This is a genomic window from Pseudomonas sp. PA-1-3F, assembly GCF_021609665.1.
GTDB lineage: Bacteria > Pseudomonadota > Gammaproteobacteria > Pseudomonadales > Pseudomonadaceae > Aquipseudomonas > Aquipseudomonas paracarnis.
Genome location: NZ_WJZD01000016.1, coordinates 1 through 53,396, shown reverse-complemented (window position 1 = coordinate 53,396; position 53,396 = coordinate 1). Strand labels below are relative to the sequence as shown.

69 protein-coding genes (1 of these 69 running past the window's edge) are annotated in these 53,396 nt (G+C 57.3%); 51 read left to right on the top strand and 18 right to left on the bottom strand.

Going from position 1 to position 53,396, the window contains the following annotated elements:
• A protein-coding gene (mutS, locus tag GIV26_RS13580) for a DNA mismatch repair protein MutS (protein ID WP_236281138.1) crosses the window boundary here: on the bottom strand, positions 1–870 show its 5' portion. Its footprint begins 1,710 nt before the window's first position; only the first 870 of its 2,580 coding nucleotides appear in the window; its start codon is at positions 868–870; its stop codon lies beyond the left edge, outside the window.
• A 303-nt stretch (positions 871–1,173) separates the two neighbouring features.
• Between mutS and GIV26_RS13575 the strand changes: the two genes are divergently transcribed.
• Positions 1,174–1,953, top strand: a complete 780-nt coding sequence (locus GIV26_RS13575) for a tetratricopeptide repeat protein (RefSeq protein ID WP_093114343.1) — start codon at positions 1,174–1,176, stop codon at positions 1,951–1,953.
• 458 nt (positions 1,954–2,411) lie between these two features.
• On the opposite strand, the gene GIV26_RS13570 is transcribed toward GIV26_RS13575, so the two are convergent.
• The 12 genes from GIV26_RS13570 to GIV26_RS13515 form a co-directional block, all read right to left on the bottom strand.
• A complete protein-coding gene (locus tag GIV26_RS13570) occupies positions 2,412–3,647 on the bottom strand; it encodes a site-specific integrase (RefSeq protein WP_236281083.1) in 1,236 nt (411 codons plus the stop codon).
• Positions 3,614–3,811, bottom strand: a complete 198-nt coding sequence (locus GIV26_RS13565) for a hypothetical protein (protein ID WP_042944248.1) — start codon at positions 3,809–3,811, stop codon at positions 3,614–3,616. The genes GIV26_RS13570 and GIV26_RS13565 overlap by 34 nt, the downstream gene beginning before the upstream one ends.
• Entirely contained in the window at positions 3,808–5,553 is a 1,746-nt protein-coding gene (locus tag GIV26_RS13560; protein WP_236281081.1) for a DNA cytosine methyltransferase, read from the bottom strand. The genes GIV26_RS13565 and GIV26_RS13560 overlap by 4 nt, the downstream gene beginning before the upstream one ends.
• Positions 5,550–6,077: a hypothetical protein gene (locus GIV26_RS13555; RefSeq protein WP_236281078.1), complete on the bottom strand. Its 528-nt coding sequence runs from the start codon at positions 6,075–6,077 to the stop codon at positions 5,550–5,552. Before GIV26_RS13555 ends, GIV26_RS13560 begins: the two co-directional genes overlap by 4 nt.
• Positions 6,074–6,616 (bottom strand): phosphohydrolase, encoded by a 543-nt coding sequence (locus GIV26_RS13550; RefSeq protein ID WP_236281074.1) that lies wholly within the window; start codon positions 6,614–6,616, stop codon positions 6,074–6,076. The genes GIV26_RS13555 and GIV26_RS13550 overlap by 4 nt, the downstream gene beginning before the upstream one ends.
• Positions 6,613–6,834: a hypothetical protein gene (locus GIV26_RS13545; protein ID WP_093114333.1), complete on the bottom strand. Its 222-nt coding sequence runs from the start codon at positions 6,832–6,834 to the stop codon at positions 6,613–6,615. The genes GIV26_RS13550 and GIV26_RS13545 overlap by 4 nt, the downstream gene beginning before the upstream one ends.
• Positions 6,831–7,229: a hypothetical protein gene (locus GIV26_RS13540; protein ID WP_236281071.1), complete on the bottom strand. Its 399-nt coding sequence runs from the start codon at positions 7,227–7,229 to the stop codon at positions 6,831–6,833. The genes GIV26_RS13545 and GIV26_RS13540 overlap by 4 nt, the downstream gene beginning before the upstream one ends.
• 51 nt (positions 7,230–7,280) lie before the next feature.
• A complete protein-coding gene (locus GIV26_RS13535; RefSeq protein WP_093114328.1) occupies positions 7,281–7,478 on the bottom strand; it encodes a hypothetical protein in 198 nt (65 codons plus the stop codon).
• Between the two features lies 1 nt (position 7,479).
• Positions 7,480–7,800 (bottom strand): pyocin activator PrtN family protein, encoded by a 321-nt coding sequence (locus tag GIV26_RS13530; protein ID WP_236281068.1) that lies wholly within the window; start codon positions 7,798–7,800, stop codon positions 7,480–7,482.
• 155 nt (positions 7,801–7,955) lie between these two features.
• Entirely contained in the window at positions 7,956–8,240 is a 285-nt protein-coding gene (locus GIV26_RS13525; protein WP_065929208.1) for a phage antirepressor KilAC domain-containing protein, read from the bottom strand.
• A gap of 9 nt (positions 8,241–8,249) precedes the next feature.
• Positions 8,250–8,831 (bottom strand): hypothetical protein, encoded by a 582-nt coding sequence (locus GIV26_RS13520; protein ID WP_236281066.1) that lies wholly within the window; start codon positions 8,829–8,831, stop codon positions 8,250–8,252.
• Entirely contained in the window at positions 8,828–9,004 is a 177-nt protein-coding gene (locus tag GIV26_RS13515) for a hypothetical protein (RefSeq protein ID WP_172832671.1), read from the bottom strand. Before GIV26_RS13515 ends, GIV26_RS13520 begins: the two co-directional genes overlap by 4 nt.
• A 178-nt stretch (positions 9,005–9,182) precedes the next feature.
• On the opposite strand from GIV26_RS13515, the gene GIV26_RS13510 reads away from it, so the two are divergent.
• Positions 9,183–9,545: a hypothetical protein gene (locus GIV26_RS13510; protein ID WP_093114318.1), complete on the top strand. Its 363-nt coding sequence runs from the start codon at positions 9,183–9,185 to the stop codon at positions 9,543–9,545.
• A 9-nt stretch (positions 9,546–9,554) separates the two neighbouring features.
• Here the strand turns inward: GIV26_RS13510 and GIV26_RS13505 are convergent, their stop codons facing one another.
• Positions 9,555–10,220 carry an XRE family transcriptional regulator gene (locus tag GIV26_RS13505; RefSeq protein ID WP_236281064.1) on the bottom strand — a complete coding sequence of 222 codons (666 nt, stop codon included), beginning with the start codon at positions 10,218–10,220 and terminating at the stop codon, positions 9,555–9,557.
• Between the two features lie 105 nt (positions 10,221–10,325).
• Between GIV26_RS13505 and GIV26_RS13500 the strand changes: the two genes are divergently transcribed.
• The 34 genes from GIV26_RS13500 to GIV26_RS13335 all read left to right on the top strand — a co-directional run bounded on the left by GIV26_RS13500 (position 10,326) and on the right by GIV26_RS13335 (position 38,547).
• The gene (locus GIV26_RS13500) at positions 10,326–10,550 is read left to right on the top strand and encodes a helix-turn-helix transcriptional regulator (RefSeq protein WP_093114312.1); all 225 of its coding nucleotides are present in this window, start codon (positions 10,326–10,328) and stop codon (positions 10,548–10,550) included.
• Between the two features lie 324 nt (positions 10,551–10,874).
• Positions 10,875–11,393, top strand: coding sequence for a phage regulatory CII family protein (locus GIV26_RS13495; protein WP_168223689.1), 519 nt, complete (start codon positions 10,875–10,877; stop codon positions 11,391–11,393).
• Positions 11,386–11,613, top strand: coding sequence for a TraR/DksA family transcriptional regulator (locus GIV26_RS13490; protein ID WP_093114306.1), 228 nt, complete (start codon positions 11,386–11,388; stop codon positions 11,611–11,613). The genes GIV26_RS13495 and GIV26_RS13490 overlap by 8 nt, the downstream gene beginning before the upstream one ends.
• Entirely contained in the window at positions 11,603–13,822 is a 2,220-nt protein-coding gene (locus GIV26_RS13485; RefSeq protein WP_236281061.1) for a VapE domain-containing protein, read from the top strand. The genes GIV26_RS13490 and GIV26_RS13485 overlap by 11 nt, the downstream gene beginning before the upstream one ends.
• Positions 13,815–14,180, top strand: a complete 366-nt coding sequence (locus GIV26_RS13480) for a PA0613 family protein (RefSeq protein ID WP_043046668.1) — start codon at positions 13,815–13,817, stop codon at positions 14,178–14,180. Before GIV26_RS13485 ends, GIV26_RS13480 begins: the two co-directional genes overlap by 8 nt.
• Positions 14,181–14,707: 527 nt before the next feature.
• Entirely contained in the window at positions 14,708–15,052 is a 345-nt protein-coding gene (locus GIV26_RS13475) for a phage holin family protein (protein ID WP_236281058.1), read from the top strand.
• A 205-nt stretch (positions 15,053–15,257) separates the two neighbouring features.
• Positions 15,258–15,863, top strand: a complete 606-nt coding sequence (locus GIV26_RS13470; RefSeq protein ID WP_065935942.1) for a terminase small subunit — start codon at positions 15,258–15,260, stop codon at positions 15,861–15,863.
• 3 nt (positions 15,864–15,866) lie between these two features.
• A complete protein-coding gene (locus GIV26_RS13465) occupies positions 15,867–17,867 on the top strand; it encodes a phage terminase large subunit family protein (RefSeq protein WP_236281055.1) in 2,001 nt (666 codons plus the stop codon).
• A 1-nt stretch (position 17,868) separates the two neighbouring features.
• Positions 17,869–18,075, top strand: a complete 207-nt coding sequence (locus GIV26_RS13460) for a phage head-tail joining protein (protein WP_056783432.1) — start codon at positions 17,869–17,871, stop codon at positions 18,073–18,075.
• On the top strand, positions 18,075–19,556 hold the full coding sequence (locus GIV26_RS13455) for a phage portal protein (protein WP_236281052.1): 1,482 nt from the start codon (positions 18,075–18,077) through the stop codon (positions 19,554–19,556). Before GIV26_RS13460 ends, GIV26_RS13455 begins: the two co-directional genes overlap by 1 nt.
• Positions 19,553–20,695 carry a head maturation protease, ClpP-related gene (locus GIV26_RS13450; RefSeq protein WP_236281050.1) on the top strand — a complete coding sequence of 381 codons (1,143 nt, stop codon included), beginning with the start codon at positions 19,553–19,555 and terminating at the stop codon, positions 20,693–20,695. Before GIV26_RS13455 ends, GIV26_RS13450 begins: the two co-directional genes overlap by 4 nt.
• On the top strand, positions 20,692–21,030 hold the full coding sequence (locus tag GIV26_RS13445) for a head decoration protein (RefSeq protein WP_236281047.1): 339 nt from the start codon (positions 20,692–20,694) through the stop codon (positions 21,028–21,030). The genes GIV26_RS13450 and GIV26_RS13445 overlap by 4 nt, the downstream gene beginning before the upstream one ends.
• 62 nt (positions 21,031–21,092) lie before the next feature.
• The gene (locus GIV26_RS13440) at positions 21,093–22,088 is read left to right on the top strand and encodes a major capsid protein (protein WP_236281045.1); all 996 of its coding nucleotides are present in this window, start codon (positions 21,093–21,095) and stop codon (positions 22,086–22,088) included.
• Positions 22,089–22,090: 2 nt separating this feature from the next.
• A complete protein-coding gene (locus tag GIV26_RS13435; protein ID WP_236281043.1) occupies positions 22,091–22,411 on the top strand; it encodes a head-tail joining protein in 321 nt (106 codons plus the stop codon).
• Positions 22,408–23,064, top strand: a complete 657-nt coding sequence (locus GIV26_RS13430) for a phage tail protein (RefSeq protein ID WP_236281040.1) — start codon at positions 22,408–22,410, stop codon at positions 23,062–23,064. The genes GIV26_RS13435 and GIV26_RS13430 overlap by 4 nt, the downstream gene beginning before the upstream one ends.
• Positions 23,057–23,587, top strand: coding sequence for a hypothetical protein (locus GIV26_RS13425; protein ID WP_236281037.1), 531 nt, complete (start codon positions 23,057–23,059; stop codon positions 23,585–23,587). The genes GIV26_RS13430 and GIV26_RS13425 overlap by 8 nt, the downstream gene beginning before the upstream one ends.
• Positions 23,584–24,147: a phage baseplate assembly protein V gene (locus tag GIV26_RS13420; protein ID WP_236281034.1), complete on the top strand. Its 564-nt coding sequence runs from the start codon at positions 23,584–23,586 to the stop codon at positions 24,145–24,147. The genes GIV26_RS13425 and GIV26_RS13420 overlap by 4 nt, the downstream gene beginning before the upstream one ends.
• Before the next feature lie 58 nt (positions 24,148–24,205).
• Positions 24,206–24,451: a hypothetical protein gene (locus GIV26_RS13415; protein ID WP_236281032.1), complete on the top strand. Its 246-nt coding sequence runs from the start codon at positions 24,206–24,208 to the stop codon at positions 24,449–24,451.
• A 5-nt stretch (positions 24,452–24,456) separates the two neighbouring features.
• Positions 24,457–24,783 (top strand): GPW/gp25 family protein, encoded by a 327-nt coding sequence (locus tag GIV26_RS13410; RefSeq protein ID WP_043046683.1) that lies wholly within the window; start codon positions 24,457–24,459, stop codon positions 24,781–24,783.
• Positions 24,780–25,667, top strand: coding sequence for a baseplate assembly protein (locus tag GIV26_RS13405; protein ID WP_236281029.1), 888 nt, complete (start codon positions 24,780–24,782; stop codon positions 25,665–25,667). Before GIV26_RS13410 ends, GIV26_RS13405 begins: the two co-directional genes overlap by 4 nt.
• Positions 25,664–26,353, top strand: a complete 690-nt coding sequence (locus GIV26_RS13400) for a phage tail protein I (RefSeq protein WP_236281025.1) — start codon at positions 25,664–25,666, stop codon at positions 26,351–26,353. The genes GIV26_RS13405 and GIV26_RS13400 overlap by 4 nt, the downstream gene beginning before the upstream one ends.
• On the top strand, positions 26,350–28,239 hold the full coding sequence (locus tag GIV26_RS13395) for a phage tail protein (protein WP_236281022.1): 1,890 nt from the start codon (positions 26,350–26,352) through the stop codon (positions 28,237–28,239). The genes GIV26_RS13400 and GIV26_RS13395 overlap by 4 nt, the downstream gene beginning before the upstream one ends.
• Before the next feature lie 8 nt (positions 28,240–28,247).
• Positions 28,248–28,625, top strand: coding sequence for a phage tail assembly chaperone (locus tag GIV26_RS13390; protein WP_236281020.1), 378 nt, complete (start codon positions 28,248–28,250; stop codon positions 28,623–28,625).
• A gap of 91 nt (positions 28,626–28,716) precedes the next feature.
• Positions 28,717–29,889, top strand: a complete 1,173-nt coding sequence (locus GIV26_RS13385; RefSeq protein WP_236281017.1) for a phage tail sheath subtilisin-like domain-containing protein — start codon at positions 28,717–28,719, stop codon at positions 29,887–29,889.
• A 12-nt stretch (positions 29,890–29,901) separates the two neighbouring features.
• Positions 29,902–30,405, top strand: a complete 504-nt coding sequence (locus GIV26_RS13380; RefSeq protein WP_236281014.1) for a phage major tail tube protein — start codon at positions 29,902–29,904, stop codon at positions 30,403–30,405.
• 12 nt (positions 30,406–30,417) lie between these two features.
• Positions 30,418–30,726, top strand: a complete 309-nt coding sequence (locus GIV26_RS13375; RefSeq protein ID WP_236281011.1) for a phage tail assembly protein — start codon at positions 30,418–30,420, stop codon at positions 30,724–30,726.
• Positions 30,727–30,876: 150 nt separating this feature from the next.
• A complete protein-coding gene (locus GIV26_RS13370; protein WP_236281008.1) occupies positions 30,877–33,942 on the top strand; it encodes a phage tail tape measure protein in 3,066 nt (1,021 codons plus the stop codon).
• Between the two features lie 9 nt (positions 33,943–33,951).
• The gene (locus GIV26_RS13365; protein WP_236281005.1) at positions 33,952–34,797 is read left to right on the top strand and encodes a phage tail protein; all 846 of its coding nucleotides are present in this window, start codon (positions 33,952–33,954) and stop codon (positions 34,795–34,797) included.
• Positions 34,772–34,978 carry a tail protein X gene (locus tag GIV26_RS13360; RefSeq protein ID WP_236281002.1) on the top strand — a complete coding sequence of 69 codons (207 nt, stop codon included), beginning with the start codon at positions 34,772–34,774 and terminating at the stop codon, positions 34,976–34,978. Before GIV26_RS13365 ends, GIV26_RS13360 begins: the two co-directional genes overlap by 26 nt.
• A 130-nt stretch (positions 34,979–35,108) precedes the next feature.
• Positions 35,109–35,369 carry a hypothetical protein gene (locus GIV26_RS13355; protein WP_043046692.1) on the top strand — a complete coding sequence of 87 codons (261 nt, stop codon included), beginning with the start codon at positions 35,109–35,111 and terminating at the stop codon, positions 35,367–35,369.
• Between the two features lie 58 nt (positions 35,370–35,427).
• Positions 35,428–36,468, top strand: coding sequence for a phage late control D family protein (locus tag GIV26_RS13350; RefSeq protein WP_236280999.1), 1,041 nt, complete (start codon positions 35,428–35,430; stop codon positions 36,466–36,468).
• Positions 36,469–36,516: 48 nt separating this feature from the next.
• Complete coding sequence (locus GIV26_RS13345; RefSeq protein WP_073523126.1) at positions 36,517–37,080, top strand: glycoside hydrolase family 19 protein; 564 nt, start codon at positions 36,517–36,519, stop codon at positions 37,078–37,080.
• A complete protein-coding gene (locus GIV26_RS13340; protein ID WP_236280996.1) occupies positions 37,062–37,604 on the top strand; it encodes a lysis system i-spanin subunit Rz in 543 nt (180 codons plus the stop codon). The genes GIV26_RS13345 and GIV26_RS13340 overlap by 19 nt, the downstream gene beginning before the upstream one ends.
• A 148-nt stretch (positions 37,605–37,752) precedes the next feature.
• On the top strand, positions 37,753–38,547 hold the full coding sequence (locus GIV26_RS13335; protein ID WP_236280995.1) for a DNA adenine methylase: 795 nt from the start codon (positions 37,753–37,755) through the stop codon (positions 38,545–38,547).
• Between the two features lie 5 nt (positions 38,548–38,552).
• On the opposite strand, the gene GIV26_RS13330 is transcribed toward GIV26_RS13335, so the two are convergent.
• Positions 38,553–39,254, bottom strand: a complete 702-nt coding sequence (locus GIV26_RS13330) for an SOS response-associated peptidase family protein (protein ID WP_236280993.1) — start codon at positions 39,252–39,254, stop codon at positions 38,553–38,555.
• Between the two features lie 101 nt (positions 39,255–39,355).
• Here GIV26_RS13330 and GIV26_RS13325 point away from each other — a divergent pair, with 101 nt between their 5' ends.
• From GIV26_RS13325 to GIV26_RS13305, 5 genes are all read left to right on the top strand, one after another.
• On the top strand, positions 39,356–39,781 hold the full coding sequence (locus GIV26_RS13325; protein ID WP_169918365.1) for a LexA family protein: 426 nt from the start codon (positions 39,356–39,358) through the stop codon (positions 39,779–39,781).
• Complete coding sequence (gene umuC / locus GIV26_RS13320; protein WP_236280990.1) at positions 39,774–41,051, top strand: translesion error-prone DNA polymerase V subunit UmuC; 1,278 nt, start codon at positions 39,774–39,776, stop codon at positions 41,049–41,051. The genes GIV26_RS13325 and umuC overlap by 8 nt, the downstream gene beginning before the upstream one ends.
• A gap of 300 nt (positions 41,052–41,351) precedes the next feature.
• The gene (locus GIV26_RS13315; RefSeq protein WP_236280987.1) at positions 41,352–42,446 is read left to right on the top strand and encodes a DUF262 domain-containing protein; all 1,095 of its coding nucleotides are present in this window, start codon (positions 41,352–41,354) and stop codon (positions 42,444–42,446) included.
• Entirely contained in the window at positions 42,443–43,627 is a 1,185-nt protein-coding gene (locus tag GIV26_RS13310; protein ID WP_236280984.1) for an AAA family ATPase, read from the top strand. The genes GIV26_RS13315 and GIV26_RS13310 overlap by 4 nt, the downstream gene beginning before the upstream one ends.
• A gap of 2 nt (positions 43,628–43,629) precedes the next feature.
• Positions 43,630–44,601, top strand: coding sequence for an HNH endonuclease (locus tag GIV26_RS13305; RefSeq protein ID WP_236280982.1), 972 nt, complete (start codon positions 43,630–43,632; stop codon positions 44,599–44,601).
• 271 nt (positions 44,602–44,872) lie between these two features.
• On the opposite strand, the gene GIV26_RS13300 is transcribed toward GIV26_RS13305, so the two are convergent.
• From GIV26_RS13300 to GIV26_RS13290, 3 genes are all read right to left on the bottom strand, one after another.
• Complete coding sequence (locus tag GIV26_RS13300) at positions 44,873–45,088, bottom strand: hypothetical protein (protein ID WP_236280978.1); 216 nt, start codon at positions 45,086–45,088, stop codon at positions 44,873–44,875.
• 760 nt (positions 45,089–45,848) lie between these two features.
• Positions 45,849–46,220, bottom strand: coding sequence for a hypothetical protein (locus GIV26_RS13295; protein ID WP_034126472.1), 372 nt, complete (start codon positions 46,218–46,220; stop codon positions 45,849–45,851).
• Entirely contained in the window at positions 46,213–46,701 is a 489-nt protein-coding gene (locus tag GIV26_RS13290) for a Panacea domain-containing protein (protein ID WP_056845367.1), read from the bottom strand. Before GIV26_RS13290 ends, GIV26_RS13295 begins: the two co-directional genes overlap by 8 nt.
• A gap of 225 nt (positions 46,702–46,926) precedes the next feature.
• Between GIV26_RS13290 and GIV26_RS13285 the strand changes: the two genes are divergently transcribed.
• The 10 genes from GIV26_RS13285 (at position 46,927) to GIV26_RS13240 (ending at position 53,392) form a co-directional block, all read left to right on the top strand.
• A complete protein-coding gene (locus GIV26_RS13285; protein WP_169918753.1) occupies positions 46,927–47,670 on the top strand; it encodes a LexA family transcriptional regulator in 744 nt (247 codons plus the stop codon).
• 590 nt (positions 47,671–48,260) lie between these two features.
• Positions 48,261–48,599, top strand: coding sequence for a phage holin family protein (locus GIV26_RS13280; protein WP_034126475.1), 339 nt, complete (start codon positions 48,261–48,263; stop codon positions 48,597–48,599).
• A 22-nt stretch (positions 48,600–48,621) separates the two neighbouring features.
• Complete coding sequence (locus GIV26_RS13275; protein ID WP_236280976.1) at positions 48,622–49,137, top strand: hypothetical protein; 516 nt, start codon at positions 48,622–48,624, stop codon at positions 49,135–49,137.
• A 3-nt stretch (positions 49,138–49,140) separates the two neighbouring features.
• Positions 49,141–49,752, top strand: a complete 612-nt coding sequence (locus tag GIV26_RS13270) for a phage baseplate assembly protein V (RefSeq protein ID WP_034126477.1) — start codon at positions 49,141–49,143, stop codon at positions 49,750–49,752.
• 9 nt (positions 49,753–49,761) lie between these two features.
• Positions 49,762–50,094, top strand: coding sequence for a phage baseplate protein (locus tag GIV26_RS13265; RefSeq protein ID WP_032893295.1), 333 nt, complete (start codon positions 49,762–49,764; stop codon positions 50,092–50,094).
• Entirely contained in the window at positions 50,091–51,086 is a 996-nt protein-coding gene (locus tag GIV26_RS13260; RefSeq protein ID WP_236280974.1) for a baseplate J/gp47 family protein, read from the top strand. The genes GIV26_RS13265 and GIV26_RS13260 overlap by 4 nt, the downstream gene beginning before the upstream one ends.
• On the top strand, positions 51,083–51,721 hold the full coding sequence (locus GIV26_RS13255) for a phage tail protein I (protein WP_236280971.1): 639 nt from the start codon (positions 51,083–51,085) through the stop codon (positions 51,719–51,721). Before GIV26_RS13260 ends, GIV26_RS13255 begins: the two co-directional genes overlap by 4 nt.
• The gene (locus GIV26_RS13250) at positions 51,718–52,248 is read left to right on the top strand and encodes a phage tail protein (RefSeq protein WP_236280968.1); all 531 of its coding nucleotides are present in this window, start codon (positions 51,718–51,720) and stop codon (positions 52,246–52,248) included. Before GIV26_RS13255 ends, GIV26_RS13250 begins: the two co-directional genes overlap by 4 nt.
• Positions 52,249–52,295: 47 nt before the next feature.
• Positions 52,296–53,078 (top strand): hypothetical protein, encoded by a 783-nt coding sequence (locus GIV26_RS13245; RefSeq protein ID WP_034126481.1) that lies wholly within the window; start codon positions 52,296–52,298, stop codon positions 53,076–53,078.
• A gap of 11 nt (positions 53,079–53,089) precedes the next feature.
• Positions 53,090–53,392, top strand: coding sequence for a hypothetical protein (locus GIV26_RS13240; RefSeq protein ID WP_205548495.1), 303 nt, complete (start codon positions 53,090–53,092; stop codon positions 53,390–53,392).
• Positions 53,393–53,396: the final 4 nt, after the last annotated feature.

The following is a 53,396-nucleotide window of genomic DNA, read 5'->3' as shown; positions in this document are numbered from 1 at the left end:
CGATTGCAGGGTGTTATCACGCCCACCGGCCAGGTTGGTGTCCAGTTCCAGGTTGCGACGGCTGGCGCCATCGAGCACCACGGTATCGTCCAGACGCTCATGGCGCAGGCTGCGCAAGTGAGGCAGAGCAGTGCGCTGGGTTTCCTTGGCGTAGCTGAGCAAGCAGCCTGCGGCACCGATGGCCAGGGTCAGGGTTTCGCAACCGAAGCCTTTAAGGTCCTGCACCGAGAACTGCTGGCACAGACTTTTCAGCGCAGAGTCGCGCTCGAAATCCCACGGTGCACGACGCTTGGTCCCACGACGTTTCTCTGCCGGCAAGTCCTTGGGCCAATCATCCGGAATCAACAACTCCACCGGATTGATACGCTCAAGTTCCGCCAACAGGTTCTCCCAGCCCTTGATCTCCAGCACGCTGAAGTTGCCGCTGGTGATATCCAGCACCGACAGGCCGAACAAACGCTCATCGCCCAACACCGCCGCAATCAGGTTGTCGCGACGCTCATCCAGCAACGCCTCATCACTCACCGTGCCCGGCGTAATAATGCGTACTACCTGACGCTCCACCGGCCCTTTACTGGTGGCCGGGTCGCCGATCTGCTCACAGATCACCACCGACTCACCCAGCTTCACCAGCTTGACCAGGTAGCCTTCCAACGAGTGGTAAGGAATCCCACACATCGGAATCGACTGCCCCGCCGACTGCCCGCGCGCGGTCAGGGTGATGTCCAGCAGCTTGGCGGCCTTCTTCGCGTCTTCATAGAAGATCTCGTAGAAGTCGCCCATGCGATAGAACATCAACTGATCAGGGTGCTGGTTTTTCAGGCGCCAGTACTGCTGCATCATCGGGGTGTGGGAGGAAAGATCGGAAATTGGCTTATTCATCAATGGCTTGTGTAGTTTTTAAAAAGGATTTGGGGCACCAATGGGGCAAATGCATCCGTTGATTTGATTCTGAGATCGTACTTCAGCGCACGCGTATGCTGAGTCGCTGCCAGGCAAAAATATTGACACGGATGACGCCTCATGTCCTAATTTCTAAAGTGGTTTTTTCAGGATAGGTCTCTGCCGCTCAGCAGCTTTCAGCTGCTGAGCGGCAGAGACCTATCCGCGTATTTCGTGCTACGTTGTACGTGTTTATGTCTATCGCCAGGATGGCTATGGCTAGGAGGGGCAATGCCCTTAGAGGTCACGAAAAGCGCAGATCTGACCAACAAGCTCAATGACCTTGCAGGTAAGAGTAAGTTGTCAGAGTTTGAAGTTCGCCATTTTCGCCGAGAAGTTGAGCAGCTTAAGAGTGTAAGTGCGGCTGAGTACTATATGCTCAATGGTATGCTGTGTTCTGTTTTGGGTGATTATGAGAATTCGAAAGATAATCATGAAAAATCTCTGAAGTTATCCCGTGATCATGTCGATTTGATTAACTACGGTTTGTCAATGAGACGTCTTGGGGATACGTCTATGTCTTTAGATTTGATGTTGCAGGCTTTCGACCTTGTGCCGAACTCTGAAGATGTATTTAATGAGGTTTGCCTTTCAATGATACTTCGTGGTGATTTCTCGTCTTACGATAGCGTTCTTGGAAAAATAAAACGAGCCAACCCTGCCGTGGATTTGTCACGTGTACCTCACTATGGCAATTTGTTGCATGTTAGAGAGTGCTTGGCAGTATGCGAAATAGACGAGGCTGAGTTTACAAGGGTTTTTGGTGTTTTGAACAAGGTCCTTGATAGCTATGCGCTTTCGGTAGAAGATCTCGATGTAAATACATCGACTTTTGATAGTGTTCGGCACGTATCGGTATTTGTGAAAGTTACGTGCGAGGATCCTCGCGATTTGCTCATGATTAACGAGGAGCTTGCTGACGGAGTTATTAGTCTCGATGGACTAGATTGTTGGGATAGATTGGTTTTGAATGCGGTGAATTATACTCCGCGTCAAAACGCAGTGGCTTAAGGAGTGGTCGCTTGAGTTTGAATTATACGGATTTCATGAGTCAGTCTCGCGATGTATTGAATAATCTTACTGATGGTGAGATTAGCTACCGGTGCGCGATCTCTCGATCTTACTATGGTGTGTATCATGCTGCGCTTGACTTTGCTGATACAGTTAGTGTTCCTCCTTTGAGTTGTGTGGGTGGAAGTAGTCATCGTAAGTTGTCCTCGTATTTTGAGGGGAGCTTTCATGAAGACAAAGACCTCCGGCTCAAGTATCGAAAGTTGGGGTATTGTTTAAAGCAGTTGCACGATATGCGTTGTCGGGCAGACTACGAATTGGATGGTCCTATTACACGAGCTGATGCCGAGATCCATATCGAACGATGTGAGTTGCGTATCAATGAAATTGAAAGCTTGAGTAAGGCGATTGCAGCTTAGGGCGTGTGATGGGGGATTAACACCCTAGGTTGTCACGTCTTACTTATTCAGTTCGTTCCATATCTTCGAGATTTCAGACGGCGATTCATCGTCCATCCATTTTGCGTATACCTCAACCAACATAGTGAAGTCTTTATGGCCCATCTGTTTGGCAATGAATGCAAGGTTGCCACGAGCAGACAGGCACCAGCAGGCGTAGGTGTGGCGAGTTTGATATGGCCGACGTGGACGTATGCCTGAGCGCTTTTGGATGGCTGCCCACTTGGTGTTCCACGCGGTGGGAACATACCAGGCGTTTATGATCTTCTTGCGCGCCTGGGTGGATGGAGAAAGCAGTGGGGTAACCCTCTCTTTCCGGCTTTCGTACCTGTTCTGGAACACCTCAATGATGCGTGCAGGATGATCGGCAACGAGCGAAAGCAACACCCGGCAAGCTTCGACCGCAGGCGGCATTAATAATACTGAGCGCGGCTTTCCCGTTTTGGGAACCTTGAAAGTGCCGTTGGCGGTTATAGCGCGGGTGATGTTGATCTGCCCTGCGTCCAGATCGATGTCTTCAACAGCCAGCGCACATAGCTCACCTGGTCGAAGCCCGGTATACACGGCCAAAGTAATCGCAGCAGAATCCTGGGGGTGAAGGCATCCTTTATCGACCAGCAGCTTAAACTCATCACGAGTAAGCGGATCCGGCTCTTGGCCTTGCATTGCGAACCGATTACACGCTTCTGATAATCCAGTGCGGCAATATCCGTTGGTCTCACACCAGCCCAGGAAGCCTGCGAACGTCGCCAGGTAGTGATTGGCGGTCGACGGTGCTCGATCTGCAATCAGCAACGTCCTCAGTAACTGTATGTCTTCGGGCAACAAAACTCCGGCGAGACGATCAATTCCAACCAAGGCAGTACAGATGTCCAAGGCATAGCCGTACTTCTCCTCGGTCATCGGCGTGATGTCGACAGCCTTCAACGGCTTGTACCGTTCCAGCAATGCCCCAAGCCTCTCGTCCTTGGCACTGCTGTAGTTCGTCGCGTGCTTTGAGTTAGGAAAGTGCCGCCCATACTCAAAGTGACCGGTTTTGATCTCATGAAGAATTGCCGCCCTTAATAGGGCGGCGTGTTTGATGTTGGCTTTGGTGATCGGAAGGCCGAGGGATTCGCGGCAGCGTATACGCCGCCACATGAACACGACGCGCAAATTGCCGCCGTGTATCTCAATCCCCTTGTGCTTTGCCAGTTCGGTTTCTAGGCCGCTTCCTGAGGTGCGCTCTCGGCCCACTTGTCATACTCCGTCATGTTGATTGCAATGCGGCCGTCCGGTGTCTTGCGCCAGATGCGGCCTTGGGCCCAGGTGCCGTTTTTCACTTTGTGGCGAATGGCGTCTTCGCTGTAGCCAGTAAGTTCTGAGGCGCGGCTTATCATTACCCAGCGAGGTAGGCTCATGCTGCTTCTCCCATAAGTTCGCGCTCATCTACGTCGTTGTTGGCACTGATCAGCGCCATCATCGGCCACGGCGACACCGAGTTACCCACCATAAGCACCTGCGTCTTATTGCTGAATTTCCGGCCATCATGTCCACGATCAATCACGTAGTTATCCGGAAAACCCTGCGCCCGGTAAAGCTCACGCGGTGTGAGCATGCGCATACCGATATCGACGATTACGTACGGCGTGCCCTTGATCGTCACGGTGACAAGTGCCAGGCGATCCCGCGTGGTGATGGTCGCGGCCGGGTCGCGCAGGTCGTAGGTGTTGTCGCTGCCGTAGTAGCCCATCAGGAATGCCGCGACACGCATGGCGCCGGCCTCAACCTCTGGCGCGAGCTTGTACTCGACCAGAGCATGGTGTTCAGCGCCGGCCGTGATGGTCGGTACCAGTTCGTCCATGGCTCGGCCGATGCAGTTCCTGCGAAGCGTCGACAGATGCGCAGTGACGATCTGCTGCTGGCTGCCAGTGGTGGTGATCGCAGTAAGCGGTTTAACCGGGTGATGCCCAGGCGTCACGTTGTATCCGCCGTTGTGCTGCGCGACATAAGCCACGGCCAAGGCGAAGTGCCCACCTTTAACGCCACTGCAGATAGTGCGTAGAGGATCATCCCCCGGCATGTTGCGTTGGCTGCTGCCGTTGGCGTGTTCGGTGATGAAGGGCGCGAGTTGCGGCGTGACAAGGGCGAACCCCTGCGCACCGGTAATGGTCTTCGCCGGATCTTCTACGGACTGGCATCGCGCCAGGTCGTTACCGGTGTGGTTGACGCTGACAATGAACGGGTTCTTGTGTTCGAGGACATAGCGCTTGGCGCCCTTGCGCAGGCGCTCCATGGTGTTGTTCACCAGTGGTCGTTTCACACCTGCAGCACTGCCTTCTTCCTTGGTGAGGAAAATGCTCGGGCATGGAAGAGACCAGTCGATACAGCTGGCGGCGGTCCGGTAGGCTGACTGTCCCTTGGCTGGGTTCTTGAAGTGCGTCGGTTCCGGCCAGCGCAGTGGCTGACCGTCACGGCGAGCAATCAGGAACAAGCGCTCGCGGGTAGTGGCGGCGCCAAAGTCGCAGGCTTTGAGCTTGCCGTACATCAGGTCGTAGCCCATGGACCGCAGGTTGTTTTCGAAGCGGCGCCAGGTTCGTCCTTTCCGTTTTGGATCGGGCACCAGGTACTGTTCTTGTACCGGAACCCGCTCGCCGGCAGTGGCGACTGTCAGGTCACGGCGTACCACTCGGCCAGTCTTACTGCAGCGCTTCGCGATCAGCGGTCCCCACTGGAGGATCTGCACGACGTTTTCCATCGTGATCTTGCGGGGGCTGACCTGGCCGCCCCATTTTTGAATGACCCATGACTGCGAGCGGCTGGTGGTGCTACGCGCCTGACCGCCGGCAGCGAGGCTGTGGTGGGTGCATTCAGGGCTGGCGTGCAGATGTGCAACTGGACGGCCGCGAGTCGCAAGGCGCGGGCACACGTCGTAGACGTCGGTGATGTAATGCTCGGCGCTCGGGTGGTTGCGCTTGTGCATGCTGATTGCATCAGGGTTGTGGTTGATGGCGATATCGACCGGTATGCCGGTACCCATTTCCTGACCCATGGTGGCGCCGCCGCCGCCGGCGAAGAGATCCACGCGGATCTCGCCGGCGAAGTCGAGACCGAATTGGGTTTTCACGGCTGATGTGATTGGGTGTGTGTTGAAGGCAGTCATAGCGACGTCGCCTCCGCGATAGGTGCAGCGGTGATTGCCTGGGTCAATTGTTTGGCTATTGATTGGGCTCGGTCGCGTTCGCGCAGATTTGAATTGACCTGCTCCAACTCGGCAATGCGCTTTTGAGCGGCCTCAAGCAGCATCCATACCTCTGTCACACCAGCAAACTCTGCGACGTGCTTGGGAGACATGACAGCCCACTCATCGGAGCGCACGTTGGTCAGATCGGCAGGCCAGTACCGCTGGCCTGGTTTCGATTCTGGCGGGTAGTCCACAGCATTCGAAGCGTGCGTATACCCCAAGGCAGGCTGCGCGAGCTGGCGTGCTGGAGCGGTTAGCGTTGCATCACTGAGCGCTGCCCCGCGCAGCTTTTCGTGGGGTATAAGTGCCTCGGCAGTGGCGCTGGGAGGAGCAATAATGCCTGCTGCTGCGCAGCAGAGACTGTTTGTTTCTAGCGTGTCGCCACCATTTGCAGTGCGGAGCAAAGCGGACAAGGCGCTGGTGTTGTTCTGTTGGTTCTTCATGCCGCTTTCCTCCGGTGTTCGATGGCGAGTTGGTCCATCAGGCGCTGGTGGTAGGTGTTGCGGGCTTCTGTGGCAGACCATGGGCGGATGCTTTCAACCACGGGTTCGATGCCGACCAAACAATCCCAGATTGCCGGATCGGATGGCATGAGGTCGCGGCGTTCGGTCGCGAGCGCAATCATGTCGGCTTGGCGCGCGCAGGCTGGGAGATCGAGTGCAAGGTCGAAGCGCTCACAAACATTCGCCCACACGATGTCCTCGAAGCCTCGGTAGTCGGGCATCCATTGCTTGAGTGGGCGCGTCATGTCGCCCAGATACGCCTCGGTTGCGTCGTGAAGCAAGGCCGCAAGCCTGTGTTCCTCCGGCACCAGCTCGGCGACGAAGCAGCTGTGCTGGGCCACGCTGTAGAACTCGCGGGTGTGGCCGTTGAAACGACACAGGTGAGCAAGCGCGTGCGAAATATCTCGTGGGTCAATCATGTCGGCGTCTGGCTCGTACAAGTCGAAGCGCTTGCCGGTGGAGGTAAGGATCCAGTTCATGCGGCCTCCTTCACTAGATCGGCCAGCAGCAGCGTGTTGTCGGTGTCTTTGTGCAACTGGCGTACCACGTTAGAGCCGATCCGCGCTTTCAACTGGCGGTCGAACTCCTTGTAGTAGCGTGTGAGTTCACGCAGCTCCTTGGACACCTTGTCGTATTGCTGCTGCAGCGATCCGGCGGCTTGAGGCGTCAGGCGTAACACTGGAATTTCGCGGCTCATGCTGCGTCCCCCTGTGTCCATAGATCCATTGCAGCAGCCATGTTCAAGGCTTTCTCGCGCAGAGCGAGCGTCTGTGCTGCATGGGTTTCCGACTTCACTGCTTTGAAGGTCTCGGCAGCGAGCTTGAGCTTTTCAGCGATCAGTAGAAGAGTCAGTCTGTCCTGGGGCTCCCTGCTCAGCAGTAGCTCTATGCGTTGACGCTGTTCGTGCGCTTGGGTGATTGAAACAGCGCATTGTTCCTTGGCTTGTTCAAAACCTAAGCTAAACCCATCGTCCTGGCCGTTTTCGTAACCTTCAACTCGGCCGTCTGCCAAGCCGCCTCGGTAACCGATCCAGTAGAGAATGCCGGTGGCAGTAGCAATGCTGATCAGTGCGCAGATTTGAATTGCAGTCATGTGGTGTGCTCCTGGTGATATGTCGGCTGGTGGTGGCAGCCAATTGGTTTGTTATTCGTCGTCTGGGTCTGGCGGATCTGCCAGGCCACACATCAGCTTGGCCTGGTGCGGCATGTAGCCTTCTTCTCGCAGTGCGTCGTAGCGCTGATAGTCGGCGGCAAAGTAGCTGCACTCATCACACAGTCGGCTGGTCTTTTCGTCGGCAGACAACGGTGTATCGCAGTGCCGGCATTGATCGAGTAGTGTCATGTCACCCCTCATCGCCAACGGATTCTGGTCGCGGCATTTCTTCATCCGCTCTATAAGCGCGGATATCGATCAGGGCTGCGACATGCTTGATGTGGGCATACCGCAACGCCTTGACGCTGTGATCCAGGGTGGTCACCGGCAGCTGAATACGGCCGCTGTTGATCGCTTCAGTGAAAGTCTTCTCGTTGAGGTTCTTGAAGTAATGCACGCGCAGCTTTTCCAGGGGGATAAGCACGTCGCCGAAGAGTTGGTGCAGCATCTCGACGGTTGCGCTATCCGGCGCGGGTTGCAGGCGCAGCGGTGTTTGACTGTTGTTGCTCATGGGCAGCGGCCTCCTTGCGTTTGAGTCGTGAGGGGTGATTCCAGGCATTCAGGCAGTGGCGTTTGGTCAGCTCCCGCAGATGCTCCGGCACTTCGAGGAGCGCGGCATTGCGCTCCTCGCGTGTGTGCATGGCGACGATCTGGCGGGCGTACTCCCTAGGCCACGTCACGGTTGTCTGCCGGGATGGCTGGCAGTTCGAGGCCCAGCTGACTTGCCAGCCAGGGCATGCCGGCTTGCCGGACTTTCGTCGACTGGCTGTATTGCATTCCTGCCGTCTCGTGGTACCAGTTGCCGTTCTTGATCCGCAGATATTCCCGGTCACGTACAGGGAACGCCGGGAGGTTGCGGTCAGTGAGCAAGCCCTTGTCACGCATCAGCGCGATCAGTTTTGGACGGGTGAGGCCGAAGTACTTGGCGGCCTTTTCCAGGCTACGTTCCATCGCGACCTCCTAGGCTGCATGCGCGGCGGGAGTCGCCACGGCTGCCAGGTGAGTGATGGATTCGGCCACCATGGAGTAGATCTCCACGTCACTGCCGCACACCGTGAAGCACTTGCTGAATGGCTTCTTGACGCCGATGCTCATGATGGTGGTGATGCCAGTGCGGGTTTTGTTGCGATGGATTGCCAGGTTGATAGGTTGCTCAAAACCCATGTCGAGGCTCAGCGCGCCGCCGGTTTGTACCAGGTCGAACACACGCTGCTTGTGTTCAGTTTCGAACACGCCGTAGCGGCGGTCTGCGTGTGGCATAGACGACGGATCGCTTGGATTGGCTGGCCCGTTGACGAGCTCCTCAATGAAGTCCGCAAGCTTAAGGTGCATCTTTTTGCTGTTGGTCAGGGTCAGCGTGTGGCGTTCGCTTCCCAGCTCAACAGTGAAGTGTGTGTCTGCTTTGCGCCGCTCGACTTTCAGGCGGAAGGCTAAGGCTTCACGCTGAACTTCGGCGCGCAGCAGGTGGTTGAAGGTTTCGGTTAGGTTTACCTGTGCCTTGAGCAGGGCCAGGGTGCGGTTGTCGAGTTTGTACTTGCTCATGCCGCGTGCCCTCCGCCGTTTGGATCGAACGGGCAGGGCGCGTTGCGTTCTTTCGGCTTAGGTTTGGACGCGATGAATGTGCAGCCGAGGTCTTGCGCCAGGCGGCGGATTTCAAAGATGCGGGAGGGGTTAGCGGCGGCCGGGTGGACGTGCAGGGTAGCTGTGGTGTGCATGGTGTTGCCTCGCTCTGTGGTGGAAGAGTTAGGCGAATATCACACAATGTTTTTCATGAATCAACACGAATTGTTATTTTTGTTGGGGTTTTTGGACGTTCCGTTTTGAGTTGCGCAAAAAGGTACGAGCTGTATCTTTTGGTTCTACTTGAATTTATTGGGTTTTTTAGGAGGGGAAATGTTTGAGCTTGACCCGGACGAAGCAATTGCGGAGCGATATTTCAGATTCGCGAATGATGTGCCTGGATTATTCGCGGTAGGGCTCTCCGCAACCTCGCTTCAATTTTCGCACCCGCAGCCGTTTGCGTGGTTTTTTCTATTTGTAGTGGTGTTGTGTGTATTCGGAGGCGGTAAGCAATACAGGAATATTGCTGCCAGATACCTTAAGCGATATCCAGGAGTGATCGGGGGGATGGTCCTGTTCTGGAGAGCCAAGATTTGCATCATTGGCATGTTGCTGCTTATAGCAATAGCTCTGGGAGATCTCACTGAGCAAGGGATTTATGCGTTCTTCAATCTCAACTCAGTAGCACCTAGCTGAAGGCTTGAGTCAAAGTGCCCCGCCGTGCCACACGATGCGCCCGACGATTTTCAGATGGCCGATTTCATTGTCGCTAGCAGCTTCATCTGGGTACTGACGCTTGTCTTCGTTATCGCTACGTATGATCCAGCCGCCAGTCATGCTCTGCACCAGCCGCTTGATGATCAGCTCTCCGTCAGGTTTGAGCATGGTGTAAATGCGTCGGTCTCTCGGTTCTTTCTGTGCTTCATCTAGCAGGACCACATCGCCGTCACAGATGGTGGGTTCCATGCTTTGACCTTTAGCGTAAATCACATGCAGGCTTCTTTCCCTCAAGGCCATACGGGCGAGCCAGTCTCGCCTGAAAACCAGTCCGCCTTTGATTTCCACGTGGTCGTTGAGATGCCCGTTCCCGGCTGAGCCGTGCGCTGTATATTGCGGAATCAGAGCGTAGTCATCAATTTTTGGCGCTGTGCTTCTCGTTTGATCGTCGTCGCCTTCGACAAGATCCATCAGCGGTTTTTTCAAGGCAAGCGAAAGCATGCGCAGATCAGCAAGGCTGGGTTCGCGCTTATCTTTCTCATAGTTTGCGATACGCCCTTGGCCGTTTTGCCAATTGCAGGCGGCGGCCAAGCCTTTCTGCGTGAGATTCGCTTCGTTTCTATAGCGCGCCAGGCGCTGACCTAAAGTTTCCATGTGTGGAAAATATCACGATTTGTGTAATTGATTTACGACTTAACGTGTTGTAAAAATAACAAACCGTTGTTAGTCTGCGCCCAGGATCACGAAGAGAACCTTCTAATGAATAGGATATCTGCCCTCAGAAGCCGTAGTGGAATCAAGCAAACGGCACTTGCTGGTGCTTTGGGATGGTCTCAGAGTCGGTTGAGTAATTACGAGTCGGGTACCCGAATTCCTGGCTTGTACGAGTGCCGGGCCATTACGGTAGCACTCAATAAATTGGGGACTACGTGCACGCTCGATGATGTATTTCCTCCTGAGCTTGATGTTCCAAAAGCCGCATAGAAAAAAGGCGACCCAAGGGCCGCCCAGTTCCTCCCGGCACACACCACCACAGTGCTGTCGGGTCGCGACGAAGGTAGGAGGGCACACCACATGCAAACCACCTCCCTTTATCGCGCTGCCAAGACACGGATGTCTTGGGTTGCTGCCTTCTCCACCACAGATTAGGCAGCTGTTGCGCCAGAGGTGAGCAACGGATTGTTCGCCTCGGCACGGTGCCGGTTTCGATCCCTAGATCTAGCCGGCGTTTGGGCCCTTTCAAGCCACGCGGCAAATGTATCACCACTACACGTCGCGGGGCACTGGCAACTTAGTAGGATTAATGCCATGAGCCGAGTAGCTTTAAGCTGTGTTGATCGAGCGCAAAAGGAAATACTGACGCTCGAATTAGCCCTGTACCACGCCGCACGGGACTATCCCGGCGGTGCCGCAGCAATCGCCGCCACCACCGGCCGCAATGCCACCACGCTGCAGCACAAGTTGTCTCCCACCCATCCCTCGCACACCGTCAACATTCAGGAATTCGGCGAGATCCTCGAACTGACCAAGGACCGCCGCATTCTCGATGCGGTGCACGCTCTTGTCGGCGATACGATCTGGCAGGAATTGGCTGAGGCGTACACCAACGACATGCCTGAGACCCTGACCACGGGTATCGCCATGTTTTTCCGGCAGGTCGCCGATTTGTCCGAAACCTGGGCCAAGCACATTGGCGACGGCAAGGTCGATGACCGTGAGCTGGCTGAGATACGCCAGTTGGTGTTTCGAGGCATTCAGGGGTTGTTGGGCATGTACAACCGCGCCCGCTATGTCAATCAGACGACTTCTGGGGTGGAACGTGGCTGATATCGCTGACTTCGCAAATGACCTGGTGCAAAAGCGCATTGATCAGGCCGTCGCTGCACGCCTGGCGCTGATGTCCAACACGGCTCAACATTCGCTGATGTTCTGTGACGAATGCGATGGCCCTATCCCCGAGGCTCGTCGTTTGGCACAGCCCGGTTGCACGCTCTGCATTGAGTGCAAGACCGTCGATGATCAGAGGGCTGCCCGTTATGCTCGATGATGTGATCAATCAGTTCGCGGACTATGGTCTAGAGCCCGCTCAACCCTTGGTATTCGGCAAACTCACCCGCTGCAAAACCACCCAGGACAAAGGCAAGGAAAAAAACGGCTGGTACGTCATCCATGAACACCGCACCGAAAAAAACGAGACGCTGATCTTCGGCAGCTTCGGTGACTGGCGCTCTGGCGATACCCAGAAGATCAAAGTTAAACCCGGACGTATAAGCCCCGAGGAGCGCGAAGTCATGCGCGCTCGGCAGGAGGATGCCAAGCGTAAGGCTGCCGAGATCGCGGCCAACGCATCACGCCGAGCGGCCAATCGTGCTGCCGGCCTGTTCAAGCGCATGCCCGAAAAGGGCAAGAGCGCCTATCTGGATCGAAAGCAGATCGTTGGCTTCAAGGTTCGCTATGCGCCACGTACTGGTGCATTTTTGGTGCCCATGTGCAACGTCCGTGACCAGATCGTCGGCCTGCAGGTGATCTTTCCAGCCAAGCAAGAAGACACTGGGCGGGATAAGCAGTACTGGCCGCCCGGTATGTCAAAAGAGGGCGCTTTCCACCTGATCGGTCCCCACCCCGAACCCGGCGAACCGGTGCTGGTGTGTGAGGGCTACGCCACAGGCGCAAGCCTGCACATGGCGACTTCGCTCACTGTCGCCATCGCCTTCGACGCGGGCAACCTGCTGCCGGTCTCCAAGGCCATGCGCGAGCGCTTCCCCGGTTGCCCGCTGATCATCTGTCGCGATGATGACTGGAAAACCAAGCGTCCCAATGGTGACCCTTGGAATCCAGGCGAAGAGAAAGCCACCAACGCCGCGCTGGTTGTCGGCGGCCAAGTCGTTGCCCCGGTGTTTTCCGGCGAGCGCGAGATCAAGTGGACCGACTTCAACGACTTGCACGTCGCCGAGGGGTTGGAGGCCGTCCGCCGCCAGGTGCTCGCGGTGGTCAAGCCTCCTGCAGCGGGTGGCTGGAAAGACCAACTGGCCCGCACCGAAAATGGCTCTCTGATCGCGCACATGCAAAACGTCGAGCTGATCTTGGGCAATGACGAACGCTGGGCCGGTGTCATCGGCTACAGCGTGTTCAGCTCCAAGATCGTCAAGTTGCGTTCTGCACCCTTCGGCGGCGGTGCCGGCGACTGGGCCGACATTGACGACATGAGAGTAATGAAGTGGCTCGCGCAGCAGTACAACCTGCGGGTCAAAGCGTCCCATGTGATCGAGGCGGTCAGCGTGGTTGCCCACGACCATGCCTTCCACCCGGTGCGCGAGTACCTGGAGAAGCTGGAATGGGATCGCGTGCCTCGCATTGAAACCTGGCTGACCGACGTGCTGGGCGTTCAGGCCAGTGAGTACTCGGCCAAGGTCGGTAAGCGCTGGCTCATCTCAGCGGTTGCCCGTGTGATGCGCCCAGGCTGCAAGGCCGACTCTGTGATGATCCTCGAAGGCGGGCAGGGCGCCGGCAAGTCCACGGCCATGGGCGTCCTCGGTGGCGAGTGGTTCATGGATACGCCTTTTGCCCTCGGTGACAAGGACAGCTTCCAGGCGATTCGCGGCAAATGGATCGTCGAGCTGGGCGAGCTGGACAGCTTCAACAAGGCGGAAAGCACCAAGGCTAAACAGTTCTTCTCCGCGTCTACCGACACCTACCGCGAGAGCTACGGCCGCAGAACGAATGACGTGCCACGCCAGTGTGTTTTCGTGGGCACCACCAACCAAGAGGAGTATCTGAAGGATGCTACGGGCAACCGTCGTTACTGGCCGGTGTTCTGCAACAAGGTCGATCTGGAGCAACTCCGCGAGATCCGCAATCAATTGTGGGCCGAGGCGCTGTTCTGCTTTGAAGCGGGCGATATCTGGTGGGTGAATAAGGACGAATCCAAGATGTTCGCCGAGGCTCAAGACGAGCGCTTTGTGGTGGATGAATGGGAAGGGCCAATCCTGGCCTGGATGGAAGAGTCGCAGATCGGGGAAACCGCCACCGGCAACGAGATCCTGACCCAGGCGCTGAAGCTGGACTTCGGCCATTGGGGCAAGCCCGAGCAGATGCGGGTCGGGGCGATCATGCACCGGCTAGGCTGGCGCAAGCGGCGTATGCCCGCGCTGCCTAAAAGCGGCGTACGGCCATGGGCCTATGAAAAGCCTGCGGGGTGGGGGCGTGCGTCTGCGTTGCAGCAGGCGGTGATCGAGGAGCCTTGCTTCGATGATTAAGCGAATCGACGAGATGCTCAAACTCTGGGCGCAGGATCTGCATTCGCCTGTGCCGGACGGTGCTGGCGGGCCGAGTGGCGGCAACATGATCGCCATGCTGATGGAGTGCAAAGGTGAGTTGATACGCGGCACGCGTGGAAGTCGGGTGCTGCTGGATGAATCGGCGGATATCGAGCTGATCGTCAACAAGCACTTGGCGCCCGAGCTAGCCCTAGTGGTGATGGAGCACTACTGCAACCACGAGAGCTTCCTCTCACAGAAAATGCTTCATTGCGGTTGCAGCGCGCCGACCTATTACCGTCGACTACACGATGCCCATGTATCCATCGCCGGCATGCTGATGGGGAAGGCTGCATGATCCTCGGCGTCACTCTGCATACCTCTGTCCTCCTGTCCCGCCTTGTCCGGCTGCCATTACGTGCAGTTGGACAGGCACAGGCCGCGCCGTTGCTGGGCTGTCCTACTGTCCAACCTTTACCCGCCCCACGCACACATGAGCATAGCGGGCACGTAGTCGCGCCCATGGCGCGCACGCGTGCTTTTAGCTTTCTCTCTATACACAAGAGAAAAGTAAAAAAGGTAGGACAGTAGGGCAGAGCCCCGTATTTAGGCGCCTGTAGCTGTCCTACTTCGATCCAGAATAGTGGGACAAGTAAGACAGGGCACCAGAAGCGATAGCCGATTGAATGCGTTGTCCCTCCGTTGCACCTGCGTCATACCCGTATGGCACCCGTATTGCTCCATGGCATTAAAACCTGCTTGCTGCCATGATAATCCACCTGTAAAAAGTACCCATCTTCGATAGGTGCGACCGCAAGCAGCGGGACACACCACCACACTGAACCCGGCCATTGCGCCGGGTTTTTGCGTTTATGGGGTAGGGCGATGACGAACGAGCAGCAAGCGCTTATTGATATGCCGATCTGGATGGTGATCGTGCTGTCCCTGGTCGGCGGTATATCCGGCGAGGCATGGCGAGCCGACAAAGCGGGGGTAAGCGGCTGGTCTTTGATTCGCCGCTTGATCCTTCGGTCCGGGGCCTGCGTGGTCTGCGGGCTTTCCACCATGATGTTGCTGCACGCTTCGGGCATGTCGGTCCTGGCGGCAGGGAGCATCGGATGCCTCACCGCGATGGCCGGTGCCGATGTCGCCATCGGGCTGTATGAACGCTGGGCCGCCAAGCGGTTGGGCGTGTGCGATGTGCCGCCCTCGGGCAGCGGTCAGGCATGATGCGCTGGAGGCCACGTAATACGTGGCCTGTAGCGGGCCGCATCAAAATGGTGCGCCGAAAGTCGCCGGGGACCCTGGCGGCATTCGAGAGACACGGGGCATGAAACCCGCGGGAAAGCGTTAGCGGCAGGGCTGCCAGCTTACTGAAATTCAATCCATTGAAATTGAAAGGTTTCCATTGAAAAGCCGTTGAAAAGGAGGGCTTATGACGGATCCACTGTTCCTGTCTAAAAGCGCTTTCGCGGTTCGCATCGGCAGGACGCCGAGCTACATCACCTGGCTCAAAGACAACAACCGCCTGGTGCTTTCGCCGGATGGCAAGAAGGTCGACGTGCTGGCAACCGAAGCACTGATCCTCGAAACCGCCGACCCCAGCAAGGCCGCCGTCGCGGCTCGACACCAACAAGACCGGCTCCAGCGTGATGTTTACAGCCAACTGTCCCCCATGGTCGAGCCGACTAACACGGCTGCGCCGCCGCAGCCAGCTGGCGCGAAGAGCGGGCAACCCGACTTCCAGAAGGCCCGCGCACACCGCGAGTACTACCTGGCCCAACTGGCCGAAGCCGAGTTTCACAAGGTGCAGGGCTCGCTGGTGGATATGAAGGCGGTCACCACCGGGGCCTATAACGCCGGACGCATGCTGCGCGATCAGTTGCTCAGCATGCCCCCGCAATTGGCCCCAGAACTGGCGGCGATGTCGGACCCTTGGGAGATTGAGCAGCACCTGACCAAGGCGCTACGGCTGTCCCTGGAAGAGGCCGAGCGCATGTCTTCGGCTGACCTTGAACGCGATCTGATCACTACGAGTTAACCCATGCATACGGAAAAACCTGACGGCGCTGAGGTGTACCGTGAGGCGTATTTCCGTGGGCTGCGTCCAGACCCCAGCCTCTGGGTGGACGAGTGGGCAGACGAGTACATGCGCATCCCGCGTGATACCGGCGCCGCCGAGCCAGGGAAATATCGCACCGTGCGAACGCCCTACGCACGCGAGCCGATGCGGTGCCTATCACCGGCTCACCCGTGCAAGCGCGTAGTGACCATGGTCGCCTCGCAACTGATGAAAACCCAGATCGCCTTGAACTGGATCGGTGCGCTGATCCACATGGTGCCGTCGAACATCCTCACGCTGCTGCCCAGCCTAGGCCTGGCAAAGCGGGTGTCGTCGCGAATCGGCAAGACCATCAAGGCCACCCCGGTGCTACACGAACGTGTGGCGGCGAGCCGCTCGCGGGATTCGCGCAACACCATGGACACCAAGGAGTTCGAAGGCGGCTCGCTGTACGTCACCACCGCCGGTTCTGCGGCCAACTTGGCCGAGCTGTCGGCGCGCTACGTGTACGGCGATGAGATCGACCGTTGGGAGGTCGACGTAGGCGAAGAGGGCGACCCCATCGAACTGGCAGAAACGCGGGGCAGTACCTTCGGCCGCAATGCCAAGTTCTACTTCTCCAGCTCGCCCACGATCAAGGGCGCCTCGCGCATCGACGATCTGTTCGAGGGTAGCGACCAGCGTTACTACTACGTGCCGTGCCCGACCTGCGGGCACATGCAAACCCTGGAGTGGGAGCGGCTGCATTACTCCCAGGACTTCAGCGTGGTGCATTACGAGTGCGCCGGACCTGACTGCGACGTGCTGATCGAAGAGCATCACAAGGGCGACATGCTCGCCCGTGGTGAGTGGCGTGCCCATGCCAAGGGCGATGGCGAAACGGTCGGCTTCCACCTCAACGCACTGTATTCACCGTTGGGTTGGACGGGCTGGAAGTCACTGGCGAAGCAATTCGAGAAGGCGAAAAAGGCCCAGGCCAAAGGCGACCTTGAACCCATGCAGGTGTTCTACAACACCCGCCTGGCTAAGGTGTGGGACAGCGCGCAAGAGCAGACCAAGGCATCGGTACTGATCGAGCGGGCACGCCGGGAAGGGTTCTCCCTCGGTGCGATGCCCGCTGCCGTCATGATGATCACTGGCGCTGTCGACGTACAGGCTGATCGCCTGGAGTTCATGGCAATGGGCTGGGGCGTCGGCATGGAGCGCTGGGTCATTGACCACCGGGTGATCGCGGGCGACCCGTCGGACGAACGCACTTGGGCGGTACTGGATGAACTGCTGAAAGAGCGGTACCGGCATCCGTGTGGCGTCGGCCTGGGCATTCTCGCGGTCGCCGTCGACTCCGGCGGCCACCACACCGACGAGGTCTACCAGTTCTGCCGCGTGCGGCGCTGGCGCAACATCTTCGCGATCAAGGGCGCGAGCAAGCCCGGTAAGCCGGTGATCGCTCAACGGCCGTCCATGGTTGATGTGACCTGGAAGGGCCAGACCGAACGCGGCGGCGCCGAGCTGTGGTTTGTCGGTACCGACACCGCAAAGGACTGGATCTACAACCGCTACCCGTTCGAGTCCGGCCCAGGTGCGGTGCACTTTGCCAACGATCTGCCGGACGAGTTCTTCGCCCAGTGCGTGGCCGAGCGCAAGGTCGCCAAGTACGTGCGGGGCCACAAGCGTATCGAGTGGATCAAGGGCAAGGCCGAGCGCAACGAAGCCCTCGACCTGATGGTGTATTGCCTGGCGATGGCGCATTACCTCGGCATCAACCGGTATCAGGAACATGACTGGGACCGGGTGCGTAACTCGCTGGCCCAGGCCGGTTTGTTCGATGAAAAGGTGGTCGCTGCTGAGCGTGTAACGGTTGCCCCACAGGCTACCGCGACACCGCAAGTTGCGCCGCAAGCCGTTGCCCCGGTCGCCCAACCGCGACCCACTGCACCCCCACAACGCCGCAGCTCCACCAGCGGTTACCTGAAGAGACGCTGATATGTCGTTTACTCCGAAGCACCTCGAAGCCATCGAGCGCGCCATCGCACGCGGTGAAAAGACCGTGCGCTACAGCGACCGCACGGTGGAATACCGCTCCATCGACGAACTGCTCAAGGCCCGCGACGAGATCCGCACGTCGCTGACCAACGCCGCCGGGCCGCGCTCTCGCGTGGTTCGGCTCATGCATGGAGGCAAAGGACTCTAATGGCCCGACATTATCCGACGCTAACCCGTAATGGATTCTTGCTGCCGTCGAACATCAAGGCCAGTTACGAAGGCGCCGGAGAGGGCCGACGTTCGGCCAGTTGGGAAGCCACCGACAACGGCATCAACAGCATCAACACCCCGGCACTGCGCAACCTGCGGGCTCGCTCGCGGGCGGCGGTGCGCAATGACCCGTATGCCTTCAACGTCATCGACAAGCGCGTCAGCAACCTGATCGGCACGGGCATTACGCCCAGGCCGACCACGGACGACGCTGCACTGCGCAAACTCAAGCAGCAGCTGTGGGATGACTGGGTGGATGAGGCGGACGCCGACGAACTGACCGACTTCTACGGCATGCAGGCCCTGGTGGCGCGCACGGTGGAAACTGCTGGTGAATGTTTTGTGCGGTTGCGGCCGCGCAGCCCGAGCGAAGGTTTGGCGGTGCCGCTGCAGTTGCAGGCGCTGGCGCCTGAATTTGTCCCACATGACAAGTTTGAGACAGCCAAAAACGGCAACGCCATCCGCGCCGGGATCGAGTTCAACCCGGCCGGCAAGCGCGTAGCGTATTGGATGTACCTCTCGCACCCACGCGATTCGTCGTCGTTGAATGCCGGGTACAACCAGTTGGTGCGGGTTCCAGCGACGCAGATGCTGCACATCTTCGAACCCATGGAGCCAGGGCAACTGCGCGGAGTACCGCGTCTGGCACCGGTATTGAAACGACTGCGCAGCCTGGACAACTACGACGACGCGGTTCTGTTTCGCCAGGAGGTGGCAAACCTGTTTGCTGGCTTCATCAAGCGCCCGGCGCCGGACAGCGGGCAGCAACCGCGTGACCCGGTAACGGGGCAACTGCTGACCACCGACCGCGACGGCTTCACACCGATGGTGGCCCTGGAGCCCGGCACCATGCAGGAGCTGGGGCCAGGTGAAGAGGTGGAGTTCTCCAAACCACCAGACGCCGGCAACAACTACCCGGACTTCATGCGTCAGCAGCTGATGGCTGCGGCGGCGGGTTCGGGCACGCCGTACGAGATCCTTACCGGTGATATGCGAGAGGTCAACGACCGGGCGCTGCGGGTGGTGCTCAACGAGTTTCGGCGACGTCTGGAGCAGCTGCAATTCGGCGTGTATGTGCATCAGCTATGTCGCCCGGTGCGTGCCGCCTGGATGGACATGGCGGTGCTGTCCGGTGCCCTTGTACTGGAAGACTACGCGCAACGTCGACGCGAATACCTGCGTACACGTTGGGTGCCACAAGGCTGGGCCTACATCCAGCCGGTGCAGGACGTGCAGGCGCGGCGGATGGAAGTGCAAGCGGGCTTCGGTTCACGCAGTGAGATGTGTCTGCGCAATGGCTACGACGCGGAAACCATCGACGCGGAAAACGCTGCCGACCTCGCCAGGTCTACGGACCTGGGCCTCAACTACACCACGCTTGATGCCATCGAGCCGACAGATGACAAGGAACAACCATGAGTAAAAAAGCGATCCCGCGCATTTATGACAAGGCTGGCAAGCAGGTAAAAGTCGCGGACAAGAGTTGGTACACCTTCCAGGCCAGCGGAGAAGCCGAGCAGCAAACCATTGAGGTGTTTGTATACGGCGAGATCGGCACCTGGGGTGTTAGCGCTAATCAGTTTGTCCAGGACCTGCGCGCCGTGGACGACGGCGCGTCGCCAGTGATTGTTGCGTTCAACAGCATCGGTGGCGACTTGTTCGACGGCCTGGCGATCCACAACGCGCTGTCGCGCTTGGGCGACCGCTGTACCGGGCGCATTGATGCCTTGGCGGCTAGCGCGGCCAGTGTCGCGGTGTGCGGCGCTCACCGGGTGGTGATTGCGGCCAACGCAATGCTGATGATCCACAACCCTTACACCTTTACCGGTGGTGATGCTGAAGACTTCCGCCGCGTTGCTGACGTGTTGGACCAGACCCTGGAAGCGATAATTGCGGCCTACAAGTCCAAGGCGCCGGACATCGACGAGGCCGAGCTGCGGCGCATGGTCAACGCCGAGACTTGGCTGACCGCCAATGAGGCGGTGGCGCTGGGCCTGGCAGATGAAGTGGGCGACGGCCTCAAGGTCAAAGCCTGTCTCGGCCAGGGCTGTGTCTTGCAGCGCTTCCAGCATGCCCCGGCTGAATTGCTCGCTCAACTGGATGAAGAGCCCGACGTCGAGCCGCCTGAACCTGTCGACCCACCGGAACCGGCGCCCGTATTGGACGCTGCTGGACTGGCGCTGATGGTCACCAAGGGTTGCGCGGCGGCCGGCATAAGTAACCTGGTGGAGCCGCTGCTCGCCACCACCAGGCTGGAAAGCGAAGCGGTAGTTACGGCAGCACTAACCAACGCGAAAACGCTGCACGGTCTGTGTGTCGCCGCACGATTGCCGGAGCTGACCGCTGAGTTTATCTCGGCGGGGCTGGATGAAAGCGCAGTTCGTGCTCGGCTGTTCGACAAGCTGGTTGGCAGCGGCGGTGGTTTTGAGATCAACAACAGCCTGCCGCTGGATAACGACCCGGAACTCACAATTAAGGCCAAACAGGTCGACAGCCAATCAATCTGGGCTACCCGTCAGGCGGCACAGAACGGAACCTCGAAAGGAGCAAGAGCATGAAAATCGAATCGATGCACGCGGGAGAGTTCCTGCTGTCCGAAGGCGCTGGCAACATTTCCCGCGAAGCGATCAACGTCGCAGCCGGGCCAGCCCTGGAGCCGGGCCAGATCCTCGGCCTAGTCACCGCCAGCAGCGAGTTTGCCCCGTACCAGCCCACCGCCGAGGACGGTACCGAAAACGCCGTCGCGATTCTGTATGGGCCGCTGGGCGAGTCCGATGTGGCCCGGCGCGGTCGTGCCATTGTGCGGCTGGCCGAGGTCAGCGAAGCGCACTTGACCAGCCTCGACCCTGCCGCTGAAAAGGCCCTGGCAGCCCATTTCGTGATCGTCCGCTAAGGCGTTCACCTCATTTATCCATCCCGCCGAGTGCGGGATTTTTTGTTTCTGGAGAGTACCCCATGGCCGATATCGCCATTTTTGAAGACGATGCATTCACCGTTTCCTCGCTGACCGCTGCAATCAATGAACAGGAATACCTGCCGGGCCGTATCAGCAGCCTTGGCCTTTTCCGCGAAGAGGGCATCAGCACGTTGACCGTGCAGATCGAGAAAGACGGCGACACCCTGGCCCTGGTGCCATCGGGCGAGCGCGGCAACTCGGGCCTGGTGGTCGGCGGGACCAAGCGCACGTTGATCCCTTTCAACACCGTGCATCTCCCTGAGCGGTTCACCATCAAGGCTGACGAGATCCAGGGCATCCGCGCCTTCGGTACCCGCAGCGAATTGCAGGCCGTTCAGGATGTGGTCAACAAGCGCCTGGCAAAAGCCCGACGACAGCTGGATGCCACCCACGAATTTCAGCGCATGGGCGCGTTGAACGGGCAGGTGCTGGACGCCGATGGCAAGACAGTCCTGTTGGATATTTATAAATCCTTCGGCGTGAATCGTCAGAAGCTGCCAATGGACTTGAACAGTCCAGACACCGAGCTGCGGGTCAAATGCGGTGAAGCCCTGGATATGCAGGAAGAAGCGCTCGGCAGCGTCACCAGCAGCGGCTCCCGCGCCATGTGCGGCAAGAACTTCTGGAACAAGCTGATCGTCCACAAGTCGGTCAAAGAAACTTACCTCAACACCATGCAAGCCGCGTCTCTGCGTGGCGATGCCCGTGAAGCCTTCGAGTTCGGCGGGATCGTCTGGGAGCGTTATCGCGGCAAGGTTGCTGGCGTTGCGTTTGTCCACGACGACAAGGCGCTGCTGATCCCCGAGGGCGTCCCTGACCTGTACATCTCGTCCTTCGCACCGGCCGACTACATGGAAACGGTCAACACCCAGGGCATCCCGTACTACAGCAAGATCGAGCCGCTGCCGTTCAACAAGGGTGTGGCCGGCGAAGCTCAGTCCAACCCGCTGCACCTGTGCACGCGACCTCGGGCGCAGATCCTGCTGGAGATGTGATCGTGGCCTTCCGCGATCTGATCGACGACATCGACGACGTGGTGTTCGAAACCCTGGGCGACAGCGCCGTGATCGAGGGGCGCTCGGAGCCGGTGCTGGGTATGTTCTCGGCACCCTGGAAACAGCCTCAGTTCGGCAAGCTCAACACTGGCCTGCGGGAGCCGCGCTTCGAGATTCGCGTCAAGGATTCGGATGGCTTGGTCAAAGGTCTGCGGGTCAGCGTTGATCTGCCGGCGTTGGATGGCGGTGGCGACTATGACCTGTTGCAGCTTGAACCTAACGGCAACGGTCTGGTGGCGTTGATTTTGAGGAGGCGGCCATGAGCATCGGTAGCTATACCCAGCAGAAGCGCGACGGCGGGATGCTCACTATCCAGCCGTCGGCGGTGCATGTTCAGGCGCTGAAAGAGTTCGGCGACATGGTGCCCAAGGCGGCAGCGGCGGCTCAGCGGCGTGCAATCAACAAAACCATCCGTTGGTTGCGCACCCACATTGCACGGGTTGTCGGCAAGCAAGAACGCATCGCTATCGGCGCCGTCCGGCAGCGACTTCGGGCGTACCCGGTTACCGGCGGCGATATGCGCGGCAAGTTGTGGTTCGGTATCAATGCCATCGAGGCCAGCCGCGTCGGGCGTGCGCGGCAAACCGGCGCGGGTGTTTCAGTCGCCGGCCGGCGTTACCAGGGGGCTTTCTACAAGAAGGTCTACGGCAGCAATGCTGATATCTGGATCCGCACGTCGAGCAAACACTTCAACACCACCGATTACCCGGATGCCGCGCAGGGTGGCAGACGCTCTGGCTTCGTCGAAGAAAGCGACAACCGCTTCCCCCTGGCGAAGGCCAAGGTGTCGTTGGAGCAAGTGCGGCCGCACTTTGATGCCTGGGTGAAGCGTGCGGACGAACGCCTGCTGGAGATCCTCACGCAGGAACTCAACTTTGAACTGCAGAAGTATTTGAAGGGGACGCCGCGTGTCTGACGAAACGTTGAGCCTCGACCAGCTTTATCAAGCTATCGAGCAGCACCTGCAGGCGCATCTGCCAGGTGTTCAAACCGTTGCTGCCTGGCCGAACATTGAGGATCACATCCCGTTGCCAGCGGTGTTCCTGGAGATGGCCGAGATTGAGCCGGGGGCTGATATCGGAACCGGCGAAACCACCATGGTCTGCAAGTTCGAAGCGCGGATCATCGTTGACCCCATTCAGGTTGATCATCATCGCCAGGTGGTGCAGCTGGTGACCCAGCTGATTGTGTTGCTGCGGGCACAGAACTGGGGCCTGGAGATCGAATGCGCCGAGTTTATTCAAGCGGTGCAGGACTGGACCCGTCCTGAGCTGGATGGTTACACGGTCTGGCTGGTGGAGTGGAATCAGACGATTTATCTCGGTACCGAAGAGTGGCCTTGGCCGAATGAGCCGCCGGGCACGCTGTTGGTAGGTGTCAGCCCGGATATTGGCCCAGGCAGTCGAGACCAGTACGTCGCACCGGAGTTGCTGGCATGAGCTACGCCAGTGGGGAAAGCGACCGCATGATCGCCGCCATGCTGATGGATTGCGTGGTGGCTGCCGTTGATACGACGGCCTCGCCGCCGGTTGTCAGGGTCAGGGCAGGGGAGTGGACCAGCGCCTGGGTGCGCTGGCACAGCGTCGCTGCTGGTAAGGCTCGGCACTGGCGAGTCCCCAGCCTGGGCGAGCAGGGCAAGCTATTCAGCCCTAGCGGCAACCCGGCAATGGGCACCTTCATTCCTGGCCTGTATGGCGATGCTGGTTCGCCGCCGGACAACCGGGATCATGTTGAGGTGTGGCGGTTTGATGATGGTGGGTCGCTGGTCTATGACTGGCAGGCCAGTAGCTACAGCATCACGCTGCCTACCGGGACCGTCACCATCAAGGTCGGCGGCACCGTAGCCACTGTCACCGACAGCGCTGTCACGGTGGTTTCCGGGGACATCGGTCTCACCGGCAATGTGACGATCACCGGGCCGCTAACGGTGACGGGCGATATCAACGGTGCCGGCAAAATCATTGATGCGGGTGGCAATACTGCAAATCACAAACACTGATTAACCGCTTATTTCTGCCCGCCGCGTGCGGGCGTTTTCATTTCTGGAGTTTGCCCACATGAACAAGCCCAAGTCGGAAGAGCAGCCGGCCGCTCCCCAGTCATTGCCAACACCGAAGGTAGAGTCGTCACCGAAAGCTATTGGCCTGCCTCGTCGTTTTCGCGACACCGTGTTCACCTCGCGAACGCTGATCACACCGCACGGCGAAAGCCTGGTGGTGACCAGAGGGGTGGTGACCGCTGATACCTCTGATCAATACGAATTTCTTCAAAACCATCCTGACCTCGAACCCGCGCCGGAGTAACCCAGATGATCGGAATGGATCGCCGCACTGGGCAGCCCATCTCCGGCATCGAGCATCTGCGTCAGTGCATTGAGGACATCCTGACCACCCCGTTGGGCAGCCGCCGGCAACGGCCCGACTACGGTAGCCAGTTACGCCGCTTCGTCGATCTACCAGTTACCGAAGGTTGGAAAAGCGCAGTCCAGGCTGAAGTGGCACGGGCGCTGGGACGATGGGAGCCCCGGCTCAGTATCAGCCAGGTGCGCGTGGTGGCTGTTTTAGATGGCCGAATAGAGTTTGAACTCAAGGGCCTGTTCAAGGGCGAAAACGCGCTACTGAGGGTCGCCGCATGAGCACTGTGGATTTATCAGCGCTGCCGGCGCCGCCTGTGCTGGAGGATCTCGACTTTGAGCAAACCTACGCCGAGCAGCTGGCCGCATTTCGTTTGTACATGGGCGAAAACTGGACTGCCGAACTGGAGAGCGATCCAGTGGTCAAGCTGTTGGAATTGGGCGTTTACCGGCGTATCCAGAACCGGGCTCGGGTAAATGACGGGGCCAAGGCGCTGATGCTGGCTTATGCCATTGATGGCGACCTTGATGAGTTAGCTAATAACGTCCGCCTGAAGCGCCTGGTGATTCAGGAAGAAAATCTCAACACCGTTCCGCCGACGCCTCGGGTGATGGAGTCCAACGACGCTCTGCGCGAGCGAGTGCAGCTGGTGTACGAAGGACTAACCACGGCCGGCCCGCGAAACAGCTACATCATGCATGCCCGCAATGCATCGGCGCTGGTGGCGGATGCAACGGCTGAAAGCCCGTCCCCTGCTGAGGTGGTGGTCACCGTACTGCACCTGCAGGGCAATGGGGTCGCCCCGCAGCCGCTGCTGGATGCGGTGATGAAATACCTCAGTGATGACGACATCCGGCCTTTAGGTGATCGTCTCACCGTGCAAAGCGCCGAGGTCATTGAATACCGCATTGACGCGGTGCTGCACATGGCCGGTACCGGCTCGGAAAACGAGGCGATCCTGGCAGCGGCTGAGCAGCGTCTGGCGGGTTGGGTCAACCCTCGACGGCGGCTTGGCGTTGAGGTGCCACGTTCAGCCATCGACGCGCAGCTACATATCAGCGGTGTCGGTCGTGTGGACCTTCCCAACTGGCAGGATATCAAGCCGACCAAATACCAGGCGGCTTACTGCATCGGCTTTACCGTGAAGCAGGGGGGGCCGTCGTGAAAAGCTTACTGCCTATAAACAGCACGCAATTGGAACGGGCCATTGAAGCGGCGACCGACGAAGTCACCGATGTGCCGTTGCGCACTTTGTACAACCCTGACACCTGCCCGGCGCACTTGCTGCACCAATTGGCCTGGGCTTGGTCGGTGGACCGCTGGGACAACAACTGGTCGGAAGCAGTCAAGCGCTCGGCCATCCGTTCGGCGTTCTACGTACATGCACACAAGGGCACCATCGGCGCGTTGCGCCGGGTGGTTGAGCCGCTCGGCTATCTGATTGAAGTGCAGGAATGGTGGGAGACGACTCCCATGGGTGTTCCCGGCACCTTCGCCTTGAAGGTAGGCGTATTGGAAACCGGTATCACCGAGGAGATGTACCAGGAGCTGACCTGGCTGATTGATGACGCCAAGCCGGTTAGCCGGCACATGACGGGGCTAGCGATCAGCTTGGAAAGCACGGGGCCTATAAATGTTTTCGTAAGTGCCTGCGAAGGTGACGTGATTGATGTTTACCCGCCGGTGTTCCGTGACATTGAGGTGTCGGGCGTTATCGGTGGCGGCGGTCGTGAATACTCCATAGATGAAATTGATGTTTATCCACCGGCGCCTGCCTTTATCTCGGTTGACTGTTATGTCGGTGTTGATGGGCGCGAACATTCCATAGACCATTTGGACGTATACCAATGATTGATGTTAACTCGCAGTTTTTCGCCCTGCTCACAGCTGTTGGTGAGGCTAAGCAAGTTAAGGCCGATGCAGGGTTGATAACGTGGAAGCTGACCCATATGGCCGTTGGCGACGCAAACGACACCAACCCGATTCCTGATCGCTTACAAAAAACCCTGATTAATGAGCGCCGCCGCGCTCCGTTGAATAGCCTGGGGCCTGATCCAGCCAACCCTGGAATCCTTATCGCGGAGCAGATTATTCCGGCGGATGAAGGTGGATTCTGGATTCGCGAGCTAGGGCTTTTCGATTCGGACGGCGATTTGGTTGCCGTCGCCAATTGCGCGCCAAGCTATAAGTCGTTGCTATCCCAGGGGTCTGGTAAGACGCAAGTATTACGAATGAACTTTGTGGTTAAGAGTTCCAGCAACGTTGTGTTGTTGATAGACCCGTCTGTAGTAACGGCGACTCGAAAATATGTTGATGATTCCCTGGCGAATGCAATCAATAAGCTGGATTTTAAGCAATCGGTGTTGGTCGCAACTTCGGCACCTGTAGTTCTGGCGGGCGTTCAGCAAATCGATGGCTTTGCGGTGCCTGCTGGGGCGCGTGTTCTGGTGAAAAATCAGGCGCAGCCAAAAGACAACGGTATTTATGTGGTTGGCGCAGACAGTTGGGTGCGCGCAAGCGACGCGGATAGTAGCGATAAGGTGACGTCGGGGCTGATGGTGACGGTGGAGCGCGGCACGACAAATGCCGACTCTATCTGGCAACTGGTCAGTGACGGCCCGCTGGTGCTTGGCACGTCGCCCCTGGCCTTCCAATGGCTTGGTGGGCAAAACGCGCCTACGACTCCTATAGATGACCGCTCCCGGCGGGTAGTCAACACTGAGGCGTTACGAGCTCAGATTGAAAGCGACAAGCAGGACTTTCCCGCGCAGGTTTACCGAAAAAATCGGTTAATCAATGGCAACTTTGATATCTGGCAGCGCGGTACGTCTGGCCAAGTTGGCAATGCTTCAGGGCCAGCCCAGGCATTGTACGGTCCTGACCGCTGGAGCGTTTATATGCCTACCAATTCGACCGCTACATGGGAGCGTCTGGCTTTTGAGCCAGGAGCAGGATTTAACGAGGGGCGTTATGGCTTAAGGGTTACGCGAACGGGCAGCAGTGATGGTGTGAACATCAGCCAGAAGATAGAAGGCGTAGAAACTTGCGCAGGCAAAAGCGTGACGGTTTCGTTCTATATGCGCTCGTCGATTAGCCACAAGTGTGGCGTGGTCTTGCGTCAATCCTTTGGTGCCGGTGGTTCAGATGGCGGCGTCGGGGTTGGCGTAGAAATTGACGTGACGACCGAGTTTAAAAAGTATGTAGTCACATTAGAGGTTCCCTCTATCAAGGGTAAAAAAAGGGCCTTTGATGGGGACTACCTGGAGTTGGTTTATGGTAGCCAGGGAAAGGGCGCTTACAGTTTAGATTTAGCCTGTGTGCAGCTGGAGAGCGGTTATATCGCTACTGAGTTTGATCGGCGTCCAATCGCTGAAGAACTGATTCTCTGCCAGCGATACTTCGAAAAAACGTTCTCGCAGAATATCGCGCCAAAAAATGGCGTCGATATTTCCGGGGCCTTGATTTCCATTGTCTACGTCGGCCAGGGCGGTTCTAGCAGTCAGCCTGTAGGTCACTGGGCGTTCAGGGTGGAAAAGAGAACAACCCCGAGCATTCGTTTATACAGACCCATGGGTGGCGGGGCGGACGGTCAATGGCGCTCCGGTAGCGATTTGATTTCAACTGAAAATGCTCGGGCGCTGATCGTGGGTACTCGCCAGGCTTCTATAGATAACAGTGACGTAGGTATTGCCGCTCAAACTTATTACATCCATGCAACCGCAGATGCTGAGCTATAGGAGTCATCATGAGTTATCGGCTTACTGAAAATCCCGATACGGTCATTCAACTTTCTGACGGTGCGACGGTGCCGCGTGAGCATCGGTTTTGGATTGAATACGAAAAATGGAAAGCTGTGGGAGGCGTACCCGAACCGGCCTTCAGTGTTGATCCTGCTATAGCTGAAAGGGAATGGCGCGATGCCGAAATTGAAAGCGTCAAATGGTTGCGTGAGCGTCACCGTGATGAAGTGGATTCGAATCGACCGACAACACTGACACCTGAGCAATCGGGCGAGTTGTTGGACTACGTGCAGGCCCTGCGCGATTGGCCGCAATCTTCGAAATTTCCGACTCTAAAGTATCGTCCTAAAAAACCAGCCTGGATCGTTTTGCAAACCCAATAGCGCCCCGCATTGTCGGGGCGTTTTTGTATCCGTTGTTAATCCTTAGAGCCTCGCCTGTGCGGGGCTTTATTCTTTCTGGAGATCACTTCCTATGGCCTCTTCCGGTCGTTTTCACGGCGTTACCGTCACCTTGGTAGATACCGGGGCACGGACCATTGCGCTGCCGTCGTCGTCCATTATTGGGCTATGCGACACCTTTACTGTGGTGCCAGCGGCATCCGCCAAACCCAACGAACTGACGCTGATCACCAGTGAGCGTGAAGCGGTTGCCGCTTGGGGCGAAGACTCGGCAATCACGCGTGCATGCAAGGCGATTTTCGTCCGTGCGAAAGCCGTGGTCATTGGCTGCGGCGTTGCCAAAGTTGAAGACCCTGCTCAGCAGACCTCCTCAATCATTGGCGGCGTTCTGGCATCGGGGCAGCGTACTGGCATGCAGGCACTGCTGGACGGCAAAAGCCGGTTCAACGCCCAACCGCGGCTGCTCATTGCTCCAGGTCATACCGCGACCCAGGCGGTTGCAACTGCGCTGGATGCATTGGCCGGCAAGCTTCGGGCCTTGGCGATTCTCGACGGGCCGAACACCACGGACGAAGCCGCAATGGTCTACGCCCAGGAGTTCGGCAGCAAGCGTTGCTTCCTAGTCGATCCGGGCGTGCAGCTGTGGGACACGCTGCAGAGCAAAACCGTCAACGCGCCTGCCTCGGCCTTCGCCGCTGGTTTGTTTGCGTGGACGGATGCCGAGTATGGCTTCTGGTCGTCGCCATCGAACAAGGAGTTCGTCGGCATCACCGGCACCTCGCGGCCGGTCGAGTTTCTGGATGGCGACGAAACCTGCCGGGCCAACCTGCTCAACAACGCCAACATCACCACCATCATCCGCGACGGCGGGTATCGCTTGTGGGGTAACCGTACGCTGTCAGCGGATCCCAAGTGGGCGTTTGTTACCCGTGTGCGCACGGTCGACATCGTCATGGACGCAATCCTGGCGGGGCACAAGTGGGCGGTCGACCGTGGCATCACCAAGACCTACATCAAGGATGTCACCGACGGCCTGCAGGCATTCATGCAGGACCTGAAAAACCAGGGCGCGGTGATCAACTTCGAGGTGTTCGCCGACACCGAACTGAACACCGTCAGCCAGTTGGAGCAGGGCAAGGTTTACTGGAACATCCGTTTCACCGACGTACCGCCTGCCGAGAACCCGATTTTCCGGGTCGAGGTCACCAATCAGTGGCTCACCGAAGTCCTGGAAACCGCCGCCTAAGGAGGCTGCACAATGATTCCTCAAGTGCTTTTCAACACCAACCTGTTCGTCGACGGCATCAACTTCAAGGGCGATGTGCCCAGCCTGAGTTTGCCGAAGCTGGTGGTTAAAACGGACGAATATCGCGGTGGCGGCATGGCTGGCCCTATCGAGATGGACATGGGCCTGGAAAAGATGGAGGCCAGTTTCACCACCAACGGCGTGCGCCGCGAGGCCATGAAGTTTTTTGGGCTGTCCGATCAAACCGCCTTCAACGGGGTTTATCGCGGTTCGTTCAAAGGGCAAAAAGGGCAGACCACAGCAGTGGTGGCGACCTTGCGCGGCATGCTCAAAGAGCTGGACCCAGGCGACTGGAAGCCAGGCGACAAAGCCGAGTTCAAGTACTCGATTGCCGTCAGCTACTACAAGCTGGAGATCGCTGGCCGCCTCATTTACGAAATTGACATGGTCGCCTCGATCCGGGTGATCGACGGTGTAGATCAACTGGCATCCATGCGCAGCGACTTGGGCCTCTAAGGAATTTATCGAATGGCTACCTCTGAACTGAAAAAACTCCCTACCTGGCTGAAGCTCACCGCCGAAAACGCCACCATCACCTTGTCTCGGCCCTCTGAGGTCAACGGCGTGACCGTTGATACCCTGACGATTCGCTCACCCACGGTGCGCGAAGTGCGCGCTGCTGATCGCGCGTCGGGCGACGATGAAGAACAGCGCGAGCTGATGCTGTTCGCCGGCCTTTGCGAAGCCGGTCAGCAGGACCTGGAGGGCCTGAAGCTGGTGGACTACCACCGCCTGCAGGCCGGTTATTTTCGCCTGGTGCAGGACGACGGGATTTAACCCCGCGCTGTTGAAACTGGCGGCCAAACGCTTGGCGGCGGAAACCGGATTTTCCGCCGCCGAGATTCAGGCCATGCCGTTTGCCGAGATGGTCTGGTGGCTCTCGGATTGAGCCACCTACCGTAATCACTCGCTACAGGGAGCCACGACATGGCAAACAAACTCGCGCTCGGCCTGGTGATTGGCGGCGCCGTCAGCTCCACGGTGGGCACAGCCTTCAAGGATGTGCAGGGGCGGATCAAGCAGCTGGAAGCTCAAGGCACCAAGGCTCGGGTGCTGCAGCGCACGATTGGCGACACCATCCGACTGCGGGAGGAATGGAAGAAGGCCAATGACAGCGGCGCCGCTGGTGCCAGTACGTTGCTGCGCAAACTGGAATCCAACCTCAGTACCCTGAAAAAGCAGGGTGTTGAGGTGCGTAACCTCGCCAAGGCTTATCAGAGCATGGAGCAGGTCGCTCGCAAGGCCGACCTGAAAGCCACCGGGTACTCTCAGGTCAAAGATGGCAAAGAGGGCCTTACCGGCACGTTGGGTAAGGCGGCGGCTGCTACTGCTTTGATCGCCATTCCCACCAAGGTATCGGCCAACTACCAGACGCAAATTCGGCAGATGGCGCTGTGGGCACACACTGCCGGCACAGACGCCGAACAGAAAATGGCCGATAAGATCAGTGAGGTGGCCGCGAAGAAGGGGATGGGGCAGCAGGCTCTCGCTCGGGCGGTCGGTGGCTTGATCGAGAAGGGCATCGACTGGGAGGAGTCGGTGGACTATGCGCCGCTGATTGCTGACCTGGTCGACGGCCAGGGCATGGAGGCCGGAACCATTGCCACCTTGTTCAGTGCCTTCAAGGAGGCTGGGGTCAAGAAGGAAGATATGGGCGCCATGCTGGGTCAGGTGGCCGCTGCGGGTGACATTGGTGCGTTCGGCCCCAAGGACATGGCCAAGTACATGCCGGCACTGCTCGGCACGATTAAACGCCTGGGTATGGAAGGCCCGGAGGCCGTGCGTTTCCTCGGCGCGAGCCTGCAGTCGCAGTTCTCGCAGACCCAGGACGCGGCTGCTGCTGCGACCAACATGAACAACTTGCTCAACGCGGTGATCAGCAGCACCAGCCAGGAGCGATTCGCGAAACAAGGCTATGACCTGACGAGTTCGATTCTGGCCGCTACCAAAAGCGGCAAGGCGTCCAACCCGGTTGAAGCCTTCATCATGCTCAGTGAACAGTTGATCCAGAAACAGGATCCGGCCACGGCCAAGAAGGTCGCGGGGCTCAAGGCCAAGATCAAGGCGTCCAAGGATGGTAGCGCCGAAGAAGAGCAGGCGATGGTCGCGCTGATCCAGGCGGCGGGTTTGGCGAATATCGTCAGTGACCAGAGCGCCAGTGATGGCTTGCTCGCCCAGATCAAGTACGGCAACACGATCAAAGACAACATGACCACCATCAAGAAAACCGATGGTAAGGCCAAGATCGAGTCCGACGCGGCGAAAGCTCGCGAGACATCCAACGCCAAGTGGAGCGCGGCGACATCGAGCATGGAAGCGACGATGACCAGCCTCGGTGATGCGTTACGACCGCTCACCGACCTGGCCGCCGATGGCTTGACCAAAGTTGGCAATAGCATGGCGGGCCTTGCGAATGAGTTTCCGAAAATCGTCAGCGGTACGACGGTAGCTATTGGTGCGATTGGCGCAGCAGTGGCAGCGTTTCAGACATTCAAGATCGGCAAGGGCCTGATTAATTTGGCGCGTGGCGGTTTGGGCGGAAAAGCAATTGGTGTGCAAAAGGTGTTTGTCACCAATTCGAATGCAGGCGTCGGTGCAGCCAAGGGCAAAGGTGGTACGACGCTGTCGGTGGTGGAGAAAGGACTAAAAGCTGCTGTCGCCTTGCGAGGTAAGGGTGGTGCTGGGGCGGATCCGAAGGCGGGTGGTTTGGATCCTGTTGCCACGGGTATCGATATCGTCTCGATGATTCAAGACGCGGTGGGTGGCGGAGGGGATGCCACAGAGCCGGTGAGCGGCATCCAGCGTGTGTTTGTCGTGAATATGGCGTCCATGGGCGGCATGGGTAAATCACGGTCGGCACGGCGTCGAAACCGAAAACCGTCTGTTCCTAGGGCTTCGCGGCGCCGTCCAACGGCACCGCCACGGTCACCGCGTCCGGTTGGTGCGCCACGCGCACCTGCGCTTGCACAGCGTCCGCCGGTTCAGCCACGTACTCTGGCTATTCGACCAGCGACACCTCCCGTGCCTGCGCCGGCTTTACGGCCACCGGTTCCAGCGCCTCGTCCTCCTGTTTTGCCAGGGCCTGGAACGAAGATGCTGACCTCGGTCGCCGGGGGTGTCGGTAAGGTTGGTAAAGCGGCCAAAGTAGTTCCGGGCGCCTCCTTGGTCGAGGCCGGCAGCATGGTGCTCAACACCTACCTGACTGCTGAAACGCAGGACGAAAAAGCGGAGGGCTATGGTGAGGCCGCCGGAACACTTGCCGGCACCATGGCGGGTGCGGCTGCGGGCGCTGCCATTGGTTCAGTGGTACCCATCATTGGCACAGCCATCGGCGGCATGGTGGGGGCATACCTTGGGAGCATCGGAGGTCAGCAACTGGGGGGCTGGGCTGGGTTGTCGATGTTCGGCAGTGACAAACCCAAAGCGACCGCCGCACCAATTACACCGATGTTGATGGCGCCGCGACCTGGGCCAGCGGTACCCAGCCTGGCAACGATGGCGAATAATTTCGCTGCTCGGCAACCTGTTGTTGTGTCGACTCAGCCAGCACCTGCAGTGCAGGATATCGGAACGGCTGTCGCTCCCTTGTCACCGGTCATAAAACCGCTGATTCAGGCGGTACCGGTGCCGGTAAATAGCGTCGCCGCGCCTCCGTTGCGACAGCAGACGCTGGTTGCAACAGCAACGCCGAAACCAACAGCACCGATGATGCCAATGGGGCAAGCGTTGGGCGACGTCACTCGCTCACTGGCGGCGCCTGTTGTTCCAAAACCCGCCAATCTAGTTATTCAGGCACCTGCGGCACCTAAGCCAGAACCTGCTCGAGTGGACCAAAAGTTCAGCTATTCGCTGAACATGCCGGTCACGGTCGAGGGTGATGCCAAGGATCCACAGCAATTTGTTCAGCAGCTTCTACCCCTGATGCAGCGCGCACTGAATGACGCCGCACAGCAGGAAGCCCGACGTAATCTCTACGATGACGCCCATACATAAGGAGGGATCATGGAATATCTGGAGCAGATGCAGTCCGGCTTCAAATACCTGGTCAGCGCGGGCGAGGCGGGCCGACGGAGCATTGATGGGATTATGGGACCGGTAAACGGCGCGATCAGCGAGATCACTGGCGCAGCTGCTGAGCTTGAAAATGTGCCGTTCCTACCGCCAGGTGCAGGTGAAAAACTTCAACGTGTCATGCGGGGGATTGGTGCAGCACAGGCCAAGGTCGGCGCAGTGGTTGAGACATACAGCCGAGCTTCGCGGGCAGCCTCTCAAATAGACGAGCGTCTGGGTGTCCTCAAAGAACAAGCCGCCAAAGCCGGCGCCGCTATCAATAAGGTGGCAGGGAAGGTCAGCCCATCGTTGGCAAACGTTCTACCGACCGAAGCCCTGGGGCTGTCTCAGACTCCTCTCGCTGAAGCCGTGAAGCCGTTTCCTCACCTGTTGATTATCCAGCCGCTCAAGCCAAACACTCAGCCCTACTACTTCAACTTGGATACGGCGGCCTTCGACGAGTTACGCCGGCAGACGGAGTTTCGCTGGGCTGCGCAAGAACGCCTCAGCCGTCGACCGGCGCAACAGGCCATCGGAATGGGCGAGGAAAAAATGACCCTAAAAGGCTCGATCTATCCGGGCTTCAAAGGAGGGCTCAAGCAACTGGATACCCTGCGCAGCATCGGGGCCCAGTTGCTGCCACTGACCCTCACCACCGGCTACGGGGAAGTGCTGGGCACCTGGTGCCTGAAGAACCTCGACGAAGAACAGAGCGCGCTGCTGCAGGGCGGGATCCCGCGCAAGCAAGTATTTACCCTGGAGTTTGTACGATATGGCGATGACCTGCAGAACGTCTGACGGCGACGTGCTGGATACCCTATGTAACCAGCTTTACGGACACCTCAACGGCACCGTGGAGGCGGTGTTGGCCCACAACCAAGGACTGGCCGACCAGCTGCAACCGCTCAAAGCCGGGTTGCTGATTGTCTTCCCAGACCTTCCTCCGGTCACGGACGAAACCGTGCAGCTGTGGGACTGATGGCCGATTGCCCCATAGGGCTGTCGCCGATAGACTCGCCCCTTTTGGATCGAGCGCGGGACGCCTCATGGAAAGATCAACAGTGTTAAGGACGGTAAAACGGGGCATCTGGGCTGAATTGGGCTATCGGATGAATTGGATTTTCTTCGGCATTGTGGGGGCGATCCTCCTAGCCTTCATTCCCATCGTCGGTTGGTTTTTGGCCGTAGGCGTGATCCTCGCCACGCTGTGGAAAACCTTCGGTTTCCGTGAAACCCAGGTAGTCGGCAGTTGCCCGGCGTGTACCAAGTCGATGGTCATCGAGCCGAAGACCGACGTCTTCGCCTGCCCTGTGTGTCAAAGCTGTATTGCTGTTCGAGAGGACAGCCTGGTGGTGCTCGACATCAACTGAGCACCCATTCATGACGAAGCCCCGCATTGCGGGGCTTTGTCGTTTCTGGGGTATCGAAATGAAACCAACTTTTAGAATTGTCGCGGACGGGACCGATATCACGACCCTGATCAACGACCGCCTGCTGTCCCTGCGCACCGTCGACAAACCCGGCATGGAGTCGGATGACTTCGAGCTGCGTATCGATGACCGCGATGGTGCTGTGTCACTGCCCAAGCGCGGTGCCGGCATTGAGATCTACCTGGGCTACGCCGGCAACAGCCTGACGCGCCTGGGCCGCTATATCGTGGATGAGGTCGAAGCATCCGGCCCGCCGGACACCATCGTGATTCGCGGTAAAGCCAGCGACATGCGCGGATCTGGTAAAACCACCCGCACCGGTAGCTGGGAAAACGTCACCCTTGCGCAGATCGTGACAGACGTGGCCGCTCGCAACGGCTGGCAACCAGTCTGTTCCATCACCACTATGGTGCCTCGGGTCGACCAGATCGGCGAATCCGACTTCAACTTTATCACTCGCTTATCCAAGCAATACGACTGCACCGCCAAGGTCGCCGACGGCAAGCTGTTGGTGATGCAGCGTCAAGCGGGCCAGAGCGCGAGCGGCAAAACCCTCGGCGTGGTCACCATCAGGAAAAGCGATGTCAGCCGCTGGCAGTTTCGTTTCGCTGATCGCACCACGCAAAAGGCGGTCAAGACACGCTACCAGGACAAAAAGAGCGGCGAGCTGGTAACCCTGGAGCTGGGCAATGATGACGCCCCGGAAGGCATGCCGCCGGTACATACCGACCGACATATCCATCCCAACAAGTCTGCAGCGGAACAGGCTGCCAAGGCACGGCTGAATGCGTTCAACCGTTCCTCTGCAGCAGTTCGGCTGGAGATGGTGGGGCGCACCGACTTGTTTGCCGAGCGCCATATCAACGCGCAGGGCTTCAAGGACGGATTGGATGGGGATTTTCTGGTGGACTCGGTGGAGCAGGTGTTCACCCAGGCCGGCTGGTCCACCACGGTAGAGTGCAACGCCGGCAAAAAAGGCAAAGCCAAGGCCAAAGGTAAGAAACAGAAAAAGCCGCTCACGGTGCTGACGGTGCCGTAACCGCCTAACGCAATCGACAGACCCGCAACGACGAACTCAGGAGGCGCCATGCCCATCACCGAGCAACAACTTCAACGCATCATGCCCAACGCCCGCCGCCAAGCGGGCGTTTTTGTATCTGCTCTAAATGCAGCGATGATCAACAGGAAGATCAATACACCCAAGCGCCAGGCCGCATTCCTCGCCCAGGTCGGCCACGAATCCGGTCAGTTGCAATACGTACGCGAACTGGGCAGCGATCAGTACCTCAGCAAATACGACACCGGCGCCCTGGCGGCCAAGCTCGGTAACACTCCCGACGCCGACGGTGATGGTCAGCGCTACCGTGGTCGCGGCCTGATTCAGGTCACCGGTCACGATAACTACCTGCGCTGCAGTCTGGCGCTGTTCGGCGATGAACGATTGTTGCGCACACCGGAGCTGCTCGAGCAGCCGCAATGGGCTGCAGAGTCGGCGGCGTGGTTCTGGTCGATGAATGGGCTGAATGCGCTCGCGGATCAGGACCAGTTCAACACCATCACCCGCCGGATCAATGGCGGCCTCAACGGCCTGGAGGATCGGCTGCAGCTGTGGGGTAGGGCGAGGGCGGTGTTATGCGTCTCTTCGACCTGATTCCCGCGCAGTTTCGTATCGCTGTCGTCGGCGGCTTATTGCTGATGGTCGCCGCCGGATCCGCGGCGTTGGCCTGGACTGCGCAGGACTGGCGTTATGGCCGTGTGTTGGAGCGCCAGGCCCGGCTGCAGGCGGACACCCTCAACGAGATATCCAAAGCGTCTGCTGACCTGCAGCGCATCGAGCGGGAAAAACGCCTGGCCCTGGAGCTACGCCTGCAGAACAAAGATGAAACCCACCACAAGGAACTGACCGATGAGCAAACCAAGCAGGCTCGCCTGCGTGATCGCCTGGCTACTGCTGATCTGCGGTTGTCAGTCGTACTCGCCGCTACCGAAACCACCGGCAGCTGTGCAATGCCAACCACCACCGGCACCGGCCGCGTGGTTGATGGCACCACAAGAGCCCAACTTGACCCAGCGCATGCTCAACGAATTATCGGCATCACCGATGTCGGCGACCAAGGATTGATCGCCCTGCGAGCCTGTCAGGCTTACGCAAAAGAGGTTTCTACACCGAAGTAAAAGGAGCGGTCGGGCAGGATGCGTCAACATCCCACCCGGCCACCTTCCCCGCAGATCGTCCCTGCAAGTCCAGCCAAGGCTCCTGCTTCGTGCACAAAGCGGAGCGAGCCTAGCACTGTTTATCCATACAGCAAAGGTCTTGCTTTTTATGTCTACACCCATCATCCCTTGGATGGGCGGCAAACGCCGCCTGGCCGACCGTCTTATCCCGCTCTTCCCGCCACACGAATGCTACGTTGAAGTGTTTGCCGGCGGCGCCGCGCTCTACTTCATGCGTCCCCAGGCAGCACCGGTTGAGGTCCTCAACGACATCAACGGCGACCTGGTGACGCTGTACCGCGTCGTGCAGAACCACCTTGAAGAATTCGTCCGCCAGTTCAAATGGGCGCTGAGTTCCCGGCAAGTGTTCGAGTGGCAGAAGATGACCCGCCCGGAAACCCTCACCGACATCCAGCGCGCCGCCCGGTTCTTCTACCTGCAGCACCATGCCTTTGCCGGCAAAGTGACTGGACAGACGTTCGGCACTGCAACGACCGGCCCGGCCATTAACCTGCTGCGGATCGAGGAAAACCTGTCTGCAGCGTGGCAGCGTTTGTCCGGCACTTTTGTTGAAAACCTGGGCTGGCTTGAATGTGCCGAGCGCTACGACCGTGCCCATACGTTCCACTACATGGATCCACCTTACTGGCAGACGGCCGGCTATGGCGTGGATTTCCCATTTGAGAATTACGAGCGCATGGCCGACTTTATGCGGCGTTGCAAAGGCAAGGTGATGGTCAGCATCAACGATCACCCTGATATCCGGCGGGTGTTTGAGGGGTTTCACTTTGAGATGGTGGACATTCGATACACCACATCGAACCAACGGCAAGGAAAGAGTGAGGTTAGAGGTGAACTGGTGATCATGAACTGGGAGCCCGCCGCATTGGGAGGGCTGTTCTGATAGCCTCAAAAATCCTTGGATGGCACCGGCAGCAGTAGATCAGATCCATGGTTTTTCACATTCCCCACTGCTTTGCCAACGGCATACCACTCAAAGTCATCCACTGGCTGGCAACATTCCTTTGCTATTTCCTCGGCGCGGGCTGGAGTAAGGCTGGGATCGATCCATTCCCTGGCATGCTCAGGTGTCAGCACCAACGGCTTGCGGTCGTGGATGTCCACCATGCCCTGGTCACTGGCGGCGGTGATGATCACGAACCCGTCGCCGTCGTGGGGATTCAGGCCAGGATGAACTTGGGCAAGCGCGCCAAAGAACATGGGTTTCTGACTCTTCAGGCGAATGAAGTAGGGCTGCTTTCTCTTCGGTTCGTCAGGGTCTTTGACCCACTCATACCACCCTTCACTCGGCACCAGGGCCCGACCATTCGGCCAAAGTTGCTTGAAAAACTTTCCCGTGGTGACCGTCTCTACACGGGCGTTGATCGGATCGGGGCGCTTGCCCTTGGCCCAGAACGGCGCCCATCCCCATTTGACTGCATCGATATGCAGCCCATTCTCTGCTGCGTGCAGTATCTGCACCCGTGTCGACGGGGCGACGTTGTAGCGGTCAATAGACTGAGCGTCGTAACCGCTGAACAGCTCTATCTGGGGGCTCAGTTCGTCAATGAAGATGGCCATCCCTTCGTACTGCACGAATCGTCCGCACATACGCACCTCTCCGCCTGTCGAAATCCCCTACAGAAAAATTGACCGCAAGCGCCCTACAAAGTTAACTGTACATTCGTACAGTATCTGTAAAAGGTCGCATTATGAGCTTCACCATTCTAGGTCCTATCGCTGAGGCAGGCGCGAAGCTGCCTATGTGTTCGTTCCAGGTCCCAGCCGGTTTTCCATCGCCGGCAGCGGATCATATTGAACAGCACATCTCATTGGATGAGGTTCTGAATATCCGCGCACCTCATGTGTACCTGGTAGCAATCACCGGGGAAAGCATGCAGGGGATTGGTATCTTCGAAGGTGATCTCGCGGTGGTGGATCGTGCCATTGAGCCTGCTCATGGGCATGTGGTGGTGGCGCTGCTGAACAATGAGCCCGTCTGCAAGCGTCTATGTAAGCGCGGCCGGGAGGTGGTCCTGCTGTCGGAGAACCCCAAATATCCGGCGCGGTACGTTCTCGAAGGGGATGAGTTGTCAATCTGGGGTGTGATCACCAGCACAGTGCGCAGCCATGTCTAAGCAGCAACCGACCTTTGCGCTGGTCGACTGCAACAGCTTCTATGCCAGTTGCGAGCGGGTATTCCGGCCGGACTTGGCGAAAGTGCCCATTGTGGTGCTGAGCAATAACGACGGCTGTGTCATCGCGCGCAGCTACGACGCGAAGCCGTTCATCAAGATGGGCGAGCCTTATTTTCAGATCAAGCACAAGCTCAAGCAACACGGCATTGTCCCGTTCTCCTCTAACTATGCGCTGTATGGGGACATGAGCGAGCGCGTCATGAGTCTGATTGAGGCGATGGTGCCGGCAGTTGAGGTGTACAGCATTGACGAGGCATTCGCCGATCTGACCGGTGTCGGTGGTTTGGATGCGTTAGGCCGGCAAATCCGGGCTCAGGTACTTCGCTGCACCGGTATACCTGTTGGTGTTGGTATGGCTCATACAAAGACCCTGGCAAAGTTGGCAAACCACACCGCGAAGCGCCTGCAATCGCAGACCGGTGGTGTGGTCAATATCACCGACCCGGTTAAGCGGGACTGGGTGCTGCGTAATACGGACGTGGCGGAGGTGTGGGGCGTTGGCCGAAAGATGAAACTTCATCTCGATACGATGGGCATAAGGTCTGCAATGGACTTGGCTAAGGCGGACCCATGGACGCTCCGTAAGAAGTTCAGCGTTGTGATCGAGAAGACGGCAAGGGAGCTGGGCGGTACGCCTTGCTTGGAGCTGGACGAGCCGGATCCGCCAAAGCAAGAGATCTGCTGCAGTCGGATGTTTGGCCAGCGGCTGACGGAGCTGCAGCCTATCAAAGAAGCGGTGGCCACCTACATGATGCGAGCTTCTGAGAAGCTTCGCGCCCAGAACTCGCTGTGCAAGAAGGTGCGCGTGAGTATACGCACCGGGATGTTCAATCCTGAGGAGGCGAAATTTGCCAACGGTGTGCTGGTAGATATGCCGTACCCCACTGATGACGTTCGTCTGCTAACCCAGGCGGCGATAGGCGCGCTTGAGCGAATATTCCGGTCAGGCTTCAAGTACAGCAAGGCAGAGGTGATGTTGCTCAATCTATGTCAGCCCGGTGAGTACACCGATGATCTGTTCGCCCAGTCCCAGCCGACCGAAACAACACGGTTAATGACAGTTCTGGATGAGATCAATGTTCGCTGGGGAAGGGGCACGCTCCGCTCTGCAAGCGTGCCGACAGATCCTGACTGGGCCATGCGGCGTGAATTGCTGAGTCAAAGCTACACAACCAAGCTGGATCAGCTTTGGTCTGTAGCCTGTAGGTAATGGCTGCTGCTTTCGGCCAAATGCGGCCAGTCGGCCCAAGGTCACCCTTTCTGTATTGAAGGCTGTTCGCTAAAACGGTTGCAAACACGACACAGACCCTAAATATTGAGAATGATGCCAACACCCCGAAAAAAGACATCATCGAGACCGCCAAGCACGAATGAGCGTAAAATGGCTTCTGACAATTTTTAGGCTAGCCTGAAGGCAAGCTAGGCCTAGTATTGGGTGAGGCGTTCCACTTCAAAGATGATGAGCGGAACAGGCTCTAGGGCACGTAGCAATGAAGAGATTGAAATGAACATGAGTCAAGACGTAGAGGGAGTAGATTACGACTCTGCTGAGGGCTGGGGAGACTACCCTTTAGATGCGGTGTTTGTTAGAACCGAATCAAGATCCGTCAACGAGGTTGTCTCTAGAATAGCCAACGAAAGGTATATTCTCGATCCTGATTTTCAACGGGACTTTGTATGGACAATTGGTAAACAGTCAAAGCTTATTGAAAGCTGCGTGATGCGAATTCCACTTCCAGTATTCTACGTTGCTGAAGCACCTGACGGAAGAATCATTGTGGTCGACGGCTTACAACGGCTAACCACATTTGTACGATTTCTTCATGACCAATTCAGGCTTTCAGGGCTATCCCGAAATACATCGACCAACCATCTATTAGAAGGAAGAAGCTTCAGTGACTTGCCGATAAATCTGCAAGAGCGCGTATTAGATACGCAGCTAACCATGTATATTCTTGATGCAAAAGCACCGGAGCGCGCACGACTTGATATATTCGAGCGTGTAAATAGCGGAGAGCCGCTGACTAGGCAGCAGATGCGAAATGCACTTTACAACGGCCCAGCTACTCAGTGGCTAAAGTATGCCGCAGAGAATGATAATTTCCGTTCAGCCACAGGACAGTCCCTTAACGCCAAGACTATGCGCGATAGAGAGGCTATAAATAGGTTCTGTGCCTTTAAGATCATCGGTTGGCGAAATTACCTCACCGGAGACATGGATAGTTTTCTAGCTGAGGGGTTAAAAAGACTTTCACAATTTCCGCCAGTCATTTTGGAACAACTATTCTCACTTTTCGAACAAGCTATGGTCATAAATCGAGAGCTTTTTAAAGACCATGCGTTTCGGAAATCATTGGCGAGCGATTTCTATGGAAATAGAAGTGTAATAAATATATCTCTATTTGAGGTTTGCTCTGTAGTGCTTACTGATTATCCGTATGCCGAACTTCATCAAAGAGCAAGCATTGTGAAATCAACCATTACTGACCTATTGCGAAACGAAGAGTTCGTACGGTCCATAACGTACTCCACAAATAGCACGGCATCGGTGCACAAGCGCTTCCAACTTATGGAAAGCGCCCTATTCCAGGCAATGACCTTATGATTACAGCTCTTGAAGTCGAGAACTTTAAATGTTTTCGGAACCTACGACTTGAACTTGCGCAGCTTACCTTGTTGACAGGTTTTAACTCGGGGGGTAAATCAAGCGCAGTCCAGCCGCTACTTCTCCTGTCTCAGTCTGTAAGAGCAAGACTCTTTACGAACTCATTTCCACTTAACGGCCCAATTATAAAGCTGGGTACTGTAGGCGACATTTTGCCAACAGACGCATCCGTTTCAAGCCTCGTTTTCAAGCTCGAAGATAGATCTCTAATTACAACTTGGAGCGCAACTGCTAGAGCGGTAGATCGTCAGCTTGAACTACAAGAGTCGACCTGGCCGGTCGACCGAGATGAAGATGTAGGTGAAGCTGCAACACCACCTTTAGAGATTGATACCGAAAATTCAATAGAATCAGAAATTCCTATTGAACATCAAAAATACGAATACAACACGACAGAACTTTTGATGGGTTTATCTTATCTTAGCGCTACGCGCACTGGACCAGAGGATGCTTATCCTGCCCCGGACTGGTTCAGAGAAGGGGACGTAGATGTAGGTGCAGATGGTAGGTACGCTTCCTACTGGTACAGCAAGTATGCAGATAATGAAGTTTCTGCGTCACGTATGTATCCGGGAGAGTCTTCTACTAGCTTCCGAAAACAATTCGACTCATGGTTCTCAAGTTTGTTTCCAAATGCGCAGGCAAACGTTCAGCACTATCCGAACCTGTCCACATATGGCTTGCAGTTTCGAATTTCCGAGTTTGGACCATGGCGCAAACCTACAAACGTAGGCTATGGCTTTTCATATGTATTTCCCATACTTGTTTCGCTCTTGGCCGCATCCGACCAACAAGTAGTTGTGATCGATAGTCCAGAAGCCCACCTTCATCCTTATGCGCAGTCTCAAATGGGCAAAATTATTGCACATTTTGCTGCCGCAGGAGTTCAACTTATAGTGGAAACGCACAGCGACCACTTGCTCAATGGGCTACGCTTGGCGATTAAGGAGTCCGTACTAGCACCCGAAGATTTGCGCATCCATTTTTTCACTGGAGCGGGAGAGTCGGGCCATGGCGTACAAACTTTAAATGTAAATAGAGATGGACGAGTTAGCAACTGGCCAGATGGATTTTTTGACCAGGCGGAGAAAGACATGAATCTATTAGCCGGCTGGGGCTAATTATGCGCTGGTATATAAACGATACATCATTACAAGGTCAGTTCCACCGCGCCTCAGATTTTTTCCAACTGCTTGAAGGCCTGTTGTCCTGCCGCAGCAGGCTCCCTAATCTTCAAGCAGCGCTTTATCTAACTAAATCTATAGCTGAGGCCAAAATAACAATTGACCAAACTTTTCGCCAGGCGATTATGTCTAGTAATAATCCCGAACTAAGACGATCAGTTTTGCAATGGCTTGATCGAAGAGGCCCTTTTATAGAGGACGATCGACATCCGGAGGGTGATGACTACTTCGAGTGTTACGGCTATGACGTTACGGATAATGGTCTAGGTGAAGCAACAAGACGTGCCAAAGCCGGCATGCCTGTAATTTCCTTCAGTTTCAAAAGAGGAAGTACAGATTTTGCAACAACACCACTCACCGTCCACCACGGCATTCCCGATGATAGAATCGGCAGTTATGATATAAATAATCTATTTGAGCTAGATGGACTGGAGTTTTCTGTACTTAACTCTAGACCGGCACCAACAAACTGGGAGCAACTTATCCAGTTTGCACGTGCAGAGTATGAACATTTAACAATCCCAGATTCAGTCTTCACCAATACCGCGCTTTCAAAAGAGTCATTTGAAATAGCAATTTCAGACCGCGCTCTGGTTCTATTAAAGCACTTAAATGACTATATGGGGGGTCGTGCCGCGGGTGGCAATGAAGGTCCAATTGCGCGACAGATTATCGACGATTACTTCACTGGCTCAAACGCCCGTTTCTCCGGGGAGTCTCCAACGAACCAAAATGACTTTAGAGCAGAAATGACGTTCCAAGATCCGGAGAATCAGCAGAGGGGTATCTTCGCACATTGGCATGGGAAAATTAGCCGCCGTTACTTCCGTCTTCATTTTGAATGGCCTATAGCATCTAACGAAACCAAAATAAAAATTTTGTACCTAGGCCCGAAAATCACCAAAAGATGAAAAAGGGCTTTCCATACAGACATAGCGAATACATATTACCCCTTACTACAGACATAAATATGGCATATGGTGCGGTGTTTTCGGATAGCTTTTTCTTTTTAAGTAAAGAATAGCTTCGCTTTTTCCTGGCAAGCATCACACTGTATGCGTTGCACTGAATCGCCCTTGATTTTATTGATCCTGAATGGCTGCTTTTAGCCGATTGCTGCCTGTCAGCACCTAAGGCTGCCGGCGCTGGAATCACCGGCTACAAACCTGAGATGGTTCAGACTTAGCAGGAATTCGAGCCTTTGAGCTTGGCTAAGCCCTGTTTGATGTAGCCGGCGTTTTCACCAATCGTGTCAAGCGCGCCACGAACGTTATTCCCAACCTCTGACGAGCCTGGCTGCTCCAGGTGCAGTGTCAACTCCATTAAGGCTGCCTCCAAGGCCAGTTGGTTGGTATACATCCTCTCAAGCACATCGCACAGCGAATAATCACCAAGCATGGCGTAAGCTCCCTTCGAGAAAAAAGTAGAAGCATAGTACCAGTCGCTCTCTTGTCAGGCAGTGATTTCAACTTGCTTGGAAATTGCTGAAACGCGAAAAGATTATAGAGGCTGAGTATGGGGACCGGGGTGTGGGAGGGTAGACCGCCCGATCCAACATCGAATGATTGGGCAAGCGGGATTCTGTGGACTCTCGTGGGGCATAAATGGGGCAAACCGTACGCCAATCTATGCCATCTAATGCCCATTATGCATTTATGCAACCTGCCGTGAATGAGCGTCACAGCCCGCAGCCACGGGCCGATCCCTCAAAATTCGTCACATACTCCTACACAATCGGGGTGTGGGAGGACAGATCTGAGGAGTTTTTACTCATTGGGTAATAGGCAAATTCGTTGAAAGTGATGGGGCAAAGGGGGCGCTTGGCCCAGCATTTTTTGCGATGGCGGCAAGGTTAACACGCGAGGTTGGACCTTCGCAGGTCGCAAGCGGCCAGGTAAACCACGAAAGCGGTGCCGCCTCAAGAAACACCAACATAACCGTGGCGAGGGAGCTTGCTCCCGCTGGAGCGCGAAGCGTCCCTGGAAAATGGCTGCTACGCAGCCGAGCGGGAGCAAGCGCCCTCGCCACAGGTTAGCGGTTCAATCAGGCATTGCAGCAGCGTTAGACAATCCGGTCAGAGCCCTGAAAATCAGGGGCTGACCTACGCGCATTCATATCTCAATACGAGATAGAAACGCGGGTCGTGAATACGATCAGACTATTTGGATCTACGCCCACTGGCCGGAAACAACCCTCTGATCACCCCAAGAAACGCCGCAAACAAATTGATTGAAGTCGCCGTAGTGATGGCAATCAATACATTGTCCGAGAACGGCGCTTTATCCGAGTAATACGTCGACCACCCATTCCAAACCAAAAGAACCGCCCAGAAGATCACACCGCAGGCGGCAAACCAGAATGCACGTCCCGCATACTTCTTGCGCAGTTGCCGTTCGGCCTTCTGGTCTTTGAGGTTCTGGTTTCTTTCATCGTCGGTGCCTATGGCTTGCTCGCCACCGGCTTGGGTGTCCTGGTCAGGCCCTGCCGCGGGGGGCAGGGTGAGTTCCAGGTTGTCGAGTTCTTCACTCACGGATGCGGCTCTTTGGGTGAATGAGGGCTGCCATGTCTTCCCAGTCGATGGCGGAACCGTCGGCACCCTTGAGGGCCCAGGCTGTGCCGTCCTCGTGGGACAGGTTGGACAGTTGGGTGCCGGACCATTTGCCGTATTTGTTAATGATCCGGTCAATCAAACGATGGGTGTAGGTATCGCTCTCAGGAACCCTCGGTGTCACGAAGACAATGTCTTCGGCGTCGGGCTTCAGGTTGCTGAGCAGCGCGGTCACCGGGCGATTACCGTAGGATTTCAACTCATGGTAAAGCGACGGGATGACCGGGCCATATTGCCAGCGGGCGAAGTGGTCATCCATCAGGGGCTGGTCCCGTTCGCGCAAATGCCAGGACTGTGTATAGAACAGCAGTTTCTGCAGCTTCATCGGGGTCAGGCCCGAAACCTTGCCTTCCTTCGCGCGTTCAATGAAGGCGTTAGCAACAGCTAGCGCTGAATAAGCCATGAGCACCTCCGTCGTTGCTGGCTACGTTGTCAAAGAGTTTTATACATAGGCCTTGAGTTGTCGACATGCAAGGTGTTGATCGGCAGCAATACCAAGCTGGCAGAATAGTAGAATGCAGATAGCTGGGTGTATATACAGTACTTTGATTCGAATTAATTGAAAGTCGGATGTTTAATGCATAAATATGCAAATTAGCATTTGCCAACCTCAGAAACTCCCGTCACTATCCGCGTTATGCAAAAACGCAACGTTTCTATCGTCTTAAGAGAACTGCTGGATCGCGACCGGATCTCCCCCACGGAGCTCCATCGGCGCACCGGCGTGCCTCAATCCACACTGTCCCGGATCCTCAGCGGCAAGATCGTTGATCCGTCGGATAAACACATCTCGCGCATCGCCGAGTATTTTCGCGTCAGTACTGATTACCTGCGCGGGCGCGCAGCAGTGGGCGTTGTGCGCGACGATGGGCGCGACCCGATGCATTCGGAACTCAAGGACATAAGCCTGTGGGACGACGACACCCCCGTTAATGATGACGAGGTGTCGATCCCCTTTCTGCGCGAGGTTGAATTGGCTGCTGGATCAGGAAGATTCGTCATCGAGGAAAGTGAGAAAGCCAGTCTGCGGTTCGGCAAGCGCAGCCTGCGGCATAATGGTGTGCAGTTCGACCAGGCCAAATGCGTGACGGTACGTGGCAACAGTATGTTGCCGGTATTGCGCGACGGCGCCACGGTAGGGGTGAATGCCGGCAAGAGCGGCATTGGCGATATCGTGGATGGTGACCTGTATGCCATCAATCACAACGGCCAGTTGCGGGTTAAACAGCTCTACCGCCTACCTTCCGGTATTCGCCTGCGCAGCTTCAACCGTGATGAACACCCCGATGAGGACTACAGCTTCCAGGATATCCAGGATGAGCAGATCAGCATCCTCGGTCATGTTTTCTGGTGGGGCATGTACGCCCGCTAACCTCCACGCGTAAGAAGAAACCCGCCCATGTGCGGGTTTTTTTTCGTCCATAGAAAACCGGCAAAACCCAAGCCCGCCAGGCTTCGAATGCATCCGTGCATTCCTGTAGCAAAAATAAATGCATTTGTGCATTGACTGTATATGCATACATGCATATTCTTCATCTCAAGCCAGCCAACAAGGCCTGGTGGAGGCGGCAAGGATGCTGCCAAGGAAGACAAGGAAGGCACGCAACATCGGCAAGGACGCCATCGAAGCGATGACAGGGATGCCAGGCAACACCGGCAAGGATGCCGACGCTCTTTAGTTTCAACGCTTCAACAACAGGCAGCGATGAACCGGCCTTAACGGTTCAGAGGGTTGGCAACTGACCCGGGTGTGCAGCGTAAAGCACCAAAAGCAGTTATCCGGCAGACAGGGATCGTGGTCGGAAAAACATCGAGGAAAGGACCGTACCGCGCCAGTAGCGCCGAAAGTCCGAGGACATCATTACTGAAAAGCCCGGGCGACCGGGCTTTTTGGAATGCCTACCTACTCAAGCATTTGTAAATGAAATACGGACTATTTATTGCTCAGCCAGGAGGCGTGACATGACAAGTGAACAGCAAGCGTTAGCGGAGATGCCTATCTGGCTGGTCATCGTACTGGCAGTGATCGGCGGTGTATCCGGCGAGATGTGGCGGGCCGACAAGGAGGGCGCCCGCGGTTGGTCGTTGATCCGCCGCCTGGCCCTGCGTTCCGGGGCGTGTATGGTCTGCGGGGTTTCGGCTTTGATGCTGTGCTACGCCGCCGGCATGTCGATCTGGACCGCCGGCGCCATCGGTTGCCTGACCGCCATGGCCGGTGCCGACGTGGCTATCGGCCTGTATGAGCGCTGGGCGGCCAAGCGTATCGGGATCAACCAAGGCTCCCGCCAGGACCCGCAGTAATTGTTGCAAGGACGCTACTAAAATGACGCTTATCGAAAAGCCATCGCAACTGCCCCAGGCCATTGGCACGGCGTTGCATGCAGCCCTCCCGGGCCTCAAGGTGGGGAGCCACCAGGACTTCCAGGGCGACGCTGAAAAAAACGGCGTAATGGTTACGGTCGAAGGTAATGGCCCTGGCATTCGCTCTCGCGAGGGGCGCAAAGCCCACGTCTTGGCCATCTCACTCAGGGCCATGGTTGCTCCCGGTGCATTGGCGTTCGATGCCTGCGACCTGGCCAGCCAACTGATGGACCTGGTGCTGGATAACCGATGGAACCTGCCCCCGGCACAGTGCGATTTGCCGGCGAATATCGTCGCTGCGCCCGCTTTGCGCACTTCCGTAGAAACGGACTACGACACCTGGACGGTTTCCTTCACGCAAACCCTCTATCTGGGGCCGGCGTTACTCGACGATCCCACAGGCCAACCGCTATTTGCCTGTACCTGGGACGTCTCCAACATCGACGACCCAACCCAATACCAGCCACTGGCGGAGTAGCCCATGTTCGACGCGCTGTTACGCATGCAATTGGGACCGATCGTCGAACGCCTGGCAGAGATGGAGAGCCAGCTCGAAGACCTTTACCGCCGCGCTGAAAGCTTCTGCCGGATCGGAATTTGCCAGCAGGTCGATGCAGCCAGCAACACCTGCAAGGTCAGCCACGGTGATTTGCTGACCCCGGCGATCCGCTTTTTCAACCCCAGTGCCGGTGCACAAACCGAAACCCGCATTCCCACGGTGGGTGAGCAATGCCTGCTGCTCAACTACGGCGGGGGGGAGGGCGGTGTGCAATCCGTGGCCCTGTTCGGCCTTAACAGTGATCGCTTCCCGCCGGTCTCCAGCGTGGCAACGCTGACTCGGCGCCGGCATCAAGATGGCACCCAAAGCGACTATGACGACGCCAGCCACACCTTCAACTGGGTCAACGGCCCGACCAGCTTCAGCGGTTCCCGCGAACAGGTTGACGTCAAAGTCGGCGCCGCCAGCCTGACCCTCAACGCCCAAGGCATCACCCTGCAAGTCGGCGGCACCAGTCTGTTGCTGGATGCCGGCGGCGCGCACTTCAGCGGCCCGGTGGTGGACCATCAAGGACGCGTCATAAGCCCCCGATAAGGACACCCCATGCTTGGAATCGATAGGAACACCGGGGCGGCCGTCGACGACTGGCTGCAATTTGTGCAGCGCGCCACCCGAGCGCTGACCACCCCTGTGGGCACTCGGCAAAAACGCCCGTTGTACGGCTCGCTGATCCCACAGTTGCTCGGCCAGAACCTCGGCGACGACCTGTTGATCCTCGCCCAGAGCCACGCCGCGCAGGCCTTCTACAACACCCACAACGGCATCGGCGACTTCGACCCTCAGGTCATCGTCGCCACTCGCCAGGGCGCCGGCCTGCTGTTGCGGTTTGCCGGCACCTGGAAAAACCGCCAACAATCCTTCGAGGTCGTGACATGAGCATGTTGATCCCCGGCCAGAACCAACTGGCGGAACCGGCCATCATTAAGGTGGATGAGTTCGAACCGTTGCTGGCCGAATTCAAAGCGTTTGTCATCGACTATGTCGCCACCCGCGCTCCGCAAAGCGCAGCCAAACTCCAGGTCAGCCTCGACAACGAGAGCGAACTGCTGACCCTGGCCCTGGAAGCCTTTTGCGTGCGCCTGCAAACCCACGAACGCAAATACAACGCCCGCATCAAACAGATGCTGGCGTGGTGGGCCACCGGTAGCAACCTGGATGCGCGCCTGGCCGATATGGGCCTGGAACGCCAAGTGCTCGACCCTGGCGACCCGGCCGCGTTCCCGCCGGTGCCACCCACCTTGGAAAGCGACGACGACGCCCGCCTGCGCTACTACCTGGCACCCCACGCCCCAGCGGCGGGCTCGCGCATGCAGTATCGTCGCGAAGTGTTCACCCTTGGCGAGCGCCCGGCGGTGAAAGTGCAGAGCGCGACGCCTGGGGTGGTGACGGTCACCTACACCTTCGACCCGGACGGCTATGCGGCGCAGATCAAGGACGGCAACGCCCGACGCACCGCACCGGGGGAAGTCATGGTCACCGTGCTTTCCAGGGAGGGTGACGGCACGCCATCTGCCGACTTGCTTGACGGTGTACGTCGACATTTCGCACGGCCGGATGTACGGCCCGAAACCGATCTTGTCAGCGTCCAGGGCGCACAGATTCAGCCCTACAAAATTCGCGTGGTGGCCAAGATCAACGCCGGCCCGGACTCGGGGCTGACCCAAGTGGCGGCGCAGAAACTGCTGCAAGATTACGCAGAGTCCTGCCACCGCCTGGAAGGGCGGGTGGACCCCAGCTGGATCGACTACGCCATCCACAGTGCCGGCGCTGCGCAACTGCAAATCCTCGAACCGCTGGCGCCGATTGTCAGCACCGCGTTCCAGGCCCCGCATTGCACGGGCGTCGAGGTGGAGGTGCGCACGCTATGAGTGAACCCAAAGCGTGTTTGCTGCCCGCCAACAGCTCACCGCTGGAAAAGGCGTTGGACCTGGGCTTCGGCACATTGCTTGAGCGCGTCACCCCGCCGTTTCCGGCACTGATGAACCCGCTGCACACCCCCAGCGAATTCCTGCCTTACCTGGCCGCAGACCGTGGCGTCAGCGAGTGGGATGCCGAGGCCAGCGAGGCGGAGAAACGCCTGACCGTGGCCTTGTCCTGGCAGATCCAGCGCCAGGCCGGCACACCCAAGGCGCTGAGTCATGCGGTGGAGTCATTGGGCTTCACGCCCAATATCAGCGCCTGGTACCAGCAACGTCCGCTGGGCGTGCCTTACACCTTCGACGTGCAGGCGATCATCGGGCGCAGTTGGTCCAGCGGCGACCACAACCGGCTGATCCGGCGTATCAACGCAGCCAAAAGTGAACGCGACCAGGCGACGATTACCATCGTGCATGAAACCGAAGGCCAGCTCGCGCTCACGCAAGTGCTCGACGCGCCTTTAAGCGACGGCGAGTTCTACCTGAACGGCGCGTTGCCGGACTTGGCGCTGGTTGCCCGGCTAAACAGTGCCGGGGTTGCCCAGCACTACACCATTAACGATTACGACCTCAGGGCGCAGCCATGACAGATGAAATCACGCGCCTGGTGCGCTTCACCTCCAAAGGTTTGGATGAAGTGCTGCAGGCAAAGAACCAGGGCCTCAAAGGCGAAATCACCCACATCGGCGCCGGCACCGGCCGCTACAACCCCGACGGCACGGAAGTGGCCTTGCGTGACGAGCGCCAACGGGTGGCCATCGTCGATTACGAAGACCTGGGCGAGCGCCAACTCAGGATGGCCGCGCTGTTCGATGGCGACGGCGAATATGAGATTGGCGAGTTCGGGTTTTACCTCGCCAGTGGCACCTTGCTGGCGGTGTATTCCGTGGCGGGGACGTTGCTGACGTATAAAGCGGCGGCGGCGCGGGTGCTGCAGAAGTTTACGCTGGATGTTTCGCCGTTGCCGGCGGATAGCGTGACGATTGTGGTGGGGAGTGAGAACTTGAATCTGTTGTTGGCGGAGGAGATCGCGATTATGGCGGCGGCTTCGGTTGGCAATATGTCCCGCCACGTTGATTTGATGTTTCGGGTTATGCATCTCGAGGCGAAGTAGTAGCACTGACAAAAGTGCTGGAAAGATTAACTGACAGGGAGTTGATGATGGGACTTGAAACGACTATCACAAAAGTTGTGGATGCATGTAACAAGCTTACGGAGACGGTTACTAACCAAATTGGGAAGATTGATGCGCGGGTAGAGGCGGCTTCAAATCAGTTTGCTGCTTGGCGTAATAGTGTGCAGGCGAAGGATATTAATGGTCGTGCGCTTTATAAACAGGATATAGACCTCACTGGGTTGTCTACCGACGTGTTTTATCCTGTTTGGTGGACTATGCCCGGTAACGAGGCGGGTGAAACAGAAATTACCGTTTCGCGGGTATATTATCGAGACAGTGACAAAGCACCCTTCGGTGAGGGGGTTTATCACATCGCTGGCTTGAACTTGCAACTCGAGGGTGTCGGGTATATATGGAACGGTGACGCTAACTTCCTGGCTATCAAGCGCATCTCCCAGACTTACCGTGAAACGGTAAGAGGTGTTTCGTTTGGCATGGTTTGTACAGCACGTGCCGTTACTGGGCTCAAACCCATGTACTTGGGTTTGGTCGCTGGACAGCTAACGAATGCTCCACAGTTTTCTGGGATGTACCTGAGGGGCGGGCTGAGCTATACCATCACCAAAACATTTGATTACCCTGTTAATTACAGTAAGTTAGACACTGAAGTGATTATGAAGGATGACGTTAACGCCGATTGGGAAGTTCGTTGGGCGGTGAAACCTTATTCCTTGGCTCAGGCAGAGGTTGCGCTCGGTAAAACTCTCGAAGAGAAGCGCTTGGCTTATTCCCACGATAACGACATTCGCTATACCGCCAAGGTTTAAGGACTGATCAAATGACTTTGTTTATCGAAAAGTTGGTAACCCCTGCGGGTGACTCGTTGATCAACGTACCCGCCAGCGCGCAGACCCTCAAAGGTCTGGGCTTTAGCGATGAGGCCGCCCAGGCGCTGATCGAGAACGCCACGTCCGCAGCCGCGCTCGCTAGCACTATTGCTGCCCGCCGCTCTGCCTACGTCAGCGAAGCTGACCCGATGTACCTCGAATGGCAATTCGACGGTACGGCTGAAAAGGAAAAAGAATGGCGAGCCAAAGTAGCCGAAATCAAGGCGCGCTTCCCCTTGCCAGAAGATAAGTAAACCC

What these genes read in the sequence shown, in the direction of transcription:
- GIV26_RS13475 (WP_236281058.1), top strand. Translation starts at nt 14,708, where the DNA reads ATGACGAACGAGCAGCAAGCGCTTATTGATATGCCGATCTGGATGGTG.
- GIV26_RS13420 (WP_236281034.1), top strand. Translation starts at nt 23,584, where the DNA reads ATGAGCTACGCCAGTGGGGAAAGCGACCGCATGATCGCCGCCATGCTG.
- GIV26_RS13450 (WP_236281050.1), top strand. Translation starts at nt 19,553, where the DNA reads ATGAGTAAAAAAGCGATCCCGCGCATTTATGACAAGGCTGGCAAGCAG.
- GIV26_RS13505 (WP_236281064.1), bottom strand. Translation starts at nt 10,220, where the DNA reads ATGGAAACTTTAGGTCAGCGCCTGGCGCGCTATAGAAACGAAGCGAAT.
- GIV26_RS13520 (WP_236281066.1), bottom strand. Translation starts at nt 8,831, where the DNA reads ATGAGCAAGTACAAACTCGACAACCGCACCCTGGCCCTGCTCAAGGCA.
- GIV26_RS13465 (WP_236281055.1), top strand. Translation starts at nt 15,867, where the DNA reads ATGCATACGGAAAAACCTGACGGCGCTGAGGTGTACCGTGAGGCGTAT.
- GIV26_RS13480 (WP_043046668.1), top strand. Translation starts at nt 13,815, where the DNA reads ATGATTAAGCGAATCGACGAGATGCTCAAACTCTGGGCGCAGGATCTG.
- GIV26_RS13485 (WP_236281061.1), top strand. Translation starts at nt 11,603, where the DNA reads ATGCTCGATGATGTGATCAATCAGTTCGCGGACTATGGTCTAGAGCCC.
- GIV26_RS13335 (WP_236280995.1), top strand. Translation starts at nt 37,753, where the DNA reads ATGTCTACACCCATCATCCCTTGGATGGGCGGCAAACGCCGCCTGGCC.
- GIV26_RS13440 (WP_236281045.1), top strand. Translation starts at nt 21,093, where the DNA reads ATGGCCGATATCGCCATTTTTGAAGACGATGCATTCACCGTTTCCTCG.
- GIV26_RS13525 (WP_065929208.1), bottom strand. Translation starts at nt 8,240, where the DNA reads ATGGAACGTAGCCTGGAAAAGGCCGCCAAGTACTTCGGCCTCACCCGT.
- GIV26_RS13445 (WP_236281047.1), top strand. Translation starts at nt 20,692, where the DNA reads ATGAAAATCGAATCGATGCACGCGGGAGAGTTCCTGCTGTCCGAAGGC.
- GIV26_RS13255 (WP_236280971.1), top strand. Translation starts at nt 51,083, where the DNA reads ATGAGTGAACCCAAAGCGTGTTTGCTGCCCGCCAACAGCTCACCGCTG.
- GIV26_RS13330 (WP_236280993.1), bottom strand. Translation starts at nt 39,254, where the DNA reads ATGTGCGGACGATTCGTGCAGTACGAAGGGATGGCCATCTTCATTGAC.
- GIV26_RS13415 (WP_236281032.1), top strand. Translation starts at nt 24,206, where the DNA reads ATGAACAAGCCCAAGTCGGAAGAGCAGCCGGCCGCTCCCCAGTCATTG.
- GIV26_RS13350 (WP_236280999.1), top strand. Translation starts at nt 35,428, where the DNA reads ATGAAACCAACTTTTAGAATTGTCGCGGACGGGACCGATATCACGACC.
- GIV26_RS13385 (WP_236281017.1), top strand. Translation starts at nt 28,717, where the DNA reads ATGGCCTCTTCCGGTCGTTTTCACGGCGTTACCGTCACCTTGGTAGAT.
- GIV26_RS13270 (WP_034126477.1), top strand. Translation starts at nt 49,141, where the DNA reads ATGTTCGACGCGCTGTTACGCATGCAATTGGGACCGATCGTCGAACGC.
- GIV26_RS13430 (WP_236281040.1), top strand. Translation starts at nt 22,408, where the DNA reads ATGAGCATCGGTAGCTATACCCAGCAGAAGCGCGACGGCGGGATGCTC.
- GIV26_RS13300 (WP_236280978.1), bottom strand. Translation starts at nt 45,088, where the DNA reads ATGCTTGGTGATTATTCGCTGTGCGATGTGCTTGAGAGGATGTATACC.
- GIV26_RS13380 (WP_236281014.1), top strand. Translation starts at nt 29,902, where the DNA reads ATGATTCCTCAAGTGCTTTTCAACACCAACCTGTTCGTCGACGGCATC.
- GIV26_RS13370 (WP_236281008.1), top strand. Translation starts at nt 30,877, where the DNA reads ATGGCAAACAAACTCGCGCTCGGCCTGGTGATTGGCGGCGCCGTCAGC.
- GIV26_RS13345 (WP_073523126.1), top strand. Translation starts at nt 36,517, where the DNA reads ATGCCCATCACCGAGCAACAACTTCAACGCATCATGCCCAACGCCCGC.
- GIV26_RS13565 (WP_042944248.1), bottom strand. Translation starts at nt 3,811, where the DNA reads ATGAGCCTACCTCGCTGGGTAATGATAAGCCGCGCCTCAGAACTTACT.
- GIV26_RS13395 (WP_236281022.1), top strand. Translation starts at nt 26,350, where the DNA reads ATGATTGATGTTAACTCGCAGTTTTTCGCCCTGCTCACAGCTGTTGGT.
- GIV26_RS13460 (WP_056783432.1), top strand. Translation starts at nt 17,869, where the DNA reads ATGTCGTTTACTCCGAAGCACCTCGAAGCCATCGAGCGCGCCATCGCA.
- GIV26_RS13280 (WP_034126475.1), top strand. Translation starts at nt 48,261, where the DNA reads ATGACAAGTGAACAGCAAGCGTTAGCGGAGATGCCTATCTGGCTGGTC.
- GIV26_RS13240 (WP_205548495.1), top strand. Translation starts at nt 53,090, where the DNA reads ATGACTTTGTTTATCGAAAAGTTGGTAACCCCTGCGGGTGACTCGTTG.
- GIV26_RS13275 (WP_236280976.1), top strand. Translation starts at nt 48,622, where the DNA reads ATGACGCTTATCGAAAAGCCATCGCAACTGCCCCAGGCCATTGGCACG.
- GIV26_RS13265 (WP_032893295.1), top strand. Translation starts at nt 49,762, where the DNA reads ATGCTTGGAATCGATAGGAACACCGGGGCGGCCGTCGACGACTGGCTG.
- GIV26_RS13530 (WP_236281068.1), bottom strand. Translation starts at nt 7,800, where the DNA reads ATGAGCAACAACAGTCAAACACCGCTGCGCCTGCAACCCGCGCCGGAT.
- GIV26_RS13555 (WP_236281078.1), bottom strand. Translation starts at nt 6,077, where the DNA reads ATGAAGAACCAACAGAACAACACCAGCGCCTTGTCCGCTTTGCTCCGC.
- GIV26_RS13315 (WP_236280987.1), top strand. Translation starts at nt 41,352, where the DNA reads ATGAGTCAAGACGTAGAGGGAGTAGATTACGACTCTGCTGAGGGCTGG.
- GIV26_RS13310 (WP_236280984.1), top strand. Translation starts at nt 42,443, where the DNA reads ATGATTACAGCTCTTGAAGTCGAGAACTTTAAATGTTTTCGGAACCTA.
- GIV26_RS13390 (WP_236281020.1), top strand. Translation starts at nt 28,248, where the DNA reads ATGAGTTATCGGCTTACTGAAAATCCCGATACGGTCATTCAACTTTCT.
- GIV26_RS13560 (WP_236281081.1), bottom strand. Translation starts at nt 5,553, where the DNA reads ATGACTGCCTTCAACACACACCCAATCACATCAGCCGTGAAAACCCAA.
- GIV26_RS13325 (WP_169918365.1), top strand. Translation starts at nt 39,356, where the DNA reads ATGAGCTTCACCATTCTAGGTCCTATCGCTGAGGCAGGCGCGAAGCTG.
- GIV26_RS13260 (WP_236280974.1), top strand. Translation starts at nt 50,091, where the DNA reads ATGAGCATGTTGATCCCCGGCCAGAACCAACTGGCGGAACCGGCCATC.
- GIV26_RS13340 (WP_236280996.1), top strand. Translation starts at nt 37,062, where the DNA reads ATGCGTCTCTTCGACCTGATTCCCGCGCAGTTTCGTATCGCTGTCGTC.
- GIV26_RS13250 (WP_236280968.1), top strand. Translation starts at nt 51,718, where the DNA reads ATGACAGATGAAATCACGCGCCTGGTGCGCTTCACCTCCAAAGGTTTG.
- GIV26_RS13375 (WP_236281011.1), top strand. Translation starts at nt 30,418, where the DNA reads ATGGCTACCTCTGAACTGAAAAAACTCCCTACCTGGCTGAAGCTCACC.
- GIV26_RS13535 (WP_093114328.1), bottom strand. Translation starts at nt 7,478, where the DNA reads ATGACACTACTCGATCAATGCCGGCACTGCGATACACCGTTGTCTGCC.
- GIV26_RS13540 (WP_236281071.1), bottom strand. Translation starts at nt 7,229, where the DNA reads ATGACTGCAATTCAAATCTGCGCACTGATCAGCATTGCTACTGCCACC.
- GIV26_RS13500 (WP_093114312.1), top strand. Translation starts at nt 10,326, where the DNA reads ATGAATAGGATATCTGCCCTCAGAAGCCGTAGTGGAATCAAGCAAACG.
- GIV26_RS13245 (WP_034126481.1), top strand. Translation starts at nt 52,296, where the DNA reads ATGGGACTTGAAACGACTATCACAAAAGTTGTGGATGCATGTAACAAG.
- GIV26_RS13510 (WP_093114318.1), top strand. Translation starts at nt 9,183, where the DNA reads ATGTTTGAGCTTGACCCGGACGAAGCAATTGCGGAGCGATATTTCAGA.
- GIV26_RS13550 (WP_236281074.1), bottom strand. Translation starts at nt 6,616, where the DNA reads ATGAACTGGATCCTTACCTCCACCGGCAAGCGCTTCGACTTGTACGAG.
- GIV26_RS13495 (WP_168223689.1), top strand. Translation starts at nt 10,875, where the DNA reads ATGAGCCGAGTAGCTTTAAGCTGTGTTGATCGAGCGCAAAAGGAAATA.
- GIV26_RS13545 (WP_093114333.1), bottom strand. Translation starts at nt 6,834, where the DNA reads ATGAGCCGCGAAATTCCAGTGTTACGCCTGACGCCTCAAGCCGCCGGA.
- GIV26_RS13455 (WP_236281052.1), top strand. Translation starts at nt 18,075, where the DNA reads ATGGCCCGACATTATCCGACGCTAACCCGTAATGGATTCTTGCTGCCG.
- GIV26_RS13360 (WP_236281002.1), top strand. Translation starts at nt 34,772, where the DNA reads ATGGCGATGACCTGCAGAACGTCTGACGGCGACGTGCTGGATACCCTA.
- GIV26_RS13355 (WP_043046692.1), top strand. Translation starts at nt 35,109, where the DNA reads ATGAATTGGATTTTCTTCGGCATTGTGGGGGCGATCCTCCTAGCCTTC.
- GIV26_RS13305 (WP_236280982.1), top strand. Translation starts at nt 43,630, where the DNA reads ATGCGCTGGTATATAAACGATACATCATTACAAGGTCAGTTCCACCGC.
- GIV26_RS13515 (WP_172832671.1), bottom strand. Translation starts at nt 9,004, where the DNA reads ATGCACACCACAGCTACCCTGCACGTCCACCCGGCCGCCGCTAACCCC.
- GIV26_RS13470 (WP_065935942.1), top strand. Translation starts at nt 15,258, where the DNA reads ATGACGGATCCACTGTTCCTGTCTAAAAGCGCTTTCGCGGTTCGCATC.
- GIV26_RS13575 (WP_093114343.1), top strand. Translation starts at nt 1,174, where the DNA reads ATGCCCTTAGAGGTCACGAAAAGCGCAGATCTGACCAACAAGCTCAAT.
- GIV26_RS13410 (WP_043046683.1), top strand. Translation starts at nt 24,457, where the DNA reads ATGATCGGAATGGATCGCCGCACTGGGCAGCCCATCTCCGGCATCGAG.
- GIV26_RS13405 (WP_236281029.1), top strand. Translation starts at nt 24,780, where the DNA reads ATGAGCACTGTGGATTTATCAGCGCTGCCGGCGCCGCCTGTGCTGGAG.
- umuC (WP_236280990.1), top strand. Translation starts at nt 39,774, where the DNA reads ATGTCTAAGCAGCAACCGACCTTTGCGCTGGTCGACTGCAACAGCTTC.
- GIV26_RS13365 (WP_236281005.1), top strand. Translation starts at nt 33,952, where the DNA reads ATGGAATATCTGGAGCAGATGCAGTCCGGCTTCAAATACCTGGTCAGC.
- GIV26_RS13290 (WP_056845367.1), bottom strand. Translation starts at nt 46,701, where the DNA reads ATGGCTTATTCAGCGCTAGCTGTTGCTAACGCCTTCATTGAACGCGCG.